52 protein-coding genes (1 of these 52 running past the window's edge) are annotated in these 57,671 nt (G+C 43.1%); 31 read left to right on the top strand and 21 right to left on the bottom strand.

Annotated features, from left to right (window positions below):
• The 3 genes from NAF19_RS25070 to bglX form a co-directional block, all read right to left on the bottom strand.
• Positions 1 to 428: the 5' portion of a RagB/SusD family nutrient uptake outer membrane protein gene (locus tag NAF19_RS25070; RefSeq protein WP_252793107.1), read on the bottom strand. The gene continues 1,435 nt to the left of window position 1, outside the view; the window shows 428 of its 1,863 coding nt (coding positions 1-428); it begins with the start codon at positions 426 to 428; its stop codon lies beyond the left edge, outside the window.
• 25 nt (positions 429 to 453) lie between these two features.
• Positions 454 to 3,741: a SusC/RagA family TonB-linked outer membrane protein gene (locus tag NAF19_RS25065; protein WP_252793106.1), complete on the bottom strand. Its 3,288-nt coding sequence runs from the start codon at positions 3,739 to 3,741 to the stop codon at positions 454 to 456.
• Positions 3,742 to 4,544: 803 nt separating this feature from the next.
• Complete coding sequence (gene bglX / locus NAF19_RS25060; protein ID WP_252793105.1) at positions 4,545 to 6,872, bottom strand: beta-glucosidase BglX; 2,328 nt, start codon at positions 6,870 to 6,872, stop codon at positions 4,545 to 4,547.
• Between the two features lie 189 nt (positions 6,873 to 7,061).
• Between bglX and NAF19_RS25055 the strand changes: the two genes are divergently transcribed.
• Both NAF19_RS25055 and NAF19_RS25050 read left to right on the top strand, forming a co-directional pair.
• Positions 7,062 to 7,823, top strand: a complete 762-nt coding sequence (locus NAF19_RS25055; RefSeq protein WP_252793104.1) for an NUDIX hydrolase — start codon at positions 7,062 to 7,064, stop codon at positions 7,821 to 7,823.
• Positions 7,824 to 8,044: 221 nt separating this feature from the next.
• Positions 8,045 to 9,916 carry a M1 family metallopeptidase gene (locus tag NAF19_RS25050; RefSeq protein ID WP_252793103.1) on the top strand — a complete coding sequence of 624 codons (1,872 nt, stop codon included), beginning with the start codon at positions 8,045 to 8,047 and terminating at the stop codon, positions 9,914 to 9,916.
• Between the two features lie 12 nt (positions 9,917 to 9,928).
• On the opposite strand, the gene NAF19_RS25045 is transcribed toward NAF19_RS25050, so the two are convergent.
• Positions 9,929 to 11,398 (bottom strand): rhomboid family intramembrane serine protease, encoded by a 1,470-nt coding sequence (locus NAF19_RS25045; protein ID WP_252793102.1) that lies wholly within the window; start codon positions 11,396 to 11,398, stop codon positions 9,929 to 9,931.
• A 190-nt stretch (positions 11,399 to 11,588) separates the two neighbouring features.
• Positions 11,589 to 13,478: a T9SS type B sorting domain-containing protein gene (locus NAF19_RS25040; protein ID WP_252793101.1), complete on the bottom strand. Its 1,890-nt coding sequence runs from the start codon at positions 13,476 to 13,478 to the stop codon at positions 11,589 to 11,591.
• 254 nt (positions 13,479 to 13,732) lie between these two features.
• Here NAF19_RS25040 and NAF19_RS25035 point away from each other — a divergent pair, with 254 nt between their 5' ends.
• Positions 13,733 to 14,998, top strand: a complete 1,266-nt coding sequence (locus tag NAF19_RS25035; RefSeq protein WP_252793100.1) for a metallophosphoesterase — start codon at positions 13,733 to 13,735, stop codon at positions 14,996 to 14,998.
• Positions 14,999 to 15,123: 125 nt separating this feature from the next.
• Here NAF19_RS25035 and NAF19_RS25030 read toward each other — a convergent pair whose 3' ends face one another.
• A complete protein-coding gene (locus NAF19_RS25030; protein ID WP_252793099.1) occupies positions 15,124 to 16,677 on the bottom strand; it encodes a carboxylesterase/lipase family protein in 1,554 nt (517 codons plus the stop codon).
• 134 nt (positions 16,678 to 16,811) lie between these two features.
• On the opposite strand from NAF19_RS25030, the gene NAF19_RS25025 reads away from it, so the two are divergent.
• The 3 genes from NAF19_RS25025 (at position 16,812) to NAF19_RS25015 (ending at position 18,929) form a co-directional block, all read left to right on the top strand.
• Complete coding sequence (locus tag NAF19_RS25025; RefSeq protein WP_252793098.1) at positions 16,812 to 17,036, top strand: hypothetical protein; 225 nt, start codon at positions 16,812 to 16,814, stop codon at positions 17,034 to 17,036.
• 422 nt (positions 17,037 to 17,458) lie between these two features.
• On the top strand, positions 17,459 to 17,938 hold the full coding sequence (locus tag NAF19_RS25020; protein ID WP_370362917.1) for an Lrp/AsnC family transcriptional regulator: 480 nt from the start codon (positions 17,459 to 17,461) through the stop codon (positions 17,936 to 17,938).
• A gap of 7 nt (positions 17,939 to 17,945) precedes the next feature.
• On the top strand, positions 17,946 to 18,929 hold the full coding sequence (locus NAF19_RS25015; RefSeq protein ID WP_252793096.1) for an EamA family transporter: 984 nt from the start codon (positions 17,946 to 17,948) through the stop codon (positions 18,927 to 18,929).
• A gap of 195 nt (positions 18,930 to 19,124) precedes the next feature.
• Here the strand turns inward: NAF19_RS25015 and NAF19_RS25010 are convergent, their stop codons facing one another.
• On the bottom strand, positions 19,125 to 20,168 hold the full coding sequence (locus tag NAF19_RS25010; protein ID WP_252793095.1) for an ATP-binding cassette domain-containing protein: 1,044 nt from the start codon (positions 20,166 to 20,168) through the stop codon (positions 19,125 to 19,127).
• 311 nt (positions 20,169 to 20,479) lie between these two features.
• Between NAF19_RS25010 and NAF19_RS25005 the strand changes: the two genes are divergently transcribed.
• The 4 genes from NAF19_RS25005 (at position 20,480) to NAF19_RS24990 (ending at position 24,688) form a co-directional block, all read left to right on the top strand.
• Positions 20,480 to 20,896: a DUF1003 domain-containing protein gene (locus NAF19_RS25005; protein WP_252793094.1), complete on the top strand. Its 417-nt coding sequence runs from the start codon at positions 20,480 to 20,482 to the stop codon at positions 20,894 to 20,896.
• Between the two features lie 15 nt (positions 20,897 to 20,911).
• Complete coding sequence (locus NAF19_RS25000) at positions 20,912 to 21,715, top strand: SDR family oxidoreductase (protein WP_252793093.1); 804 nt, start codon at positions 20,912 to 20,914, stop codon at positions 21,713 to 21,715.
• A 48-nt stretch (positions 21,716 to 21,763) separates the two neighbouring features.
• Positions 21,764 to 22,738 (top strand): lysylphosphatidylglycerol synthase transmembrane domain-containing protein, encoded by a 975-nt coding sequence (locus NAF19_RS24995; protein WP_252793092.1) that lies wholly within the window; start codon positions 21,764 to 21,766, stop codon positions 22,736 to 22,738.
• A gap of 174 nt (positions 22,739 to 22,912) precedes the next feature.
• Complete coding sequence (locus NAF19_RS24990; protein WP_252793091.1) at positions 22,913 to 24,688, top strand: aromatic amino acid hydroxylase; 1,776 nt, start codon at positions 22,913 to 22,915, stop codon at positions 24,686 to 24,688.
• A gap of 6 nt (positions 24,689 to 24,694) precedes the next feature.
• Here NAF19_RS24990 and NAF19_RS24985 read toward each other — a convergent pair whose 3' ends face one another.
• Together NAF19_RS24985 and NAF19_RS24980 are read right to left on the bottom strand one after the other, a co-directional pair.
• A complete protein-coding gene (locus NAF19_RS24985) occupies positions 24,695 to 25,024 on the bottom strand; it encodes a type II toxin-antitoxin system RelE family toxin (RefSeq protein ID WP_252793090.1) in 330 nt (109 codons plus the stop codon).
• Positions 25,014 to 25,214 carry a type II toxin-antitoxin system prevent-host-death family antitoxin gene (locus NAF19_RS24980; protein WP_252793089.1) on the bottom strand — a complete coding sequence of 67 codons (201 nt, stop codon included), beginning with the start codon at positions 25,212 to 25,214 and terminating at the stop codon, positions 25,014 to 25,016. Before NAF19_RS24980 ends, NAF19_RS24985 begins: the two co-directional genes overlap by 11 nt.
• 154 nt (positions 25,215 to 25,368) lie before the next feature.
• On the opposite strand from NAF19_RS24980, the gene NAF19_RS24975 reads away from it, so the two are divergent.
• Together NAF19_RS24975 and NAF19_RS24970 are read left to right on the top strand one after the other, a co-directional pair.
• Positions 25,369 to 26,073 carry an SDR family NAD(P)-dependent oxidoreductase gene (locus tag NAF19_RS24975; RefSeq protein WP_252793088.1) on the top strand — a complete coding sequence of 235 codons (705 nt, stop codon included), beginning with the start codon at positions 25,369 to 25,371 and terminating at the stop codon, positions 26,071 to 26,073.
• Between the two features lie 190 nt (positions 26,074 to 26,263).
• A complete protein-coding gene (locus NAF19_RS24970) occupies positions 26,264 to 27,697 on the top strand; it encodes a PAS domain S-box protein (protein WP_252793087.1) in 1,434 nt (477 codons plus the stop codon).
• Positions 27,698 to 27,715: 18 nt separating this feature from the next.
• On the opposite strand, the gene NAF19_RS24965 is transcribed toward NAF19_RS24970, so the two are convergent.
• The 3 genes from NAF19_RS24965 to NAF19_RS24955 all read right to left on the bottom strand — a co-directional run bounded on the left by NAF19_RS24965 (position 27,716) and on the right by NAF19_RS24955 (position 28,973).
• Entirely contained in the window at positions 27,716 to 27,991 is a 276-nt protein-coding gene (locus NAF19_RS24965; protein WP_252793086.1) for a hypothetical protein, read from the bottom strand.
• A gap of 109 nt (positions 27,992 to 28,100) precedes the next feature.
• Positions 28,101 to 28,622: a hypothetical protein gene (locus tag NAF19_RS24960; RefSeq protein ID WP_252793085.1), complete on the bottom strand. Its 522-nt coding sequence runs from the start codon at positions 28,620 to 28,622 to the stop codon at positions 28,101 to 28,103.
• Positions 28,623 to 28,640: 18 nt separating this feature from the next.
• The gene (locus tag NAF19_RS24955; protein WP_252793084.1) at positions 28,641 to 28,973 is read right to left on the bottom strand and encodes a single-stranded DNA-binding protein; all 333 of its coding nucleotides are present in this window, start codon (positions 28,971 to 28,973) and stop codon (positions 28,641 to 28,643) included.
• A gap of 144 nt (positions 28,974 to 29,117) precedes the next feature.
• Here NAF19_RS24955 and NAF19_RS24950 point away from each other — a divergent pair, with 144 nt between their 5' ends.
• From NAF19_RS24950 to NAF19_RS24935, 4 genes are all read left to right on the top strand, one after another.
• Positions 29,118 to 29,477: a hypothetical protein gene (locus NAF19_RS24950; protein ID WP_252793083.1), complete on the top strand. Its 360-nt coding sequence runs from the start codon at positions 29,118 to 29,120 to the stop codon at positions 29,475 to 29,477.
• A gap of 182 nt (positions 29,478 to 29,659) precedes the next feature.
• Entirely contained in the window at positions 29,660 to 31,009 is a 1,350-nt protein-coding gene (locus NAF19_RS24945) for an MBL fold metallo-hydrolase (protein WP_252793082.1), read from the top strand.
• 68 nt (positions 31,010 to 31,077) lie between these two features.
• A complete protein-coding gene (gene mnmC2, locus NAF19_RS24940; RefSeq protein ID WP_252793081.1) occupies positions 31,078 to 31,764 on the top strand; it encodes a tRNA (5-methylaminomethyl-2-thiouridine)(34)-methyltransferase MnmC2 in 687 nt (228 codons plus the stop codon).
• Between the two features lie 96 nt (positions 31,765 to 31,860).
• Entirely contained in the window at positions 31,861 to 32,340 is a 480-nt protein-coding gene (locus tag NAF19_RS24935; RefSeq protein ID WP_252793080.1) for a hypothetical protein, read from the top strand.
• 2 nt (positions 32,341 to 32,342) lie between these two features.
• Here NAF19_RS24935 and NAF19_RS24930 read toward each other — a convergent pair whose 3' ends face one another.
• Both NAF19_RS24930 and NAF19_RS24925 read right to left on the bottom strand, forming a co-directional pair.
• Positions 32,343 to 33,092, bottom strand: a complete 750-nt coding sequence (locus tag NAF19_RS24930) for an ankyrin repeat domain-containing protein (RefSeq protein WP_252793079.1) — start codon at positions 33,090 to 33,092, stop codon at positions 32,343 to 32,345.
• A 94-nt stretch (positions 33,093 to 33,186) separates the two neighbouring features.
• A complete protein-coding gene (locus NAF19_RS24925; RefSeq protein ID WP_252793078.1) occupies positions 33,187 to 33,690 on the bottom strand; it encodes an endonuclease V in 504 nt (167 codons plus the stop codon).
• Between the two features lie 212 nt (positions 33,691 to 33,902).
• Here NAF19_RS24925 and mazG point away from each other — a divergent pair, with 212 nt between their 5' ends.
• The 5 genes from mazG to NAF19_RS24900 all read left to right on the top strand — a co-directional run bounded on the left by mazG (position 33,903) and on the right by NAF19_RS24900 (position 38,085).
• The gene (gene mazG / locus NAF19_RS24920) at positions 33,903 to 34,706 is read left to right on the top strand and encodes a nucleoside triphosphate pyrophosphohydrolase (RefSeq protein ID WP_252793077.1); all 804 of its coding nucleotides are present in this window, start codon (positions 33,903 to 33,905) and stop codon (positions 34,704 to 34,706) included.
• Positions 34,707 to 34,769: 63 nt separating this feature from the next.
• The gene (locus tag NAF19_RS24915) at positions 34,770 to 35,222 is read left to right on the top strand and encodes a hypothetical protein (RefSeq protein ID WP_252793076.1); all 453 of its coding nucleotides are present in this window, start codon (positions 34,770 to 34,772) and stop codon (positions 35,220 to 35,222) included.
• Positions 35,223 to 35,412: 190 nt separating this feature from the next.
• Positions 35,413 to 35,979 (top strand): RNA polymerase sigma factor, encoded by a 567-nt coding sequence (locus tag NAF19_RS24910; RefSeq protein ID WP_252793075.1) that lies wholly within the window; start codon positions 35,413 to 35,415, stop codon positions 35,977 to 35,979.
• Entirely contained in the window at positions 35,960 to 37,339 is a 1,380-nt protein-coding gene (locus NAF19_RS24905; RefSeq protein ID WP_252793074.1) for a hypothetical protein, read from the top strand. The genes NAF19_RS24910 and NAF19_RS24905 overlap by 20 nt, the downstream gene beginning before the upstream one ends.
• The gene (locus NAF19_RS24900) at positions 37,336 to 38,085 is read left to right on the top strand and encodes a hypothetical protein (RefSeq protein WP_252793073.1); all 750 of its coding nucleotides are present in this window, start codon (positions 37,336 to 37,338) and stop codon (positions 38,083 to 38,085) included. The genes NAF19_RS24905 and NAF19_RS24900 overlap by 4 nt, the downstream gene beginning before the upstream one ends.
• Positions 38,086 to 38,148: 63 nt before the next feature.
• Here NAF19_RS24900 and NAF19_RS24895 read toward each other — a convergent pair whose 3' ends face one another.
• Entirely contained in the window at positions 38,149 to 39,369 is a 1,221-nt protein-coding gene (locus NAF19_RS24895; protein WP_252793072.1) for an ABC transporter permease, read from the bottom strand.
• A 227-nt stretch (positions 39,370 to 39,596) separates the two neighbouring features.
• Here NAF19_RS24895 and NAF19_RS24890 point away from each other — a divergent pair, with 227 nt between their 5' ends.
• The 3 genes from NAF19_RS24890 (at position 39,597) to NAF19_RS24880 (ending at position 43,268) form a co-directional block, all read left to right on the top strand.
• Positions 39,597 to 40,814, top strand: coding sequence for an exo-beta-N-acetylmuramidase NamZ family protein (locus NAF19_RS24890; RefSeq protein WP_252793071.1), 1,218 nt, complete (start codon positions 39,597 to 39,599; stop codon positions 40,812 to 40,814).
• Between the two features lie 155 nt (positions 40,815 to 40,969).
• Positions 40,970 to 41,893: a methionyl-tRNA formyltransferase gene (fmt, locus tag NAF19_RS24885; RefSeq protein WP_252793070.1), complete on the top strand. Its 924-nt coding sequence runs from the start codon at positions 40,970 to 40,972 to the stop codon at positions 41,891 to 41,893.
• A gap of 58 nt (positions 41,894 to 41,951) precedes the next feature.
• Entirely contained in the window at positions 41,952 to 43,268 is a 1,317-nt protein-coding gene (locus NAF19_RS24880) for a BNR repeat-containing protein (protein ID WP_252793069.1), read from the top strand.
• A 51-nt stretch (positions 43,269 to 43,319) separates the two neighbouring features.
• On the opposite strand, the gene NAF19_RS24875 is transcribed toward NAF19_RS24880, so the two are convergent.
• The gene (locus NAF19_RS24875; protein WP_252793068.1) at positions 43,320 to 43,610 is read right to left on the bottom strand and encodes a hypothetical protein; all 291 of its coding nucleotides are present in this window, start codon (positions 43,608 to 43,610) and stop codon (positions 43,320 to 43,322) included.
• Between the two features lie 73 nt (positions 43,611 to 43,683).
• Here NAF19_RS24875 and NAF19_RS24870 point away from each other — a divergent pair, with 73 nt between their 5' ends.
• The 4 genes from NAF19_RS24870 (at position 43,684) to NAF19_RS24855 (ending at position 46,301) form a co-directional block, all read left to right on the top strand.
• Complete coding sequence (locus NAF19_RS24870) at positions 43,684 to 44,271, top strand: hypothetical protein (RefSeq protein WP_252793067.1); 588 nt, start codon at positions 43,684 to 43,686, stop codon at positions 44,269 to 44,271.
• 140 nt (positions 44,272 to 44,411) lie between these two features.
• Positions 44,412 to 44,693 carry a DUF4342 domain-containing protein gene (locus NAF19_RS24865; RefSeq protein WP_252793066.1) on the top strand — a complete coding sequence of 94 codons (282 nt, stop codon included), beginning with the start codon at positions 44,412 to 44,414 and terminating at the stop codon, positions 44,691 to 44,693.
• A 33-nt stretch (positions 44,694 to 44,726) separates the two neighbouring features.
• Entirely contained in the window at positions 44,727 to 45,500 is a 774-nt protein-coding gene (locus NAF19_RS24860; protein ID WP_252793065.1) for an ABC transporter ATP-binding protein, read from the top strand.
• Between the two features lie 45 nt (positions 45,501 to 45,545).
• Complete coding sequence (locus NAF19_RS24855) at positions 45,546 to 46,301, top strand: ABC transporter permease (protein ID WP_252793064.1); 756 nt, start codon at positions 45,546 to 45,548, stop codon at positions 46,299 to 46,301.
• Positions 46,302 to 46,308: 7 nt separating this feature from the next.
• On the opposite strand, the gene NAF19_RS24850 is transcribed toward NAF19_RS24855, so the two are convergent.
• Together NAF19_RS24850 and NAF19_RS24845 are read right to left on the bottom strand one after the other, a co-directional pair.
• A complete protein-coding gene (locus tag NAF19_RS24850) occupies positions 46,309 to 48,852 on the bottom strand; it encodes a hypothetical protein (protein ID WP_252793063.1) in 2,544 nt (847 codons plus the stop codon).
• 101 nt (positions 48,853 to 48,953) lie between these two features.
• Positions 48,954 to 49,286, bottom strand: a complete 333-nt coding sequence (locus tag NAF19_RS24845) for a hypothetical protein (protein WP_252793062.1) — start codon at positions 49,284 to 49,286, stop codon at positions 48,954 to 48,956.
• A gap of 209 nt (positions 49,287 to 49,495) precedes the next feature.
• Here NAF19_RS24845 and NAF19_RS24840 point away from each other — a divergent pair, with 209 nt between their 5' ends.
• Positions 49,496 to 49,714: a hypothetical protein gene (locus NAF19_RS24840; RefSeq protein ID WP_252793061.1), complete on the top strand. Its 219-nt coding sequence runs from the start codon at positions 49,496 to 49,498 to the stop codon at positions 49,712 to 49,714.
• Between the two features lie 134 nt (positions 49,715 to 49,848).
• On the opposite strand, the gene NAF19_RS24835 is transcribed toward NAF19_RS24840, so the two are convergent.
• On the bottom strand, positions 49,849 to 50,640 hold the full coding sequence (locus tag NAF19_RS24835; protein ID WP_252793060.1) for a hypothetical protein: 792 nt from the start codon (positions 50,638 to 50,640) through the stop codon (positions 49,849 to 49,851).
• Positions 50,641 to 50,850: 210 nt separating this feature from the next.
• On the opposite strand from NAF19_RS24835, the gene NAF19_RS24830 reads away from it, so the two are divergent.
• Positions 50,851 to 51,084 carry a hypothetical protein gene (locus NAF19_RS24830; protein ID WP_252793059.1) on the top strand — a complete coding sequence of 78 codons (234 nt, stop codon included), beginning with the start codon at positions 50,851 to 50,853 and terminating at the stop codon, positions 51,082 to 51,084.
• An 83-nt stretch (positions 51,085 to 51,167) separates the two neighbouring features.
• On the opposite strand, the gene NAF19_RS24825 is transcribed toward NAF19_RS24830, so the two are convergent.
• A complete protein-coding gene (locus tag NAF19_RS24825) occupies positions 51,168 to 52,208 on the bottom strand; it encodes an AI-2E family transporter (protein ID WP_252793058.1) in 1,041 nt (346 codons plus the stop codon).
• Positions 52,209 to 52,283: 75 nt separating this feature from the next.
• Positions 52,284 to 52,592 carry a hypothetical protein gene (locus tag NAF19_RS24820; RefSeq protein ID WP_252793057.1) on the bottom strand — a complete coding sequence of 103 codons (309 nt, stop codon included), beginning with the start codon at positions 52,590 to 52,592 and terminating at the stop codon, positions 52,284 to 52,286.
• Between the two features lie 549 nt (positions 52,593 to 53,141).
• Here NAF19_RS24820 and NAF19_RS24815 point away from each other — a divergent pair.
• Complete coding sequence (locus NAF19_RS24815) at positions 53,142 to 57,362, top strand: hybrid sensor histidine kinase/response regulator (RefSeq protein ID WP_252793056.1); 4,221 nt, start codon at positions 53,142 to 53,144, stop codon at positions 57,360 to 57,362.
• The last annotated feature ends 309 nt before the right edge of the window (positions 57,363 to 57,671 follow it).

Below are 57,671 nucleotides of genomic sequence, written 5' to 3'. Positions count from 1 at the left end.
GTAACTGAGCCGTCTTTAACCAACGGCAACTCGCGCAAAACATCATTGGCACGCTGAACGCCGTTGAACATTACACGCCATTTTGGGTCAAGGTAACCGTTACTTGATGTAGCAATGTACGCTTCAATTTGACCTGCCGCCGCCTGGTCATCAGGGGTTGAGCCTTTGTGAGCATCGTCTGCTGCAACACTACCATAAATCCAGTTGTCGGTACCAGTCATCCAGGTATTTCCGGGTTGGCCGCCATAAGTTCCATCCAATAATGAATAGGCGCCAATCAATAGACCGTCAACCCCGGCCTTATTGGCCAGGATGAGGGTGTTCAATGATCCTACTGGTGTCCTGTTAAGGTAGTCCTTGCACGAATACGATAGTGCAAGTACCGCCATGGCACCGGGGATAATAAGTTTACTATTAAATCTTTTCATAACTATATTGTTTTTTTCTTAGCAGTTAAAATGATAAGTTAACACCAAAAATATATTTCTTTTCGTTATTTGGATAAGCACCAATGTCAGTACCCAAACCGTTGTTGCCTACTGTTAACAACTCAGGGTCAAGACCTTTATATTTTGTTGCAGTAAACAAGTTTACACCTTGTGCATATATGTGTAATTTGTCGATACCTAAAGCTTTAAGCTTGCCTGAGTTGAATGTGTAACCCAAAGTAGCAGAACGCATTTTCAGGAACGAACCACCAGAAACATACCATGAGTTAATGGTACCGCTTGTACCAAAACCACCGATTGCAGCTGCTTTTGGAGTTGCGGCGTTAGGGTTGCTTGGTGTCCATGAATTGAATAACAAATCATTACCCTTGTTTCCGGCGAATGTATCACCAAAATCTGTCCAGTATTTGGTGTAGTTATAAATTTTCCCACCATATGAACCAAACAATACTGTTGAGAAGTCAAAACCTTTCCAGCTTGCACCCAAGTTAACGCCATAAGTAAATTTAGGGTTTGGGTTACCGATAAAAGTACGGTCAGCATCGGTAATAACACCATCGCCATTTGTATCATGGTATCTGAAATCGCCAAGTGCCTCACCCTGGTTTGTGCCCAAACCGTTTTGGAATACGCTTCCGGCCTTACCTGTTTTTGCTACTGCGTTAGCGTTAGCAGCATCAATTTCTGCCTGGGTATTCCAGTAACCATCAACCTGGTAACCATAAAACTCCCCGATTGGATGACCAACCTGGTTTTTCACGATCGCATCCTGACGTTGGTAGTTAGAATAGAAGTAGTTGTTTGCGGCAACGTTTGACAGCTTATCGATATTACTTTTATAAGTAGTAATGTTGGCACCACCGTAGAAGCTAACTGCGCTACCAAGTTTGCCGTGGTAGGTTGCGGAAATTTCGATACCTTTATTTGACACCTGGCCTACGTTAATTGTTGGAGGAGCAGCACCACCAACTGTTGCTGGCAGCGTTACAGCGTTCAACAAGTTTTTGCTGGTTTTATTAAACCATTCAAAAGTGAAATCCAAGTGGTTAAATAATGATGCATCAAGACCTACGTTGCTGATAACGTCAGTTTCCCAGGTAGTCTTTTTGTTACCAATTTGAGAAGCGAAAAAGCCGCCTGTAGCAGAATTGATTCCACCGCCAATTGCATAAGATGCGGCACCAATGCTCGACCTGAATGAAGAATACGGGTTACCATCACCGATGTTACCTACATAACCTAATTGTCCGTAGCTACCGCGTAATTTCAAATCATTTATCCATGAAACACCTTTAAGGAAATTTTCCTGCGAAACGCGCCATGCCAATGAAACAGATGGGAAAGTACCCCACTGTTTGCCAGGGAAGAACAATGAAGTTCCGTCACGACGAATAGTAGCGGCTAAGATATACCTATCATTAAAGATATAATCTAAACGGCCAAAAAATGACAGCGTAGATATTTCTTCGCCTGGACCACCGCCTGCCAAAATAGTCTTGGCATCGCCATTACCAATACTAACATAAGCAGGATCAAGTGAAAACAAGTTATTAACCGAAGCGCTCACGCCCTGGCTAAAGCTGTCTTTTGCTTCGAAACCGGCAAATGCCTTTACACTATGCTTACCAAATACCTGGCTATATTGCAAAGTATTGGTCCAGTTATATTGAGTTCCATAACCAGCACCTGTATTATAGCCGTTTGGCGAGTTATGGCTTTCACCACCGTAATAAGGGTTAACGTTGGTATTGTTGTAGTAATAGTTGTAAATAGTTGTTCCTATTTGTGTTTTAACGTTGAAGTGTTTCAGGAAATCAACTTCGCCGTAAGCCGAGCCTACAATGTTCCAGCCGCGGCTTAAATCCAAACCATTTTGCGCCTGTGTTGCAACAGGGTTAATAGCGTTACCTAACTGGGTTAAACCATCATAAGTACCACCCCAGTTACCTTTGATATCGTATACCGGGATTTGAGGCATCATGCGATAGCTAAACGATATCGCGTTACCTTCACTTTGGTTACCGCCTGGTATACCACCACCGCCTTGTGGGCTTTCTTCATAATAAACGCTTAATGTTTCGCCTACACGAATACTGTTGCTTAAAGAGAAGTTTGTGTTGATACGTGTTTGATACCTTTTATAGTAAGTGTCAATTAAAGTACCCTGTTGGTTAAGGTAGCCTAACGAAAAATAGTAGTTGTTTTTTTCATTAGCACCGCTTGCCGATACCGTGTGAGATTGCTGTGGTGCATTTTTAAACAATGCATGGAACCAATCGGTACCCGCGCCTTTTACAAATTTTTGTATCAGGTAGTCGTTATTAGGGTTGTTAATATCCAACACGTATTTAGCCGGATCGATAGCCGGGTTGCCAGCATTAGCTTGTCCCTTCGGAGAGCCCGGTACGTTTGAGCCAGCCTGGTAGCCATAATCGAAGAAATGACCGCCGTTATCCTTAATTAAAAGGTTATCTGGCTGAATCTGGCGAAGCAGGGCTTCAAAGTTGTCGGCACTAAGCACATTAAACGGATTGCCGCCCAATGCAATTTGGTTACCATAAAACGCATCATAAGTAAACCTGGTTTTACCTTGCTTACCTTTTTTGGTTGTAATAACCACAACACCGTTACCACCGGCAACACCGTAGATAGCTGCAGAACCAGCATCCTTCAGTACAGCGATCGACTCGATGTCGTTAGGGTTTAAATCACCCATTCCACCACGCTGCACCCCATCAATTACGTACAAAGGAGACGAATTACCGAAGTTACTGATACCACGTACAAACACGTTGGCACCTGCACCCGGAGCACCCGACTCAACTACTGTAACACCAGCTGCCTGGCCTTGTAGCAATGAAGTTGAGTTTGTAGTTGGAATAACCTTTGCAGCAGAAACGTCAACAGATGCTACCGCACCCGAGATGTCCTTTTTACGCTGGGTTTGGTAACCTGTAACAATTACCTCGTTAAGGGTAGTGTTTGCAGGCTCTAACGAAATTGTAAGATACTGGTCGCCCTGAACAGTAACTTCTTTTGTTTTGTAGGTAAGGTAACTTACAACAAGTACATTACCGGGCGCTAACGAGAGCGTGAACTCGCCGTTAACATCAGTAACAGCGCCTGTGTTGGTGCCTTTAATCCTTACGGATGCACCAACCACCGGGAGTTTGTCATCGCTGCCGATAACTTTACCCGAGTGTTTTGTTTGCGCTGTAACTACCAATGAAGAAATCATGCAGCATAACAGCAGGCATAATGTTCTTCCCTTTAGGAGTAAACTTTTAAACATGAGATTGAGATTTAGTTGATTAATTTATTTGATTTTAAGATTGTTGTTCGGTATATATAGTGTTGTGAGATAAAACACGTTTGGAAACAGTGATAAAAGCAAAATTGACTTGGCCCTTACGGAAAGGGCCGGCTTTATTTATATGGCCGAAAAGAAAAAAATGTAAAAATTTTATCATGTATCGTACTTAATAAATATAAAAACTTATTGTTACTCAATTTTCCCGATGCATGCGAAAAATTGCCTGCATCGTTGCTTAATAAATGTTATAATAATATCAGGTTTCTTATAATTCTTTGATGGTGCAAAAAATCACATTGGCATTACACTAATGTAAATAGTGTGTACTGTTTACACAAGTGACATTATAAGAATTACAAATTAATTATTTTTCCTCCTTAAAACACTGTAAAAACGCCGTTTAAAAGTCTATTTATTGTAAATTCATTAAAAAAATGGTATTATAATTAATAAAATTAAAACGTAACATTTATGTTATACACAACAATTATTTCAATATAATACAATTTAAGCCTCGTCCATCGCTTAAAACAGTATTGAAGCTTTTTTTTTAATAATGAAACCCCGCTTTTTATAACCTTATTTTAACATCGCATTAATGTTAAAATTTCATCATTTTTTGTTAAAACCGTCATTATAACAGTTATTTAGGCGTTTTTTTGATCGTTTTTGCTCCTCACCCCGGCATAACAATTCGTTAACAAAAAGCCTGATAAAAGTAAAAAAAGCGCCCGGCTATAGGTGCCTGGCGCTTCTCAAATCTGATGAAATTTTAACTTTTTCTACCTTTTTGACCAATCTACCGATGCCGATTGCACGTTGCTCGAATTGGTACCAATTTGGACAATAAATTTCCCCGGCTCCCAATCATATGTTAATTTTTCATTATAAAATTTCAGGTCGGCAGTGGTGATATTAAATGATACAACTTTGCTCTCGCCGGGCTGTAAAAACACCTTTTTAAAATTTTTTAATTCCTTAACCGAGCGGCTTATACTGGCCACCGGATCGGCTATATAAAGTTGTACAACTTCTTCGCCGGCGTACTTACCGGTGTTGGTTACGGTAACCGTAGCTTTAACGGTGGTGTTACCAACCGGGTCGGTTTTGTCGAGCTGTACGCTACTGTAGCTAAACGTTGTATAACTTAAGCCATAGCCAAAAGGATAAAGTGGATCGTTCGAAATATCAAGATAGTCCGATTTAAATTTAGCACCTCCTGTACCGTCAAACGGCCTGCCTGTGTTTTTGTGTGCGTAATAAATAGGTATTTGCCCTACGCTACGCGGAAACGTTGCTGTTATTTTGCCGCCAGGATTATAATTACCGAAAAGTACATCGGCAATTGCGTTACCAGCTTCAGTGCCGGGCGCCCACGCGTCAAGTATCGCGGCAGCATGTTTATCTTCCCAGGTTAAGGTTAAAGGCCGGCCATTAAATAATACAATAACCAATGGCTTGCCGGTTTTTGATAATGCCTTTAGCAAATCCTTCTGGCTTTCCGGAATATCAATATCAGCCCGGCTTGATGATTCGCCCGACATATTTGCCGACTCGCCAACCACTGCAACAACTACATCGGCTTTTTTTGCAGCTTCAACGGCCTCATCAATCATTTCCTGGGGGCTGCGCTTGTCTTTTTGCTCAGGGCCGGTTAATGCAAATGCACGGATACTTAAAAGCGAGTCGTCAGTAATATTGGAACCTTTTGCATATAACACCTTTACATTATCGCCAACTACATTCTTTATCCCCTCGGCAACACTTACCGATTTCTTTGGGTCGCCGGCAATTACCCAGGTGCCCAGCATCTCCGAGTGGTTATCGGCCAGCGGGCCAACCAACGCAATTGTGCCCGATTTTTTCAGCGGCAGGGTTTCGCCCTGGTTTTTCAGTAACACAAACGAATGCTCAGCTATTTTCCGGGCAAATTTGCGGGTATCATCATTAAATACATCTTGTTTTTCGCGGTCGGCGTTTATTGATTTATGCGGGTTGCCGAAAAGTCCTAGCTTATATTTAGCTTCCAGCACGCGGCGGCACGCCAAATCAATTTCCTGCTGGGTTATTTTTCCTTCTTTTAATGATTTCTTCAATGTGGTTAAAAAGCCCTCGCCCACCATATCCATATCAAGGCCGGCTTTAACAGCCAGTGCCGATACAGTTTGCAAATCGCCAAGGCCGTGGTTGGTAACCTCGTTAAGCGCAGTATAATCCGACACCACAAAGCCTTTAAAGCCCCATTGCTTGCGCAACAAATCAGTAAGCAACCATTTATTAACCGTGGCAGGCATACCGTTTATAGTATTAAACGAGCTCATGAAACTACCTGCACCTGCATCAACAGCAGCTTTATATGGCGGCAGGTAATCCTGGTACATTTTTATAAGGCTCATGTCAACAGTATTGTATTCGCGGCCGGCTTCGGCACCGCCATATAATGCAAAGTGCTTAACGCAAGCCATCACCGCATCTGCATCGGTCATGCTTTTGCCCTGGTAGCCGCGCACCATTGCCTTGGCAACCTGCGAGCCATACCAAGGATCCTCACCCGAACCTTCCGAAATGCGGCCCCAGCGCGGGTCGCGGGCAATATCAACCATTGGCGAAAATACCCAGTTTAGTCCTTCGGCCGTTGCTTCCTTAGCCGCGGTACGGGCCGATTGCTCGATCAGGCCCATATCCCAGGTCGCCGAGACTCCTAATGGTATCGGGAAAATAGTTTCGTGACCATGTATAACATCCAGCCCAAATATTAAAGGTATGTGCAGGCGCGAATTTTTCACAGCAACATCCTGGTACTTTAAAATATTTTCGGTACCCCAAACTCCAAATATTCCGCCAATCTCGCCGCGCTTCAATTTGTCTTCAATGCCTTTGCTCATAGTTGTACCCGTCGCCACGTTACCCGTAACTACCAAATTAAGCTGACCGATTTTTTCGTCGACCGTCATCTTGCTCATCAGTTTAGTAACAAAGGGCTCCATGCCAATGGTTACAGAACTGGCATTGCCGTCTTTGTTTTGTGCAGCCGCCTTATTAATTGGCACAGCCGAAACAAAAAGTGCAATTGCTGCACACGCAGTTTTAAACGAAGAATATTTATTCATCTTTGCGGATATTAAAGGTTATTATTGATTTACTTAAAACAGGGCAAATATTTTTAGATTAGTCGCGAAGCTTAAGCAGCATTTTAAAACAGTAATAATTGGTTTGTCACTATACGCCGATAGTGTATTTTTGACACAAGAGTAATATTATAATTTAAATAATCAAAGTATTTTTGTAGAATAGCGAAAATGTTGACCAAAGAAGAACTCGAAGAATATTGTAAAACCGCACGGGAGAGCTATCTGCCCCATATTTCAATCGATTGCGTGGTGTTCGGTTTTCACGAAGGGTTGCTGAAGGTTTTGCTGCTAACAGTTAAAAACGAAGGCGGCTGGTATCTGCCTGGCGGCTTTGTGCTTAAGGATGAACCGATAGAATTATCGGCCAACCGTATATTAAAGGAGCGTACCCGCCTTGATGAAATCTTTCTGCAGCAGTTTCATGTTTTTGGCGATCCGCAGCGTTCAAAGCAGCATTTTGATATGTATAAAGACATGCTGCCGCCTAAAGACAATTGGTTTACCAATCGTTTTTTAACCATCGGCTACTATGCACTGGTTGATTTTTGCGATGTTAACCCTTCGCCGGATCAATTTGCAGCCACGTGCAGCTGGTGCGACTTAAACGACCTCCCCGAATTGAAACTCGACCATGCGCTGATATTAAAAACTGCGTTGGATACCCTTCGACTGCAGTTAAATTACCAGCCGATAGGATATAACCTGATGCAAAAGGAATTTACGATGCCCGAATTGCAAAAGCTTTATGAAACCATTTTGGATAAAAAGCTGGACCGGAGGAATTTTCAACGGCGGATGCTTGGGTTTGGGATATTGAAGCGCTCGGAAAAGCCGCGTAAAGGTGGTGCCCACAAGGCGCCCTTTCTTTATTCGTTTGATTTGGAGAATTATGAAGCGGCGCTGAAGGAGGGTTTTAAAGGAGGGTGGTGATTTTGATTTCGGAATTCGGATTATCTACGTTGAGGCCTTCGCCGTTTTCGATTTCGAATTTTTTGAGGGCGGAACTCGGAATCATTTTTAATTGTAGGGGCTTATTCCATACGCACTGACATATATTTGGTATCCGAATCACCTCTTAAGGGTGATAAAATAACAGCGCCTGCTTTTGTACTTTTGACGATAAATTATTGAAAATAAATAAGCTTTAACTGATGGCCTCATTTTACAAGCTGCTGATCCCGGTAATTTTACTGGGAAGCGTTGATTGCTACGCTCAAACTTCACTACCTGTACCGGTAAATTTACAGGCGACTTATGCCAAAGGAACACGGACTACAGGAGGTGCACCCGGCAAAAATTACTGGCAAAATACAGCTGATTACACAATAGCGGTTAACTTCAACCCTGCCAATCGTAATTTGGAGGGAACGGTATCTGTTGATTATACCAACAACAGCCCCGACACCTTAAACGAACTTACGCTAAAGCTGTACCCCAACATTTATAAAAAAGATGCTATTCGCAATATGCCGGTTTCCGCAGCTGATTTGACCGATGGTGTGGAGATCAAAAAACTGGCTATCGATAAGAATGACCAGGATGCATCCAAATGGAGGATACTGGGCACCAACATGAATTTAAAAACCGCTGCAATACTTCCCGGGCGCAAAATACACCTCGACATTGCTTATTCCTATACGCTCAACAAAACATCGCACATCCGTACAGGGCAGGTTGACTCCGGGGCATTTTTTATTGCTTACTTTTTCCCGCGGATTACCGTTTATGATGACATTGACGGCTGGAACCTGAACCCCTATCGCGGCAGCGAAGAGTTTTATAACGATTTTTGCCATTTTAACCTTTCAGTTACCGTACCGGGCAACTATAAAGTCTGGAGCACCGGCAACTTGAAAAATGCAGCCGATGTTTACGTACCAAAAATTGTTCAGCGTATTGATGAGGCCGGTAAAAGCGATAAAGTAACCGATGTAATCACCGAAGCCGAAGTTGGCGAGCAAATCACTGCAAAAAACACAACCAATACCTGGCAGTTTGAGGCCGACAGTGTTACAGATATGGCCTTTGCCATCAGCAATCATTATATCTGGAAGGCCAGCAGCCTCGTTGTCGATCCGAAAACCGGCCGCCGTACGCGGGTGGATGCGGTGTTTAACCCGGCACATAAAGACTATTTTGAGGTGATAAACTACGCCCGTAAAACTGTTGAGGGCATGAGTTACACTTTCCCCAAATGGCCTTACCCCTACCCTCATGAAACGGTGTTTGATGGGCTTGACCAGATGGAATACCCAATGATGGTAAATGATAACCCAACGCAAATAGCCGAAGACGGCATCGAACTAACTACACACGAGATTTTTCATACAATGTTCCCGTTTTATATGGGCATCAACGAAACAAAATACGGTTGGATGGACGAAGGTTGGGCAACCATTGGAGAGTGGACTATAAGCCCTCTAATTGATCCAAAAGTGGCCGATACTTTTGGTGTTGAGGCTTATGCACAAAGTGCAGGCACCGAAAACGATCAGCCCGTTATTTCCCTTACTACGCAGCTAAGCGGCATCAGCGGCTTTACCGACTCGTACCCAAAACCGGGCCTGGGTTATTTGTATGTAAAAGACATGCTTGGCGACGCGTTGTTTACCAAAGCCCTGCATAATTACATACGCCTGTGGCACGGCAAACATCCAATGCCATTTGATTTTTTTAACAGCATGAATGCCGGTGCGGGCCAAAACCTAAACTGGTTTTGGAAAAGCTGGTTTATTGATGGCGGCATACCCGATTTGGCTATTACCAAAGTAAGCGACATCCAAAATCAATACTCAGTAACCATAACCAGGAAAGGCAGTAAACCTGTCCCGATTGACCTTACTATAAATTTCGCCGACGGCACCACGCAACACATTCATCAAAGCGTAAAATGCTGGGCAAACGGCGAAAAAACGTTTTTCGTAAACTTTACAGCAAAACGTAAAGTTAGTAAGCTGATTTTAGGCGGGATATATGACCCGGATTCGCATAAGGAGGATAATGTTTGGGTGGCGACACGATAAGGGTTAACCGCGTCACTTCCCTTTTAATCCATTAATTACGCTTTGAATCTTCTCATTATAGGCTTGGATACTATCCTTGTATTTATCGGTATCTTCGTCAACCGCTTTGTAGATATAATTATAGCTCTTTATCCGGAGTTCACAATAGTATATCAGCGATCTGTTACGGGCATGCAGTTCGTCCGGAAGTTCCTGCCGGTCAAGTTCGTTCAGCATCTTAATCATTTCGTTCCAGTAATAAAGCCCTCTATCTTTAATTTCCATCTTTAATGAATCTCTTGACGTGGTTTTAGGCATATGGTAAACTTCGAGCGCCATATTTTCCATCGACACAAAAGCTCTCATTTTAGCTTCGTATTTCGCCATGGTGTTTGGCACCCTGGTGCATACTATAAAGCTGCCAACAAGTACGGCCAACGCTACCCCCGCCACAGAGCCGAACTTTAGATCTGTTCTGTTAGGGTTTTTAAGGCTTGGATAAAATAAATATCCAATTGCAAAACCGCTTACCAGGCCACCTATATGAGCTGCATTATCTATACCGGCCTTTACCCCATTTGCAAGGTTGTATACAACGAAAACAAGTATGCTCGACATCATTGCCTTTCGCACCGATTTATCGATAATGTTGGTTGTAAGCAATGCCACGAAAACGCCGTACATCCCAAATATCGCCCCTGATGCGCCTGCGCTTACTGTTTGTTCGTGCATCCATAAGCTAACGGTGCTGGCCGCAATGCCGGTAAGTAAATAGGCCGCCGCGAACCGCAGCTTACCCATGTAAGGCTCCAGCAGCAAACCTATATACACCAGCGCATACATATTGAACAGCAGGTGTAAAATACCAATGTGTAAAAAACAGCAGGTAAGCAACCGCCAGTATTCGCCCTGCAAAGTTAACGAACGCAGGTTTGCACCCCACTGCAGCAGGCTCTCCGTATCAGGCAACATAAAATTAACGCCGGATATTACCATCAGCACAAACACTGCGATATTTAAATTGACAATAATGGGTGTTACAAAATACCCCTGGGTTGGCCAAAAAATAGAGAGCACATTGGTTAATTTTCCCTTAGTAGCGGTTGGAGGCGCGCTTGCAGGTTCGGCTTCAGCCAAAGCAAGACTTTTTTTCAACTCTTCATATTTTTGATCCAGGGTTTCGGTCATCAATTGGTTCTTCAGTTCAGCAAATGCAACTTCAAAACTTTCAATATTCCTTTTATTTTTTCCCCAATCCATCATTTGGTTCCCGGTGCATTCACTTTTAAGCGCTGCATGGTCACCTTCAATATTTACCGTCACTTCCTCGGCCCACGAGCTCATGGAGAATTTTGTATAGGCCACAAATCCATATTCGCTGGTGTGCCCGATATTCCAATTAAGCTGTTTCGCAGCCTCTAATAAAAGCACCAGGAAATGATTGCCCGAAAGCTCACCTGCCGGAAGCTCAGTTATGTATTTAGGGGAAAGTCCGAAAGCCATGTAATTAAAGTGTGATTTGTTACGGTAATTTGATAACAAGTATAGGTTTTGAATATATGATTTTTATTACAATTCAAAACTGCTAACGTAAAATATCAACAATGTAGTCGACTGGAAATAGACCGCGCTATCAAAGTCGGTTACTTTCCGATATCAATCATCCTCATTAATAGTCGATAGTATATCGTTATCATCTTATAACAGTTACCGAACCTGATACTTTATCTCTCCCATTTTTAAGGTCGATGATGTAATAATAGGTCCCGGTGGGCACCTGTTTTTGTTTGTATGTGCCGTCCCAAGGTTTTGCATATCCTACCGAATTATAAACGCTGTTACCGTAACGGCTAAATACGCTTACCCGGCAATTTGGATAGGTCCGTAACATGGGGATATCCCAGGTGTCGTTTATGCCGTCGCCATTGGGCGTAAATGTATTAACAACAACTATGGGCACGTAAATGATCATGGTAATTGCGTTCGATGTAACAACCTGTGTTGCTATACATTGGCCCGTAGTTGTTACCAAACAGGTAATAACATCGCCGTTAACCAGGTTATCAGCAGTAAATTCGGGACTGTTTGTACCTGCGTTTATATTGTTAACCTGCCATTGATAAGCAATATTTGTATTGTAAGAAGCCTGGGCTGTAAACACAACCGTTTGGTTTGGGGAACTGGTATTGTTAACTGCCGAAGACCTGATGGTTACCGAGTTGTTTATTAGCGGATGTATCGTTATTGCCGCTTCATTTGAGGTCGCAGTAGCCAGCGAACATAAGGCGCTGCTTGTTACTGTGCACGAAATTTTATCGCCGGTTTTAAATGAAGAACTGTTAAATATGCCGGCATTTATACCCACGTTTTGCCCGTTTATTTTCCACTGATAGGTTGGATTATCGCCTGCGTCAGTTGCAACTGCCTTGAAAGTTAATGAAACACCTGTACATTCCTCGTACAAATCAGGAATAATTGTGACAGACGGAACAAGCGTTGAAGGCGGGATTACACTAATTGTAATGGCGTTTGAAAGGGCCGTTGGACTTGTTAAACAAGGCGAATTATTATTTGTAAGCATACACGTCACTACGTCGCCATTGGCAAAATTGCTGATGGTAAAATCCGGGGTATTTGTGCCCTGGTTTGCGCCGTTTACCTGCCATTGATAGGTTGGATTCGCACCTTCGTTGACTGGCGACGCAGTAAATTTAATCGGTGTGCCATTACAAACCGGACTGGTAACAGAAGATTGTATGCTTAACGAGGGGGTTAAGTTATCAATAGTATTGATGTTCGTAATTGTATTTGATTCGGTGCTCGCTGGGCAAGGGCTATCGCTTGTTACCACGCACTTCACCACATCAGTCGGTAAAATGCTTGCAAGCGTTAGGGTTGCACTGTTAGAGCCTGCGTCAACGTCATTCACCGTCCACTTGTAATTAGGGTTAGTGCCTGCATTACCTGCCGTCGCCGAAAAGGTTACCGGTGCGCCTGCACATTGGGTTGCCTTGTCTGCTGCTATCTTTATCGTTGGAACCAGCGGTAGATTAATTTTTATAGTAATTGCATTTGAAGTAACCGGCGTTGTGCCGCTGTTATCTGTCAGTATACAGGTAACAACGTCGTTATCATTTAACGATGAGGTGCTGAACGTTGCATTGTCAGTACCGGCATTAACGCCGTTCACCTGCCATTGATAAGATGGCGCTGTGCTGTTTAAAGGGGCCGCATTGAAAGTGGCAAGTGCGCCTGCGCAAACCGAAGCCGGGCCGTTGATGGTAATTGAAGGTGCAGCAGCGCTATTATTTGTACTAACGCTAAAGCCCACCGATTCGCTTGAATTAATATTATCGATTGCAGTTATGAAAACTTTAACCGGAAGTCCGGATGCTAAAACCACACCCGAAGCAGGAAGCTTTGTAAAGACTATTTTACTGCGGCAATCATTGGTTGCAGTGGCAGCTGCGGTGTAGTCGGACCGCGCAGCCGGGAAAGTTCCCTTAGTATGAATAATTGCGTCGGTATGGGTTGAGGCGATGGCAAGAGAGGACGTAATAAACGAAAGCTGTCCAGATGCCAAATCCGTCTTCAAAAAAAACAAAATCAACAAAATAGCTATAGTTAGCCGTTTAAAACAACCCATTCTTCATATAAATTTTGCCAGCCGCACAACAACAAGTCACCATAGTTTAAAAGAAAAACTAAAGCCAAAATATGCTTTTTAAAAAATTAAAGCAAAAGTTAATTTACCCCGGCCCAAATTCAACATGGGCGCAAAACTTTTACGCCGCAATTACCTTAACTTTAATATCTTGCGGCTTTTAATAAATCATTGTGCACAGGAGTAACTTTTTAGACATATTTTTAATTATTGCTGCGATAAGCTTATTGCTTGACTGGTATGTTTTTTACGGCCTTCGAACCCTTACCAAAGACTGGAGATCAGCCAGGTTTCGCAGGTTGATTACTCTTGGATACCTGGTAATATCAATTGGTGTATCGTTATTATTTTTAACCGGCCTGGGTAGTTTCGGAACTGCTAAAGGCATGACACCCTTTCACGAATGGGTATTTAGCTTCTTCATTACATTTTTTATAACCAAAGTTTTTTTTGCAGTGGTGCTGTTTTTGGGCGATACCGGACGTTTTTTTTACGGAATTATAAACCATTTTACCGGTCTAAAAAGTAAGCCTAAGGCCGACAAACCTTTTTTTTCCTCGCGCCGCAAGTTTATAAGCGAAGCCGCAGTGCTTGTAGCGGCATTTCCGTTTACAGGCTTATTATATGGCATGTTTAAAGGCAAATATGATTACAGGGTACACCGCCAAACAATTTATTTTACCGATTTGCCCGATGCTTTTGACGGCTTTACCATTACACAGCTATCCGATATCCATTCAGGCAGTTTTGACAACACGGCAGCAGTACAACGCGGAATCGATTTGGCCAAAGCACAAAAAAGCGACCTGTTTGTTTTCACTGGCGATTTGGTAAATAACGCTGCCTGGGAAATTGAACCTTACATTAGCAGGTTTGGCGAAATCAAGGCGCCTTACGGGCAATTTTCAATATTAGGCAATCATGACTATGGCGATTATGTTGAGTGGGGCAGCGAGGCTGAAAAGGCAGCTAATCTTGATAAATTAAAACAGCACCACAAAACTTTAGGTTACAGTTTATTGCTGAACGAAAATGTTGAGATAGAGAAAAATGGTCAGAAAATATCCCTAATAGGCGTCGAAAACTGGGGATTTGGCTTTATCCAAAAAGGCGACCTGGATAAAGCATTGCAGGGCCTGGACAATGACTCGTTTAAGATACTTCTTTCGCACGACCCTACACATTGGGAGAAGAAGGTAAGATACCACCCAACAACCGTGCATCTGACACTGGCAGGCCACACCCACGGGGCGCAGTTTGGGGTTGAAACGGCGGGTTTAAGATGGAGCCCCGTACAGTTCCGTTACCTTGACTGGGCAGGCCTGGCCAACGAAAAAAACCGCTATTTGTATGTAAACCGGGGATTCGGCTTTTTAGCTTTTTCGGGCAGGTTAGGGATATGGCCGGAGATTACGGTTATAACTTTGAAGAAAGCTTAGTCCATTTTGTCATTGCGAGGAACCAAGTAATCGCGAACTGAGCTAGTCCGCCCTGTAAAGTTTGCGGTTGCCGCGCTCGTTCCTCGCTCGCAATGACAAAGTTTTGATAATTTGTTACATAATTCCTACTTCAACAAAAAAACCTGCGACGGAAAATCCCGGTCATCATAAACATAGCTTAAGTCAACCACCTTCGGCAATTTGTCAAATACCATTACGTGGTAGGTGGTCGCATTATAGTTTGGCCAGGCGGGTAATAACGGTGTGTTGGGGTCGCCGGTTTTGATGAAGGCTACCCAGGCAGCGTGTATGTTTGCGGCCAGTTGCTGCCTTTCTTTTGCTGCCTGCCGTAGTTTAGGGTCGTTCCACACATATTGCAATTCTTCGCCATGCATAGCGCCATATTTCTGGCCGTTATCATAGTCAAAACGGTACATCCATACCGGCCGGCCGTTTAGCGCAAGCCAATGGGCAAAACGATAGCTGTGCATCTGGTACATATACTGCGTTAGCACGGTAACGGCTGCATCATAAGGACGGGCAAATTTTGATTCGTGCTGGTAATTTTTGTATACCAGCTTATAGTTATCGCCAAAAAGCGACTTTAAAATTGCGGTATCGGGATTCTTTAATTTTTCGTTACCATTTATAAATGCGGCAGCTTCATATTTGTTTGTGCCGATGATTCCCTTAATACGCGGCATGGCCGTACTGCCGGCATACTTATGGCCATCAGTGGTAATCGTCACCCCATCATAAACCGGCCCGAAGAATGAATTGCCGCCAATACCGGCGCAGACTATACTCTGTGCCTTTATTATAGAATCGGCAGGCAGGGTAAGCAATTTAAGGCCGTCATTTTTGCCCAAACCCAATTGATGTAAGATTTTCAAACGCTCATTTTTTGCAGTATTAATATCCCTTACACATTGAACCGAGCCGCTTTCTGCGATGTATTGCTGAAAAAGCCCTTTCGATTTGGGTGCCACCATCACCGCACTAAGCAGCTTCGCCCCTGCGGATTCGCCCATAAGGGTAACCCGGTTTGGGTCGCCGCCAAAGGCTGTAATATTGTGTTTTATCCAGGTCAGCGCCGCAATACAATCCAGCAACCCGCAATTACCCGATTGTGCGTAGCGCTTATCCAAATCGCCCAAGTATAAAAAACCGAGGGCGCCAAGCCTGTAATTAATGGTTATGGTAACAATATCGTCTTTATCGGCAAAGGCATGGCCGTCTTCGCCTTTACCGGCGCCGGCTGTCATGCTGCCACCGTGTACCCACACCAATACAGCGCGTTTTTTATTATCCGTTTTGGGTGTGTAGATATTTAATGATAAACAATCTTCGCTACCCTGTACATTTTTATTGCCAGGCTGCGTGGCTATTGCGCCAAACTGCTGCGTGGCAAGGGTGTCATTCCAATCGGCATGTGCGGCAGGGGGCATAAGGCGTAGTGCTCCTTCGGGTGGTGCAGCATACGGTACACCTTTGAATACCGCTATGCCATTCTCGTTAAGGCCTTTTACATACCCATGGTTGGTTTTAACAACGGGAGTTACGTTTTGGGCGAATGCTACGCAGACAGGCGTAACCATCAGCAGCAATGACAATACAAACTTTATTTTTTTGGAGTTCACCGATTTCAGGTTGATCTCACCGATTTTGAATGATTGCATAGGATGGGGCGATTTACTGATGCAAATTAGCGATTTAATTAATCTAAATCATCCACCAATGACTAATGACACAATGACCAATGATCATCTTGGCACGGTTTAGGATTACCTATATCAATCTACACAAAAGTACTATGGCAAATCAAAACTCAAAGCGGATAGGCAATCAACCCAAAGAAAAACCGGTTACTACAATGGACACCCTGCACGACACCTGGCGGGTTATAAAGCCATTCGTGCATTTTTCTTTTAAAGCGCTGAAAGTATTGGCAGGAGCACTGGTGTTTATTGTGAAGCATATTCCGAAACCGGAGGAGCATAAGCCTGCAGAGAAGAGGGATAAGGTGATTAAGATATAAGGAAGTCCGAAATAAGCTATTGTTCGTATCGCCGAATATGCCCGCGCCAAATAAGCTAAGTCTCTTCGCTTGAAATGCTGACACTAATTTGTCAGTACTTTTTACGTTTTTTGACATGGCAAATTATAAAAAACCGCGTTTCTGATGTAGGAACAGGCTTTTTAGTGAACCATTGGGCCAATTTACTGTTCCACCCTGTTCCTTATGTTCCACTGTGAACAGAAACACAAAACTATGCTATAATCCTCTCACAGGTTTACAGCCGAAATGAATCCCCCGAATCCCCACGGCCACAATGCCAAGAATGCGACGGACAAGTAGCAAAAAGAAGTTCAAACACACAATAGTCACTTTTGTCGAATTAAATTCATTTTTTAAAATACTATTATGAATTAAATTCAAAATAACTGTAATATTACAGTATAATTAGCGAAACAGAGATCATACTGGATAAAACAGACCTGCATATTTTACGGTTAATGCAGGACAATGCCCGCATCAGCAACGCCGACCTGGCGCGCGAACTGGGCATGGCGCCATCGGGCATACTAGAGCGCGTTAAAAAACTGGAACAGAAAAATGTTATCCGCCAATACACCGCGCGCATAAACCCCGAAGCGCTGCAGCAAAAAATGCTAGCCTTTATTTTTATGAAAGCTGCCGACGGTCCCGGTTGCAACGATACGGCCAAACAACTGGCCAAAATACCCGAAGTACAGGAAGTGCACCACATAGCCGGCGACGATTGTTACCTGGTAAAAGTACGCACTTATGATTCTGCCTCGCTGATGCACCTGATGCGCAACGAGTTCAGCAAAATACCCAATCTTTTAAGTACGCGCACCACCATAGTGCTGGAGACGGTTAAAGAACAACAACAATTGGTAATACCCGAAAAATAAATAAATCATGCCTTCAACCTCACAAAAATCAGCTTCTCCCCTATTGGTAATTATAGCCTTTGCAATAGTTTACGTTGTATGGGGCTCCACCTACTTTTTTATCAGGATTGCTGAGCAGGGTGGCCTGCCACCGTTTATGCTGGGTGCCATCCGCTTTATTATTGCCGGGGCTTTAATGATGGGCTGGTGTGTGGCAAAGGGTGAAAAGATTTTTGTAAAACGTGATATCATCAATGCAGCCATAACCGGTATCCTGCTGTTGTTTATTGGCAACGGTATAGTAATTTGGGCCGAGCAAACCCTGCCAAGCGCCATGGTGGCCATAATGGTATCGTCGGCGCCTATCTGGTTTGTATTGCTTGATAAGCCAAACTGGGGCATCAATCTAAAAAACAATGCAACTATAATTGGATTAATTATAGGTTTTGTTGGGGTAATACTGTTGTTCAGCGAACAGCTTGGCGTTATGTTTTCGGGTGGCGGCGCATCAAAGCTACCGTGGATGCTGTTGTTACTGTTCGGGTCGATATCATGGTCGGGCGGGTCGTTATTCTCTAAACATCGGCCATCATCCGGCTCCGGGTCGGTTAGCGCAGCCTGGCAAATGTTGGCTGCCGGGTTTGTGTATGTACCGGTTAGCACTTTACATGGCGAGTTTAATAATTTAAACCTCGATAGTATACACACCAGCAGCTGGCTGGCGGTTACTTATTTAGTTTTCTTTGGTTCGATAGCTGGATACAGCGCGTACGTTTGGCTGCTGCAGGTAAGGCCCGCAACACAAGTGAGCACTTACGCCTATGTTAACCCGGTAATAGCGGTGATATTGGGCGTGGTATTTATACACGAGCATGTATCATTGATACAATTGGTGGGGCTGTTTGTAATATTAGGCAGTGTTTTGCTGATCAACCTCGCGAAATATAGGAAAGAAAAGAATGAAGTCCGAAAGTCCAAAAGTCCGAAAGAAGCTGCGGTTGCGGATTGCTAAATAGGGATACGAAGCTGGCTTTGTTGGTTATCTGCTGTTATTGATCTTGTGACCATAGACGTTCAGAAGATTAAAAGTCATTTTTTAAAAAATACCAAACAATTGATAAACAACACGTTCCATAGCGTTCCGGGTGTTCCGCTGTGAAAAATGGAACGCTTAAGCACTCACCTAATCAGCTTACTCACACAAAAGCTAAATATCCTTCGGCAACGATCTTGCAGGCGTTTCCCATTTACCAAATTCAAAATAGTCCTCAATGTTAACGCTTATTTTGCTACCAATATCATATTTACCTTTGCTGTAGTTATTTGCCCTCAGTATTACCCCTCCGCGTTCAATTATCAGCTCTTCAAAAAATCCTTTAAAAAGTATTTGTTTAACCGTCCATTTAGCACCGAAACCTTTGACAATTTTAACATGCTCGGCATAAACCACTACCGTGCCGCGTTTACTTTTTATACCGCAGCTTTTGGCCTCGTCGGATGTAAGCTGACTGCTGCTGGCCAGTATCTGGGCAGTGTACAGTAACTTAGGCGTATTATAAAGTTCCTCGGGGCTGCCGTTTTCAACAATTTCACCCTCCTTCAAAACTATCAGTTCATCAGCCATCGAGAGTATTTCGGCAGGGTCATGACTTACGAGTACAACGGTTACCCCCCACTCCTTTACAATGTAGCGGATGTCGTGCTGCAGGCCTTCACGGTAAGTGGCGTCAACCTGGTTAAATGGCTCATCCAGCAAAATAACTTCGGGCTTGCTTATCAGGGCTTTGGCAATGGTTACGCGCTGTTTTTCGCCGCCGCTAAGCTTGCCGAATGGCTGGTCTTTTAGCGGCAAAATATCAAGCATGTTCAGCGAGTCGGTTATTTTCTTTTCCTCGGTATCAAGCCCAATTTCGCCGATCCGCAAGCCCGAGCGCACGCTTTCCCAAACGCTGGCTTCCAGATCCATGTCCTGGTTATTTTGGGTAACAAGGCGCATGGCCTCGTGGGCGGGCTGCAGCTTTTCTTCGCGTTTTAAAATACGTTCTTCCTTAAAAAAAACCTCGCCGCTGTCGGGCTGCAACAAACCATATAATAAATTCAACAAAGTGGTTTTGCCACTGCCGCTTTCTCCTACAATAGCAGTAACTTTTCCTTTGGGGATGAATATGGTTACGTTATTAACTCCTGAAGATTTATCGCCAAAATAGTTTTTGGTAACCGATATGGTTTCCAGGATCATGTCTTCTTGCATACCGGGCCGTAATTATCTTTTTAAAAACAACAAAAGTGGGCTATAAAGGCAACGCTTAGGTTTCTTTGCAGCGGTTAAATATCCCCAAACCTAAACTATAAAAGTTTATCAAAAAAATGAAATACGTTTTTTTCAGAACCAAGAGCCAAGAATTAAGAGCCAAGAGAGAAGAAGAAAGTCAGTAACCTGAAATAGAAGCTGCTCCAATTGGTAATTTTCCGGCAGTTCTATTTTTTCTTGATTCTTGTCTCTTGGTTCTTGGCTCTCCATTCCATATATTTATCAAAAAAGAAATTTAATTTAAACCCCTTATGGAACACAACAAAACCTGGCACCAGATGCACCAGGACTCATTAGAATTTGGCCAGCGCCTGGCCGACTCGGTTGCAAACGGCATGGGCTCGTGGCGATTCATTATTATCCAAACCCTCATTGTACTGGCCTGGATGGTGCTAAACATTGTAGGCTTTGCCTATAAATGGGATGTTTACCCTTTTATTTTGCTTAATCTGGTTTTCTCGACCCAGGCAGCCTATGCAGCCCCGATCATCATGATGGCACAAAACCGCCAAAGCGAACGCGACCGGGCCCAGGCCGACGCAGATTACAGGACCAATTGCGAGGCTAAAATAGAAATAGAGGAACTACTTAAAAAGCTGAATTCGATTGAGGTTGATAAGCTTGACAGGATATTGGAACTGCTGGAGAAAAACGATAAGAAAGCATAACGGACAACAGTATTTTTGAACAATCACTTTAACAATAAAGTTGTATGGATTACAGGCGCTTCGTCAGGAATTGGCGAAGCGCTTGCTTATGCCATGTCGGCCTGTGGCGCAAAATTGATATTGTCGAGCAGGAGAGTAGATGAATTAGAGCGGGTGAAGCAAGCGTGCAGCGCCCCAGAATCAGTTCAAGTGCTTCCGTTAGATCTTTCCGACACAAACTCGTTAGATGCTGCCGTACAAGAGGCAATTAAGCGCTTCGGGGTGATAGACATTATGATACATAACGGCGGCGTTACGCAACGCTCATTGGTTATTGATACCGATATCCAAGTGCATCGTAAGCTGATGGAACTGGATTACTTTAGTTATGTTGTGCTAACCAAGGCCCTTCTACCCCATTTTTTGGAGCGGAAAACCGGGCATTTTGTAGTTACCAGTAGTGTTATGGGTAAGATAGGGACGCCTATGCGGTCGGCCTATGCTGCTGCCAAACACGCCCTGCACGGTTTTTTTGATTGCCTGCGGGCCGAAGTAGCGGCCAATAATATCAAAGTAACCATACTTACGCCGGGCTACATCCGCACCAACATCTCGTTATATGCCGTTACCAACAAACCTTATGGTTTAGGTGCACCGTCTGAAAATATAGAAAATGGCCTGCCACCCGATCGTGCGGCCAGGCAAATTATGAAAGCGATTAAAAGAGGAGCCTTTGAAGCTTTTATCGGCAAGTTAAGCGGCGAACGGGTTGGACTATGGTTAAGCAGGTTTTTGCCCGGTGTACTTACCAGGATCGCGCCTAAACTTGTTCCGAAATAACATGCCCGAAACTCTGGCCTTAATGCGTTTTACTTATCTTTGTGCTGCATGAAAAACATTGAAGACGCGGCAGAAGAAGCTACCGAAGAGTTAAAGCCCAAAACATTCAAGCAAAAAATATGGAACATTGCCAAGCTATTATTAAAAATTGGCATTACCACTGTATTACTTATTTGGGTTTTTACTAAAGTCGATTTTAACGCGGTAAAATACAGGCTGTTACACCCTCAATATTGGTGGATGTACGTCATTGCCATTATTTGCTTCCTTCTTTCCATGATAGTGTCTGCATGGCGGTTATTAAGCTTTTTTAGATCGATAGGGTTAAATCTTAACCCTAAATACAATTTACGGCTGTACTTTTTGGGCATGTTTTATAACATATTACTGCCGGGCGGCATTGGCGGCGACGGCTACAAAATGTACCTCATCAACAAAACTTACAAGGTACCGGTTAAAAGGCTTTTTTGGGCGGTGATGTTCGACAGGCTGAGCGGACTTTGGATAATTGGATTATTGGCCGTTACCCTTTCATTTTTTATACCCCAGCTTGCTGCATACACCTGGATGGCAGCGGGAATATTTGCAGGCGGATCATTAATCTATTATTTTGTTATACATAAATTTTTCAAGGATTACACCCGCTATTTTTTCCAGGCCCATGCAAAGGCGCTGGTGCTGCAATTACTGCAACTAGCGACAGTACTTTGTATAATATTAAGCCAGCCCGACTTTTACCAGGCAAGTTTCAAGGGCACGTTTCCGCCCTACCTGTTGTCGTTTTTACTGTCAGGCTTTGCTATTCTGATCCCTACAGCAGGTGGCGCAGGCGCCCGCGAGGCTTTTTTTACCGCACTTTCTAAGGTTTTCCCGATAAATGCAGATATCGGCGTGCTGATAGCGACATCGTTTTATCTAATCTCGGTTTTTGTTGCTCTTTCTGGTCTTTATTATATGATTAAACCCAGCCGTTTACAAGCGGGTTTACCAGCAAAAAACAACTTAGAAAACGATATTGTATAATCCACACTAAGCAGAATTTAATTTGCACATTCGTCTACTCTATAGAATAAATAGACTTTAAACACAGCCAAGAACATCTCAATAATTCTGTAATTTTATTATTTATCTACACCAAATTAAATTTGCCGGTTAAACTAATTTCCTAATTTTGGGTTTTCTAAAATATACCAAATAATGGCCGGTTTTAATAATTTCAATAACCCGCAGGTGGCTGCTTTACCTGCACATTTAAAGCAATTTATTGTTGACCAGCACTACGAGCACTACACCCCTATCGACCACGCGGTTTGGCGTTACGTAATGCGGCAAAACTACAGCTACCTTAAAGATGTTGCCTATTACCCTTACATCCCGGGCCTTGAAAAAGCCGGATTAACGATAGAAAAAATACCAAGTCTGCAGGAGATGAACGATGCGTTGGGTAAAATTGGCTGGGGTGCTGTTACTGTTGATGGATTTATACCTCCTGCGGCATTTATGGAATACCAGGCCTACCGGGTTTTAGTTATTGCCGCCGATATACGCCAGTTAAACCATATTGAGTATACACCAGCTCCCGATATCATCCATGAATCTGCGGGACACGCGCCTATCATTGCGGATAAAGACTATCATGAATACCTTAGTTACTTTGGGTCGATAGGTGCAAAAGCTATGTTTTCGGCGCAGGACTTTGAATTGTACGAAGCCATAAGGGCTTTATCGATATTAAAAGAAATGCCCGATGCCGATGCGGCCGAAATAAAAAAGGCCGAAGAATTGCTGGCCTATCGCCAGGAAAACATGGGCGAACCTTCTGAAATGGCGTTATTAAGCCGCCTGCATTGGTGGACGGTAGAGTACGGGCTTATAGGTACGCTTGAAAATCCTAAAATTTATGGCGCCGGGTTGCTGTCATCAATCGGCGAGAGTTCAAGCTGCATGGATTGTGGTATCAAAAAGATACCATATACTATTGCTGCGGTGAATTACAGCTATGATATTACCACAACGCAACCGCAGTTGTTTGTTACCCCGACGTTTCAAAACCTGATTGATGTACTGGAAACCTTTGCCAACACCATGTCGTTTCGCAGGGGCGGAACATACGGGCTGCAAAAGGCTGTGGACAGTGAAAACACATGCACCGCAGTTTACAGTTCAGGCCTGCAGGTCTCAGGGACATTTAATGGTTTTACGCAACATAAAGGGTTACCTGTATTTATAAAAACTACCGGGCCATCGGCGTTGGCAGTCGACAATAAACAGTTGAAGGGCCATGGTAAGGATTATCATAAAGATGGTTTCAGCTCGCCGGTGGGTAAACTAAAAGGCCATGCCCTTCCACTGGAAGATTTAAGTGTTGAAGAACTTAATTATTTCGGCATTGAAAAAGGTAAAACCACCGAACTAAACTTTGAAAGCGGCATTACCGTTACCGGCTATGTAATGAAAATACACGCCTCGAACGGAAAAACGCAGCTTATTACGTTTGAGAACTGCACAGTTACGGATAAAGATGGTGAAGAACTATTTAAGCCCGAATGGGGGGTTTATGATATGGCCGTTGGCGATAAAATTGTCTCTGTTTTTTGCGGTGCCGCTGATAAAGCGGCGTTTTTAGAAATTGCGTATAAATCAAATACAGCTACCCACCACATCGCTTACGATCAAAATACAAAAGAACTGCACAAACTTTACCAGCAAGTACGCAATCGCAGGCAAACCGGCGGCGACTTCGGTTTTTTGGGCAACGTATGGATGATGCTGCAAAAACACCATCAGGACGACTGGCTATGCGCATTAGAGATATTAGAAATACTTGACCACGAAGGCGTGGAACTAAAACTTGCCGATGAAATAAGGGCTTTTTTAGAAAACAAAGCGAATATGCAACCTGAATTTAAAAAACTGATAAATGACGGATTTTATCTGATCAAACATCCTGTTGAGCAAAAGTTGGTGGTGTGAGGATATTTACAGACCTAAATTTCTTAAAACTTTAAGCAAACGTTGGGTATCAATAGTTGATTGCTCAGACTTGTCATAAATCGCAGCCAGATATATGGAATTATTTTTAAGCAAAACATAGGAAATCACTCTGGCCCCGCCGCTTTTGCCTTTCGATTTACTCGAAATGGGCATTCGCACTTTGTATAAATTTTTACCTAATGATTCACCCGATTGTGGGTTCACTTCAAGGTTGTCGATTACAGAATCAAGATCTTTGTAAATTGAAGGGTACTTATTAGCCAATCTTTTCAATTGCCTTTCGAAATCAGGCGTATAGCTAACCTCAATGTCCATGAGTTAGGTTTCTCGCTTTTTTTAATTTAACTCCACCGTCTAATTCATTTTTAATTGCCTGCATCGATGAGGCGAATTCATCAAAAAATTGTTCGGTATTTAAACGCTTTTGTATTTCTTCCCAATCGGCAATTGGAACTAGCACAGCGGTCTTCTTTCCCTTTTCGTTTGTTACAACTTGTATGCTCATAAAACAAAAATACAGATTTATTTAAAAATATTTTACTTACCAAACTAATGCTTTACAATATATTTGCGGTATCACATATAAAACTTTAATTACTCCTTTTCGCCACCCGCTAAAGCTAAGGCGGCAAGCGATGGGGGTTTAGAGGCTACATTCTATGAACGTTATTGTAACAGGCGCCAGCAGCGGCGTAGGCTTCGAAGCCGTACTTGAGCTGATATTATCGGGCAAACATAAAGTAATAGCCTTATCCCGCTCGCAGGATAAGCTGGAACGCTTGCTCGAGATTGCCCACGGCCTAAACCCCGATGCCGAGATATTTGCACTGGCTTTTGATATTGTGCACGACGACTATGCCGGGCTGCGGCAATTCATCAGCGCTAATTTTGATAACCGCGTTGATGTATTGATCAACAATGCCGGCGTACTTATTAATAAACCATTTGCGAAACTGCTGGAGACCGATTTTGTTGAGATGTTGCAAAGCAATTTCATAGGTCATGTGCGTATAATACAAGGGCTGCTTGGCCTTATGCCCAAAGGCGCTCATATAGTTAATATTGGCAGCATGGGCGGTTTCCAGGGCAGCGCTAAGTTCCCCGGCATGGCTGCTTACTCTGCAAGTAAGGCAGCGCTGCATTCCCTTACCGAGTGCCTGGCGCTGGAATTGACCGAACAGGAAATTAAGGTTAACTGCCTTGCATTGGGCTCGGCACAAACTGAAATGCTGGAGCAGGCCTTCCCGGGCTACCAATCACCTGTTATGGCGTTCGAAATGGGTAAATACATTGCTGATTTTGCCGTTACGGCGCACCGCTTTTTTAATGGGAAAGTATTGCCGGTGGCGGTGACGACTCCGTAGTTTTTGATTGGTCATTTCACTGCGCCGTCATTGGTCATTGGTAACGATGGATAAACCTGATATTTTATGGCTTATCACCCGGAGGTGGTAAATATTAAATATTACTAACTCACTATTCACTGTATTATTTCGTATTTTCCGTAAAAAATCGTTAATTTTACCATACATGCTTACCTTATCCTTATAGGAAATGGGTTCAAATCTCATATTTCTTTTTGAGCAATCAACCGATTTTTTCTGCCTGCTGAACAGGGACGGCGCTTTTATACGAGCAAATGTGGCTTTCAGACGGATCCTGGGTTATACCGAAGACGAGTTAAAAAACAGCAAAGCGAGTGATTTTTTTCATCCTGCCGACCTAAAGAGACAGGACGATTTACTACGAAACCTATCAGTTGAGAATAATATTACCGGGCACGAAAGCCGTATTAAAGCAAAAAACGGGCGATATTACAATATTAGATGGTCGATTTTTCTTAATGCAGATGATAACCTCATTTACGCTACCGGCGTAAATTTAACCACTAATTTTATAAGTGCAGGCGATGATGACGTTGCAGGCAATACTCAGCATATTATTCAAAGCTTCAACGAAGGTTTTTTTATTATCGATAGCAAATGGCGGGTAATATCGTTCAACCCTGCTTTCCAGGCTATTACAAATTTAAAAGCTGAACAACTGGTTGACTTAAATTTTAAGCAGATAAACAACCTTGGGTTAACCGATACGGTACTTGCCGAATTTGAGACCGCATTTAACGGCAGTATGTCAAGTCAGTTGCAATATTTTAATGAACAATTGAAGAGGTGGTTAAGGGTAAATATTTATCCTTATAAAGGCGAAATAGCCGTCTTTATAAGAGATATTACAGCTATAAAAACGCAACGACTGATTTTGGCCCTCGAAAAAAATGTGCTTGAGTTAAATGCCTCGTCATCGTATACACTCTCGCAAACTGTTACGCAATTACTCAAAGGAATTGAAGAAATATATCCTGACATGATCTGCTCTGTTCTGGAAATTGACGAGGCGCAGGGAAAAGTTTACCATCTTGCCGCTCCAAGTCTGCCTGCTGAATACTGTATGGCCATTGATGGGTCGGCGATTGGGCCGAGAGCCGGTTCGTGCGGTACTGCTGCTTACCACCGCAGCCAGGTAATTGTAAGCGATATTGAGACTGACCCGCTTTGGACCGATTACAAACAGTTTGCGCTACCTCACCAGTTGAGGGCTTGTTGGTCAACCCCCGTTATCAGCTCAAACAGTGCCAAAGTGCTGGCCACATTTGCCGTTTATTACAACCAAAAACGCGAGCCAAAGGGCGAAGAACTTCGCATGATTGAGCGTACCACCAATATTCTTAGGGTTTTAATTGAAAATAAACGAAACCAGGACCATGTAAAGGACCAGACCAGGCGACTGCAGGAAATTGCTTCAATCAGTTCGCATGAAATACGGCGGCCGGTAGCAACCATACTTGGACTGGTAAATTTATTCGACCGGAATACATTGGATAACCCGATGAACAAAGAAATTATCAACCATATCGATGCCACCGCAAAGGAACTGGATGAAGTAATTCATACCATTGTTGAGAAAACTGTTTATTTAAAAGGGGAGTGAAAGTGAAATTAGCGTTAACTATTTCTTAGCGTACAAGGCAATTATTGCTAATGTTGCGGCGACCTGGCCCATCCAAAAAATAAACATCCACTTAATAGTTTCGGCTTTGTTTTCACTGGCCTCTTTACGAACATTGGCAATGTCCTCCTTTGTAGCTAATGTTTTAATTGTTGCTTCCACTGAACGTTCGGTTTTGCTATCAATGTATTTAAACATCGCCTCGGTTGTATCGCTGCCTAATTTATCGCTTAGTAGTTTGTAAAGCCGGGCTGTTTCTTTTGCTTCTAAGTACATAACAAATATAGTGATTAGTTGATTGGGTTGAAATAAGTTGGTTAAGTTGAATGAGGGATTAAGTTTATAAGATTAATTAAAAGGGCTCCCGGAGAAGCCCTTTTCAATTCTATCTTTTCATTATCAATTCCAGCTGTTTTTTTATTATTTCGCTTTTGCCATCTTTTATGTCGTAGTCAAACGGACCTAGTGAGGTGTTAATTCTGATAACCGCAATTTTCCGGTTTTTTAACTCTGCAATGTCAGTGCCTGTTAAATCGAACGCCAAAGAGCTTTCGGCAACAGCTGGGTTGGCATAAGAGATAAGGGATGAATAGGTGTCACCAATTGCTTTTAGTTCCAACAGCTTACCGTCGGCAAATTTCACGATAGCTTTATCACCGCTTAATACCGAATATTGTATGTCCATACCATCCTTAAGATGCAAGCTGAGCACGCAGTAGTCTTTCCCTTTCATAATATTCCCGGCCAGGTAATGACCGGGAATGGTGAACGGGTTTGCCAAAACCTGCTCTTTGGTTAGCAGCGTAGTGTCGCCTGTAATTTTATCAATTCTCAGTTTGTCGAGTTTCTGTGCCCGGGCAGCAAACGTACATGAAGCCATCAGGACAATCAAAATATACTTTTTCATATTGTTATGTTTTTCAGGTTATCCTTTAAGCTTTATAAAATCGTTTATTATTATCTCTGTCATATAGCGTTTGTTGCCGTCTTTGTCAACCCAGCTTCGGTTAGTAAGCTTCCCTTCTATGGCAACTTCGTCACCTTTTTTAAGGTAATCGCCAATAAATTTTGCCTGGCTGCCCCAGGCAACCAGGTTGTGCCACTGGGTTTCTGTAATTCGTTCGCCTTTGTCGTTTTTATAAGTTTCGTTTGTTGCGAGCGGAAATTTTGCAAGTTGCTTGCTGGTGTCAAATGTTTTTACTTCAGGGTCGGTACCCAAGTGACCCACCAGGCGTACGCTGTTTCTTAATGAATTCATGTTTTTAAATTTTAATTTGTTTTTAATTGACACCACAAAGGTTGGGGTTACTAAAATTTTTAGCCGGTTAATAACCGTTTATAGTCGACAATATCCATTTGCAACCGTTTGCAAACGGATAATATTATTTGTATCTTTAAGCCAATGAACGAAGAAAAACTATGCCTCGACTGCGGCACTCCTCTGCAGGGCCGGGCCGACAAAAAGTTCTGTAACGACCTGTGCCGCAATAATTACAATAACCAGCTTAACAGCAGTAGCTATAATTTGGTGCGCAACGTCAATAATATTCTGAAGCGAAACCGGCGGATATTACAGGAACTTAACCCCGGCGGCAAAACAAAAACCACCCGGAAAAAATTATTATCAAAAGGGTTTGATTTTGAATACCATACGCGCAGCTACCATACTCAAAATGGCAAAACCTATCATTTTTGTTATGAGTATGGGTATTTGCCACTAGATGGAGATGAGTTTTTGCTGGTGAAAAGGGAGGAAATTTGAACCGTTGATTTTAGATGACTGCGTTGATTTACTAATCCGAACCCCATTGCACGTATGAAATCCATTAACCATGTTAATTATGATTTAGACAAATTTCAAAATAATTAACCTACCGTCATCATACTACCACAAATCCGAAATGGAAATTCCGAAATCCGAAATAACATTATATTTGCAGCCAAATGATAATCCAGCAGTTTTACGATAAGGGGCTTGCGCATGGCTCCTATGCCTTGATCAGGACCGGCAAAATGATTGTGGTTGACCCTGCGCGCGATCCGCAGCCTTATTATGATTTTGCGTCACAGCACAGCGCCGACATTGTGGGCGTTATTGAAACCCACCCTCATGCCGATTTTGTGAGCTCGCACCTTGAGATTCACGAAACTACCGGCGCTGTAATTTACACCAGCAAACTCACCGGCGCGGAATATCCGCATGAGACATTTGATGACGGCGATGTAATACAGCTAAATGACATTAAACTTCAGGCTATAAATACACCCGGCCACTCCCCCGATTCAATTTGTATTTTGATTGAGGATGAGGACGGAAAGGAAACCGCACTGTTTACTGGAGATACCCTGTTTGTAGGCGATGTTGGTCGCCCTGATTTGCGCGAGAATGTGGGTAATATAACCGCAAAAAAAGAAGAATTGGCCCGGCAGATGTACCACTCCACCCGCGATAAGCTGATGAAGCTGCCGCACAGCGTAATAGTGTACCCTGCGCATGGCCCCGGCTCATTATGCGGGAAAAACATGAGCCCTAATTTGCAAAGCACCATTGGCCGCGAATTACGCGAAAACTATGCGCTGCAACTGATGGACGAACTGCAGTTTGTTAAGATACTTACCACCGATCAGCCTTTTGTACCAAAATACTTTGGTGGGGACGTAATGCTGAACAAAAAGGGCGCTCCCGGGTTTAAAGCAGGCGTCGACGCTGTTCAGAAAGTGGCTAACGATGCGGAATTGGAACAAGATATTTTGGTTGTTGATACCCGCCCCAAAATCGACTTTAGAAACGGACATGTAAAAGGCTCCATAAACCTGCAGGATGGCGAGAAGTTTGAAACCTGGCTTGGCTCGATAATCGGCCCGGATGAGCAGTTTTATCTGATTGGTGCCGATGACGCAGAGCTGGATAAAATGATAGCGAAAGCTGCTAAAATAGGCTACGAGAAAAATATTAAGGCGGCACTATTAGAACCTGTAAACGGTTTTGAAATAGTACCCGATTTGGATTTAAACGACTTTGTGCACCACACTGAAGATTTTACTATAATTGATGTACGTAACAACAACGAAACCAGCGAAGGTTTGATATTTAAAAGCGCCATAACCATTCCGTTGCCCGAGTTACGTGAACGGATAAGTGAAATACCGACAGATAAACCTATAGTGGTACATTGTGCCGCAGGATACCGTTCGGCAGCAGCGGTGAGCATTATTGGCGGCCAGGTGACCAATGTACCCGTATATGATTTAGGCGAAGCGGTGATGGGGATAGAAGCTTCGGCTCATAGTTGATGGTTCATAGTTTATAGCCCCAGCCGTTTCAATTGATCTAAAGCTTTTTTCACCATGAACTATCAGCCATGAACCATGAACTAAAAATAGTGCCTACTGCTGATGGTTCAAACACCATTTATAATCCACAGGTTGGTGAAAACTACCACTCAACACATGGGGCATTGCAGGAAAGCAGGCATGTTTTTTTGAATTCGGGGTTGCAATATTTCCTGGATACAAGCGAAAATCCCTTGTCGCCAGTTTCAATTCTGGAAGTTGGTTTTGGTACTGGATTAAATTTTTTGCTGACCGCTGATTACTGCATCGAAAAAAACATCAGCCTGGATTATACCGGGATTGAAGCTTACCCGCTTAGCGATGAAATGATTGGCCAGACTGGTTATAATCAGTACATATCGCCCGAAGTATGGCAACAATTTATTGAACTATATCCGCAAGCATTAGCCGGCGAAATTTTAATAAACCCTAACTGCAAGCTGCAAATTGCCCACTGTACGCTTAATGATTTTCAATCAACCCAACAATACGATATTATTTATTTTGATGCTTTTGCTGTTGGAAAACAGCCGGAAATGTGGGAAGATGCGGCCATAGCCCATACCGTCAGATTTTTAAAACCGGGCGGTGTATTTGTTACCTACGCTATTACAGGTAATTTGAAACGCGCTTTAAAAGCACTGGGGTTCAAAGTTGAGAAAGCGCCGGGTGCACCCGGCAAACGGGAGATGCTAAGGGCAGTTAATCGTTTTTGAGGGATTACACCAATTGAGGATGATTACACTGATTACCCCTAGTGTTTTTTGGAGAATAGCGATGAGTTGTGTAAATTAGTTTACTTAATCTGCCTTATGAAAAACAGCTGCTTGACATTATTAACAATCATTTGTATAGCAGTCGTAGCCTGCAACCATAAGGGTAAAAAATTAGTTACTCCAATTGTTGATACTTCAGAAATACACGAGGTTTCGCTACTGAACTTAATTGTTGCTCCTGAAAAATACCGGGGACACAAGGTTAGAACATTTGGCTATTTGAATTTAGAATTTGAGGGAAACGGCATTTATTTGCATAAAGAGGACTATGAAAACGGACTTTTCAAAAACGCTTTATGGGTTGAAATGTCGCCCGATAGTATACGCAGACCGGAAATCAGGCAACATATTAAAAGCTATGTGATGCTTGAAGGAACTTTTGAGGAGGATGAAGGGCACATGGACTTGTTTAGCGGTACTATCAAAAACATAAGCCGCATTATAAAATGGGGCAACGATGCGCCTACCCCTAAAAAAGAAATAATAAAATTCCCTCCTCCCAGACCAACCAAATAAAATTACCCACTCACCAAATATGCGTTCGGCACATTCGCCGGATTATAATCAATCCCATACGCATGTTTAATTAAAAGCGACACTACTTTAGCTACTGTTTCTTCTTTCCGGTGCATTTGGGGCAGCGAGCCCATCATGGCGTAGCTGATAGGATTTACGGCCGGGATAAATGTTTCCCATTCATAACCTTTGCCCCATACCAGGCCTTTTACGGTGATGCTTAAATCAGCAGCATGCTCAAGCAGGAAGAGGAGCATATCCGCGGAGTTGTTCAAGTTCTGATTTACAGTATGAAAAATTGGAGTATGGCCGCCAAAGCCATATTCGTCAAGTGCTGCTTTGGCATTTATATCGGCGCCATTTTGCACCAATACTTTTGCACAGGCAACGCTGTTATACTCAGCACAAAAATGCAGCAGGGTACCACCGGTTAATGGTGTAAAGGTATTATTGAATAACGAATATGTTTTGGATAAGATGACCGGGTCGTTGCCAATCAATGTTGCTAATTTGGCGGCATCATCAGTAAAAACGGCGAGCAAGGCCAGATCATCAAATTGCAGCCCGGCATCGATAAATACCCGTACGCAATCTTTAAACCGGGGCGAACGGAAATACATTTCGACCATGGTGGTAAAAAGCGGAACACCATTGTGTACCTCGTTCGGGCTGCCGCCCTGGGCAAAATAATTGCGGATACCGGCTACAGAATGCACCTCGATATCGTAAAGCATTTGGGTATAGTCGGGCATGACTTTTATCATTAAAAAACAAATAAAGATATTTACTTTTTGTAAGCTTTACACGCATCAATTTAAGTAAATAGCACAACAGTCTTCGCCAGCATCATACCTGCTTTGTCAACTGGTCGAGCTTTTTTAATAGCGTTGGCATTCTGAATTTACCACTCATGCTTTTGATATGAGCGGCGGCAATTTCAGCGTCCATCCCGATTGAGGAAATAAACAATGGATTGCTGCTATCACCCCTGTATACAGGCATTTTCAGCTTGTCTACTGTGGCAAAATTTGATTTAGCCACGCCGATGACTGGCCACCTGTGCGTTATCGCTTCGTATAAATGTCCGCCAAGTCCCAATTTTCCGTCGTCATCCAGGAATACGTAGCCATCAACAATTATTGCCGACACGTTTTCGGTATTAATTTTACCGAGCAGGCTTAAAATACATGGCAATTCACGTTTGTAAAATTCTCCCGGTACATATTCAGCAACATGTTCCAGTACCTCGGTATAAACATTAAAATTATCGATATCGGCCCAACCCTCAAATTCAAGACAAACTGTTTTGGCTTTTCCATCAAAATAGTAACTATCGAAGGCAAGGATCATAGATACTAAACGTTTATGTGGGTTATCACAGTGTCCATTTTTTAAGATTTGATAAAAATAATCTTTTGTGGTTAGTTTTCAGGTTTTAACAATTTCTGCCCCCGTCTTTTGCCAAATTCGTGTAATTCTAAATAATTTGTGCAATTAGGGTTGTTTAAAATAATTCGTGTAATTCGAAATAATTCGTGTAATTCGTGTTAATCAAATACAACATGCCACTAACGCCCCCATCTACTGCATCTACACCCGAAACTGCCTTCACCCGGCTGCTGACCATAATGGATGATTTGCGCCTTAACTGCCCGTGGGATAAAAAACAAACGCTTGAAAGTCTGCGCCATTTAACTATTGAAGAAACCTACGAACTATCAGACGCCATATTGAGCGCCGATATGCCCGAGATAAAAAAGGAACTGGGCGATATTATGCTGCACCTGGTTTTTTACGCCCGCATTGCATCCGAAACCAACGAGTTTAATATTACTGATGTGCTAAACGGCATATGCGACAAACTGGTAAACCGCCACCCCCATATTTACAGCGATGTAGAAGTACAGGACGAAAACGATGTAAAACGCAACTGGGAACAGATAAAACTTAAAGAAGGCAACAAGTCGGTATTGGGTGGGGTACCCGCATCATTACCTGCACTGGTGAAGGCATCACGTATACAGGAAAAAGCCCGCGGCGTAGGGTTCGACTGGGAGGAGAAAAAACAGGTATGGGCCAAGGTAGAAGAAGAAATGCAGGAATTTAAAAACGAATTTAACGCCGAAGACGAAAGCACTATTGACCACGAGCGGGCTGAAGGTGAGTTTGGCGATCTGTTGTTTTCACTAATAAATTATGCCCGGTTTATAAATATTAACCCCGAAAATGCATTGGAGAAAACTAATCGTAAATTCATCAAACGCTTTCAATATCTTGAGGCAAAAGCGGCCGAAAACGGCAGGCAGCTGAAGGATATGAGCCTTGCCGAAATGGATATTTTTTGGGATGAGGCAAAAAAAATATAAAATAAGCCGATAATTGTAGCGTTGATAAAAAGTTAACGTAACCGTATTAAAATAAGCCTCGATATGAAATTTAAGTTTACTTACCTGTTGCTGCCATTAGTGGCCATTATTGCAATGAGTTGCGGCGCAAAGAAAAGCTCGAATCCCACTCCCACCATACCCGATGGCAATTATTCCGGGCAGTTCAGGCTTATACATATTCATAACGACAATACTTCCGACACCGTAAAAGCGAACATCACGGTTTATATCTCGCCGGTTTCTACAAGTACCTATGCTGTTACTGGTGACACCACAACCGTACATGCCGGCAGCAAAGGCAACTTTGTGTTTTATTCAAATGGCACTGTCCAGTTTGCCGACAAAACCTATTCGGCCTCGGCGCCTGTTACTAAAACCCATTTAAATGGTTTGTATGCCTATGCCTTCGACGGCAACATATTTAGAATGGTGGCTTATGGCGGCACTGCAAATAACCTGGTGCTGCAATATGATTTGGCAAAAACAGGCAATTGACAAGAACCAAGATTCAAGAGCTAAAAGTTAGAAAATATAATAACAGCCGGCCTGCTCAAATGCCGGCTTTTTTATTTGCCCGAGCCTAACGTCGCCAACAAACTAATTTTTATCAGCTGTAGCGATTTTGTATTTACCATCGTATTGGGTATAAATTAACAATAAATTTGAGCTGAATTAAACATATTTAATGCATCAACCGCGCGGCATTGCTGAAGACGAAATAATTGGCAAGTGCAAAACAGGCAGCTTAAAGTACCAGGAATTGCTATACAAGCAGTTTTATGGCTATGCCATGGGTATTAGCTTGCGCTACAGCATTAATCGCGACGATGCCTTAGAGGTTGTAAATGACGCTTTTATAAAAGTATTTAACAGTATAAAAAATTATAGTAGCGACAGGCCATTTAAAGCATGGCTGCGCACTATTATAGTTAATACCGCTATTGACCGCCGCAGAAAGGAATTGAAATTTCAGATGCATGTTGAAATTGAAAATGCAATGCCTATTGGCAACAGTGTTAGCGCTATTGAAAATTTAAATGTGCAGGACATTTTAAAGCTGATGAAGCAACTGCCGCCCATTCAACTCACCATTTTCAATTTATACGAAGTAGATGGTTATAGTCATGACGAGATATCAAAAATACTGGCTATACCCGAAAGTTCCTCGAGGGTTTACCTGAGCAGGGCTAAAGAAAAATTAAGGAATTTATTACGAGCAGAAACACATAACCATGGACGATCAGTTGGATAACGACTTAAAGAACCGCATACGGGAAGTGTTCGACAACTACGAGGACACTACTGCCGATGAAGGCTGGCTGCTGCTGCGGGAGAAGTTTCCGGCGCAGAAGAAGCGGCGCGGCATCATCTGGCTATGGTGGAGTGCTGCCGCAATTTTACTGGCATTTTTAGGTATTGGGCTTTGGATGAACAGAAAACACATCCAGCCAAAAGATGAAATTGTAAAAAAGGTAACTCAGCGGCCAAAGCATGAAAATTTAGCGATTAAAAAAATAGAGAAAGATACGGCGAACAACTCCGCCCCCTCTGTTCAAAACAAGGCAACGAGCAATTACCATAACATGGCCATTAACAGGCATCACCATACCGCGCCCGACAGTAACTACCTGGCTGCCTTGGTTAAGCCTGCTGTTGCGCCTAATAACACGGGTAATCAAATTGCTATTAATCAGCCGACCAAAAAACCAGCTAATTTCCAGCAAATACCCGGTAATGTAGCGGCACCTATCAATACCCCTGCAGTTGCAGCATTACCGAAAAATCCGGCAGCAAACACTTCGGCAACTCCCGATGTGCCGATAAACAATCCTAATGCGGCAAAAACACCTGCCCCGGTTATCGCGCAGCAAAAACAACCTGCCAAAACTATTATGGACATGTTTGCCACCGACAAAGGAAAGCAACCGAATAAAAAAGATGCTGATGTGCCCGACAAAAAAGTAAAGTTCGGGGTGTACGCGGGTACTTATTTCAATTACTCGAAAGGGAGCGACAACCAGGTTAATTTAGGCGCAGGAGTAACATCAGACATAAAAATAAGCAAGAATTTAAAAGTGGTAACCGGTATATCTATTGCCCAAAACTCAATGAGTTATGGCGGCTTCCCAACGGCTTTGGCATCCGCAAAAAGCAATTTAACTACGCCGTCCTCATATGGCGTGCAGGCGGCAAATATTACTGCAGCCTCAACGCCAACGGTTAAAAACTATAACGCCAGCCTGGTAGGGCTTGATGTGCCTTTAAATTTGAAATACGAGATCAATCCCGACAAATCCGATGCGTACGTTTCACTGGGGTTAAGTTCCGGCACTTTTATTAATGAATCGTACTCGTATAAGTATAACTACCCATCTTTCCTGTCGTCATCATTACAGGCCACCAGGGATCAAACTACCGGAAACAGTTTTAACAGTTTCTATTTTGCAAAAACGCTAAATGTGGCTTTTGGGGTAGGTTATCCGTTTGGCAAAAACAGGCTGATTATTGAGCCGTTTTTGAAATACCCGCTTGCTGGCATGGGCTCGCAGGACCTGCGCTTTGGCGCCGGAGGCGTAAACCTTAAGTTTAATTTCCTATCATCGCATAAATGAAAGCATTTACCTTAACCTTATCATTTTTTTTCATTCTGACTGGTGTTTATGCGCAAAAAATTGAGTTTTCGGTACAGGCAAACTCAGGGTTCTTTCGTTATGCCGGTAAATCGGCAACGGCTGAATCGTATATTCACCAGGGCCAGCCCAAAATATCAAACTATACAAACAACCCGTATGGCAACAAGAGTGGTTTTGGTTATGGCGCCGGTTTACAGGGGCAGTTTGTAAGCAAAGGCGGCTTTATCGCCGGGTTGCAGGCGGGTTACGAGGCATTGAAAAGCAAGGTCGATATTAACGGAATCCTGCTTTACAACACCTCATACGATTACCTGCCCGGGGCTAATTTTGTGCAGGCGCCACCAGTTGATGCAAGAGGCGAAACTTATTTAAAAAACAAGTTCCTAAATGTGAGTCCATACATTGGTTACCGCATCGGCCTAAAAAACATTAAGCTTGATTTAATGCCTGGTATTGATTTGGGATTTACCCTTACCACCTACGAAAACGGCAAGGCAACCACAACCGACGGCAATAACACCACGGTACAAACCGGGTTAAAGCATGATAAAGCACCTACCGATGTGCGAATTAAATTTGGCGCAGCGCTTATTTATAACAGGGTTGGTCTTAATGCATCATACGCGCACGGGCTCACCAATTACCAGGGGAATATAATTGGCGATGCGAATTTTGAAGCGCACAGTGAGTTGATGAGGTTTGGGGTAAGTTACAGGTTGAACTAAGGAGTGTGGAGTACCGATTGCGGAATTTTTATAATTTATTCATCAATTAACCAATCTCTAACATCACTTAAACTGTATCGCTTTTACCGGTTCAATGCGGGTTACCAGCATCGATGGTATTAGCATTACCAACAGACAAACTACCAATGTGCCCGCATTTAGCAGCAGGATTTCGACCCAGTTAAACTGAACGGGTACAAAACTCATGTAGTATGATGCCTGGTCGAGTTTGAAAAAGTGGGTATAGGATTGGAACAGGCCTATTCCGAAACCAAACAAATTGCCGTATAACATGCCCATGCCGATAAGGTAAAGTGCGTTGTACAGAAATACTTTTTGGATGGCCCAGTTATTGGCGCCCATAGCTTTCAAAATGCCAATCATCGGGGTGCGTTCTACAATCATAATCAGCAGGGCCGATATCATATTTATCACCGCAACCAAAATCATCAGTGTTAATACTACCGTCGTATTACCGTCGAGCAAATCGAGCCAGCCGAAAATAACCGCATAGTTCTCCATAACGGTGTATGTTTTCAGGTGCGTGGGCAGCGCATTATCAACAGCGTTTGCCGACTCATTGATATCATCAAAATTATTAACCTGTATTTCATAGCCACCAATTTCACCGGGTTTCCAGTTGTTGAGGCGGTTAATCAGGGCAAGGTCGCCAATCACATAGGTTTTGTCTACCTCCTCAATACCTGTGCTAAAAATACCCCTGATGGTAAAAGGACGCCAGCGCATGGATTCCTGCACAAAAAACATCTTTATTTTATCGCCAACTTTAAGTTGCAGCCTGTCGGCCGTAACCTGCGAAATCAGGAGCTGTTGTTTGGACTTTGTGGTATCGGTAAAATCCATCACCTTGCCGCTGACCAGGTTTTTGCCAAAAAACGCCCAGTTGTAGTTTTTATCAACACCTTTAAGCACCACGCCTTCAATTTCGCTTTGCGTTTTTATAATGCCCGGCTTAATGGCAAAGGGTGCAACGGTACTGATGTTATTAAGTGTTTTCGCCTTTTTTTCAAATTTATCATCGGCCGCGAAGGGTGAGTTTTCGTAGGAGTTATTTAAGTCAAATTTCACTACTTGGATATCACCCGAGAAGCCGCGGATTTTCTCCCTTATCTCATCTTTAAAGCCGCGTACAATAGCCAGCGTAAGTATCATAACGCCTAAACCCAGCATAATGCCGATTATGGCTATGCGCACAATTAATTTTGAAAATGTGCGCTTTGATTTAAACGTTATACGATTGGCTATAAAATAGGCGAAACTCAATGCAAATGGTTTTTTTGTACCTTCGCAAATATGCGGTTTTGTGGTTAAAAAGCAGTAATTATATTTATTGAAACAACTTGCGGGTTAGTTTCACCACGAAGGCCGCAAAGGAGGCACGGAGTAACAGAGATTAAAAAAAGAGGAATAGCTAATACTTGAAACCATACAAATTTTTCTCTATTCTCTCTGTGATTTCTCTGAGCTCTCTGTGGTCAAAAAATCTACTTATGAAAAAAATATCTGTCTTAATACAAATCTTCATCATTGCCTGCTCGTTATCGTGCGCGGCAACGACGCCACGAAATATTGATGGAACACGGGCGAACAAACCGGCAATTATAACCGGCGCTGACCAAACAGCCTTGTACATCAATTACCTGCGCGGCAAAAACGTTGGGATGGTTATTAATCAAACGTCGGTTATCGGAAAAAACAAAACGCTTAGTCTTGATACCCTGCTGAAGCTCGGCATCACGGTAAAAAAAATATACGGGCCCGAACATGGTTTCAGGGGCGATGCCAGTAATGGCGCCGAGGTAAATAACAGCATTGATGCAAAGAGCGGCTTACCGGTGATATCCATTTATGGCAACAAACACTACAAGCCTACTGCAGAAGACTTGGCGGGGATTGATTTGATGATTTACGACATACAGGATGTTGGCGCGCGGTTTTACACCTACCTGAGTACCCTGCAATATGTAATGGAAGCCTGCGCCGAAAATAACATCGAGCTGATGATATTGGACAGGCCCAACCCCAACGGTTTTTATGTTGACGGACCGATATTGGATACCGCTTATCATTCATTTGTCGGCATGAACCCCATCCCCGTTGTGCACGGCCTCACCACTGCCGAGTACGCCCAAATGCTGAATGGCGAAGGATGGCTTAAAAATCATGAACAATGTAAGCTGAAAATTATTAAAGTGGCCAACTATACCCACAAAACGCCCTATACGCTACCGATAAACCCTTCGCCAAACTTAAATACAGCCAAATCAATTTTGCTATATCCATCGGTTTGTTTGTTTGAGGGGACGACCTTTAGTTTGGGTCGGGGTACTATGTCGCCATTTTTGCAACTGGGACACCCGGCACTGGCAGGCAAATACAACTATTCGTTTACACCGATCAGCATTAAAGGTATGAGCGAAGACCCGCCACAAAAAAACAAACTTTGTTACGGCATCGACCTCAAAAATTACGACACCAACATCATTTACACCAGCGGCAAACTGAACCTGGCCTGGTTGCTTGAACTGTACAAGGCCCTGCCGGATAAAGACCATTTTTTTAATGCCTACTTTACCAAACTCACCGGCACCACCGATTTGCGTAAACAAATAGAAGCAGGAAAAACTGAGGCTGAAATACGCGCCAGTTGGGAACCGGGCTTAACCAGGTATAAAACGATGAGGGCTAAGTATTTGATTTATCCGTGATTCTTGCGATTAATTCAACTAGCAGGGTATCATCCTGAAAATTCACCTAATTTACATTAGTGTAAAATTGCTAACAATTGCATTTAATTTTTGCGGGATTATTAGCAGGGGTGCATTTTTATTGCTAACTTTAGAGGTCAGCGTTTTAATTGCTTATGAGAATAATTTTTATGGGTACGCCCGAGTTTGCGGTAGCATCGTTAGATGCCCTGATAAAGGCAGGGTGTGATATTGTTGCGGTGATTACCGCGCCGGATAAACCTGCCGGCCGGGGTAAAAAGCTGAGTGAGTCGGCGGTGAAGCAATATGCGGTTGAAAACGGAATAAAAGTATTACAGCCAGAAAAGCTTAGAGATCCTGAGTTTTTAGAGAAGTTAAGATCGCTTAAGGCTGAATTGCAGGTTGTAGTGGCGTTTCGGATGCTGCCCGAGGTAGTTTGGAACATGCCGTACCGCGGAACCATTAACCTGCATGCATCATTATTACCACAATACCGCGGCGCCGCGCCTATTAACTGGGTGCTGATTAATGGCGAAAAAGAAAGTGGGGTTACCACGTTTTTCTTGTCGCACGAAATTGATACCGGGAATGTATTGTTTACCGAAAAGGTAACACTAACAGGCCATGAAACAGCAGGTGAATTGCACGACCGTCTGATGAATAAAGGGGCAGGCCTGCTGGTAAAAACTGTAAAAGGTATTGAAAGCGGCAGGTATAACGTGCACCTTCAGTCGGCGTTGCTTGACGGTGACGGTGTTGAATTAAAGCATGCACCTAAAATATTTAAAGAAGATTGCCTGATAGACTGGCTGCAACCCGCAGAAAGCATCTACAACAAAATACGCGGACTTAGCCCCTATCCCGCTGCATACACCTTGCTGAACGACAAGATATTAAAAATATACCGGTCTGAATTTGAAATTGCCGAACCCGGCATACAGCCCGGTGGCTTTTTAACCGATAACAAGACATATCTTAAATTTGCCGCGCAGGATGGTTATGTGTACTTAACCGAAGTACAGCTGGAAGGTAAAAAGCAAATGGATATTGGGGCGTTTTTGAGGGGAATTAAATTTTAGTACAACTTACGTACCGGTAAAACTTACGAAGTTTTAAAAACTTCGTAAGTTTGATACTATGCCAAACTGCCTACGCCACTTTTATGTACTGTTAATATTAGCAGTCACATTTTCCGCCTATTCCCAGCAACTAAAAATTACGACCATTGGCAAAGGCTGGGCAAACAATTCTGTAAATGCTGTAATCTTTCGTAAAAATTCGCTGGTAACTTTTAAAGGGATACAGTACGCCGCCTATTATGATAGCGGCCAATTTGTTATACTGGCTAAGAGGCAAAGCGGTGCGACCAGCTGGCAAACCACCCGTACCCAATACAAAGGAGATGCCGCCGATGCCCATAAAGATATTTGCATTATGGTTGATGACGCCGGTTATTTGCACCTGGTTTGGGGACATCATAACCAGCCACTAAACTATGCTATAGGTATTGCACCGGGTAGTTTAACATTGTCAGCCAAAATGCAAATGACTGGCGCCAATGAAAGCCATGTTACTTACCCCGAGTTTTATAAACTATCAAAAGGTGGTTTATTATTTCTTTATCGCGATGGCGCTTCGGGTAATGGCAACCTGGTAATTAACAAGTACAATACAGCTACCAAAAAATGGACGCAAATTCAAAGTAACCTTATTGATGGTGAAGGGAAACGCAATGCCTACTGGCAAATGGCAGTTGACAAACAGGGCGTCATCCACCTCTCGTGGGTGTGGCGCGAAAGTCCTGATGTGGCTAGTAACCATGATATGTGTTATGCCTGCTCAAAAGATTGCGGCATTACCTGGGAAAAATCAACCAGTGAAAAATACAAGCTGCCGATTACTGCTGCTAATGCAGAATATGCAGATATTATTCCCCAAAAAAGCGAGCTGATTAACCAAACATCCATGTGTACTGATGACGCGGGCCATCCATTTATTGCTACTTACTGGCGCGATTCGGGCCAGGCTGTGCCGCAGTATCATATAGTTTATAACGCCAACGGTAAGTGGCGAAGCAAAAGCCTTGGTTTTCGTAAAACGGCATTTAGCCTGAGCGGCGGCGGCACTAAAAGCATCCCCATATCGCGCCCGCAAATTGAGGCCTGGCAACATGGCAAGGCTACTGCTGCTGCTTTAATTTTTCGCGATGCTGAACGTGGAAACAGAGTTTCGGTGGCTGCTAATTATAATCTTACAACTGACAATTGGCGAACAGTGGACTTAAACGAGGTACCGGTTGGTGAATGGGAACCGACTTATGATACCGAACTTTGGAAGGACAAAAAGGTGTTGGACTTATTTGTGCAGAAAGTAACGCAGGTGGATGGAGAGGGCAAAGCAAATACAGCACCGCAAGCGGTGCAGGTTTGGGAATGGAAACCAGAGAAGCAATAAAAAACAGCTGCTAATGTGCCGCACCGTGCTTTTCCAGGTATTCAGGTTTCTCTAAAACATCAAAATGCGAAACCATAGGTTCAAACTCGAGCAAGTAATCCTCCTCGGGGTAATACGGGCCTTTTCATAATCGTCCCCGGCAAACAGCTTTATCGACTCATAGTCGTCCCAAAAGGTTAGCGTGTAAATGTGGGTTACTTCGTTCTCATCGCGCTTTAGCAGGAATACACCGCTGTTGCCTTTAGTTTGGCCATAATCGTGCAGGCCTGTTTGTAATAAAAACTGGTGGTAGGCTTTGGCCCTAGTTCTGGGCACCATGCCGTGCCACATTCTTGCTATCATAAAAATGGTTTTAACATAAATTAATGCCGGCAAGCCGGCCGCTATTACAATTATATTGTAATTTCATACCATTATGAAACAAGCGTTGCTACTATTCTGCTTTTTACTTTTTGCTGGCAAAGCACAGTGCCAGCAACCGGGATACACCCTGCCGCATCCCGAAAATTGGGGCAAGGAAAAAATATCATTTCCTATTGGATTTGCCCCATCGATCCCATTTAAGGGTATGGAAGAAATCCGTTTTACACCCAGATGGGGCGATATTAAAAGTGAGGATTATTGGTCGTATACTTTTGTTTGGTTTATTGAAGGGGCGCCGGTTATCAATGCCGATTCATTAAAACGATACCTTACTCAATATTATACCGGGCTATATTTCACTAATCAAAAAGAAAGCCCCACTGGCAACCGCGCCTTTACGCAGATCCAGGTAACAAAAATTATTGCTGCAAATGGCGACATGGATACGTATGAAACTAAAATCAACACTATTAATTTTTTAAATAAGCAGCCGTTGGTTTTAAACGGGAGCATACATTTGCGCAGATATGCAGCAATAAACCAGACAGCCCTGTTAATCGAAATTTCGCCGCAGGATTATAAACATCCGGTTTGGGTGGGAATGGATGGTATTGTGGGCGGGTTTAAGGTTGGAGACTAACGCCTTGTTCTGACACGCAAAGTATTGCGTCTCTACAAAAGTTTGCTACAATTATTTTAACTTTCCATGTAACATTCTGATAGCTAACTGTCTCCAAAGTATATAAAATTTAAAACCTCACCTTTAAACTATAAATTAAGATGACCACAAAAGAAACATTCTCCATCAACAGCGAATCGCTGATGGCGAAAATAAAGGAACTGATAAAAGAAGGTAACGTAACAAGGATTATCATCAGCGATAAAATGGGGAAAGACCTGCTAAATTTCCCCCTAACGGTAGGCGTTTTTGGCGTTTTGATTGCCCCTATGTTTGCTGCGGTGGGCGCTTTGGCCGCCATAGTTACCGAATGCACCATCACCGTTGAGCGTGAAGTAGCCGACGAGCCGGAAGAAATTAAAACAGATGCCAAACCACTGTAATTTTATTAGCTTGCATGCCTGAATTTATTTTAAATGAAAGAGGACAACATATTGACGGTTGACGGCCTTTGCGTTAGCTATGGTAAATTTAATGCAGTACAAAACGTATCATTCAGCGTGCGCAGGGGCGAAATATTTGGTTTACTAGGGCCAAATGGCGCCGGCAAAACCAGCACCTTAAGCGCGGTTGAAGGATTGTTAAAACCGCAAGGCGGCACTATCATCGTCGACGGGAACGATGCGGTAGCCAAACCATTACATGCTCGTGCATCGTTAGGTGTGCAATTGCAATCCACCAGTTTTCAAACAGAATTGTATGTGATAGAGGTTTTGCGGCTTTATGCCGGTATTTACGGTGTACCTATGAGCAAAAACGACCTGCTTGGTATCCTTCGCGAGATTAACCTGGAAGACCAGGCTACGAAGAAATTCGGGCAGCTTTCGGGTGGGCAACAGCAAAGAGTATCGTTGGTAATTGCAACCATTCATAATCCAAAACTGGTATTGCTCGACGAGCCTACTACAGGGTTAGATCCGCAATCGCGCCGGCAACTGTGGGAGCGCATAGATGCCATCCGCGATAAAGGCCATGCAGTATTGATCACCACGCACTCAATGGAAGAAGCCGAATCGGTTTGCGACCGTATAGCCATCATTGACCACGGGCGTGTTATAGCAATTGACACTCCGCAAGCCATGGTCGACAAGCATCGCAACGACCCTGAAGTTATTGCAGTATCGCGCCGGGGCCGTGTAACCCTGGAAGACGTATTTATTGCATTGACCGGTAAAGCCGTACGCGGGTAATTCAATCAATAAACAAAAAATCTTTGATTCACCAATTAATTCCTCATGGAAACTTCGATACCCAAAACCTCAACCATATTAAAAACATTGTTACGTGCCGATCTCACCACGCAATGGCGCAACCGGCGTGCCGTGATATTGACGTTGATTGTGCCGGTTATAATACTGGTATCATGGAAGGGCCTTATCCCAAAGCTTGGCGGCCCTTTTGTCCTGTCAAACAGTATTACAATTGGCCTGATAGCAACCGGGCTGATGGGATACTCGAACAGTATAGCGCGGGACCGCGATAAAGGAATTTTCCAGCGGCTTAGGGTGGGTCCTTTACCCGCCTGGACTATTATGGGGAGCCGTATAGCCGTACAGTTAGGCATGATATTTTTGATTGCAACTTTCGTGTTTATTGCAGGCTATGAATTCGACGGAGTAAAACTGACGGCCGGTGGATATGCATTATCGTATCTTACTTCACTTGCAGGGGGGCTGGTTTATTTAAGCGTTGGCCAGGCTATTGTTGGTGGTATCCGGAGTCCGGAAACGGTGAATGCAACCAGCAGGTTAATCTACTTTGTATTTATTATGTCGGGCATGTTTGGGGAATTGCTTTTAGCGGATGCAGGGAAAATACTTCACGACATCATCGTATGGTCGCCGTATGGTACAGTAAAAACCATCGTTGCAGCCGGAATGGAGCCCGCCAAATGGAACAATGAAGCATCGATGGCGTTGCTGGTAACACTTGGCTACACCATTGTATTTGCCTTTATGGGCATTAAATGGTTTAAGTGGACATCGAAGTAAACCCGATTCAGAAAACCTGTTCCGCATAAAACAGTCGGCCTTCCGTATCCATTCCCTGCAAAATAATCCGGAACTTATTGGCCCGGCCTGAATTGTAAAAACGGAATTTTAAAACGCCACTGCTATTGGTTCCGATGTCGTGGTTCCAATATAATGCGGCGCGGCTATCTGTGGTTTTACCGAAACCTGACTTGCTATAATCCGGGGCGCTAAATTCACGGGAAACGCTGTAACCGTTAAAAATAAAATGGTCGTAACCGGCCATTCCCTTCATCGCTTTTATTTCGTCGGCTTGTTTTTTTGTATAGATCATCATTGTACCCGCATTGCCGCCATTAAAAGGTGCAAAACTTACAGGCGGAGGCAAAAACCTGATCATGGCCACTTCCTCCAAATTAATATCTTTAACAGCTGTAAAATCTACCGGAACCTCGTTAAGATAAAAATAAGGCAACTGGCTTTTATCAGCGCCTATGCCCATTTCGGCCTGCATGCCGGTGCTTTCGGTTACATCGGCAGGCTTATTTGGCTTCGGCAGGCTGTTACCTCCCCGGTATAAAAAAACCGTTTGGGTATTGTCCCCAATAATTTGTAACCCCGGAAACCTTCCCCTTATATAATTAACAAGGCCAATATTGAGGGTTGGGTTGTTTACGAGGTCCAAAGTAAACTCCCGGTTTGAATGAAAGAGCGGAGATACATGATCGTCAACGAGTTTCTCGGTCGGTGTGGTTTTGGTTGATTTTATCTTTACCGTTTTTAGTATAATAACGTTGTTTTTAAAACGTGTATTTTCATCGGCTTTTGAACCGGCAATGTAATAGCTGCTTATTCCAGGTGGAACTTCCGGTGCAAATCCGTCGGTCTTTGCCCGTTTTAAACTATCACTAATGTTTCCAAATAACTTACCCGTTAGCTTTTCAGGTTGATTTTTTTTATCCGTCGACTGTAAATAAACATCCGACAAACCCGCGTGATTAAAATCTTTTATGATAAAGCTGCCGCTGCTATCAGGGGTTACATAACCAATAAATTTGGACGAATCCTGGTTCATCACCAATATTTTTACCTGGCTTTTATCTTTTAAGCCTCCCGGTGATTTGTAACCCGTTATCTTACCGGCGACGTACTGCGAATTCTCTACAGGATATTTTATAGCCTCGCTGGAGCCACTTAATATTTTCTGCCAAACAAAATGCCGCCAGCCGCGGGTAAGCATTACTAAATCAAGCTGCCGGGCCAACGAGTCGCTTGTGTTCTTAAAATAATAACCGGGCGTATTCACTTCGCCATTCAGCTCGGGACTAAGCAGCAAAGCCGAAAATATATTTTGCCCGGCGGCAGTTTTATCAAAAGCTCCTGCATCAGTAACCGATACCGAAAAGCTGCCGTTTATAGGCTGGCCGTTTTCGTCTTTCAATGCAGTCGAGAATGAATTATAAGCTCCCGGAGCAAATGAAAGTGTATCCGGCTTTATCGCCGTGGGCTGTATATCGTGCTTATTTATAAAAACTATACGCTCGGCACAGGGAATTTTATCACCATCAAAAACAGTTAACCTTAATATCCCTGTTACAAACCCTGCTTTAGGTAAATTAAACAGGTTGGCGCCCCTCTTTAACTTTAAAGGATACGAACTTACCGCTCCGTTGTTTTGAAAGGCGACAAGCACACAATTTGCAAACTTTAAATGTGCCCCCACATAGGCAATTTTAAGCGCTACAGTACTTTCGTTTTGGCTCGCACGAAGACAAATACCATTTTCTTTTATCGGCGGCAATTCGAACTGCTGGGTGCTACCATCGGCAAACTGCACCGATGCCGTGTAGGTACTATTGGCAAATGCATTGATAGCAAACTGCCCCATACCATCGTGAACCGTATTAAACTGCGCCACAGTTGTACCGGTATTATCGGTAACAACCCCCGCGACGTTTACAGCTACGCCATCGCTGTCATAGGCGCGAAACGCAATGTTCGACATGTTATCGTCTATTATTTCCCCACCTTCAGGGTAAAAATCAAGGTGTAAGGTTTTTTTAGCAGCGGTTTTTTTTACCTGGATGCTGGTTGAATCGGCAAGATTTTTTATGAATATTTTTTGTTGATAATACCCGTCCCTGTCAAAATTCATCATCCATGCTGTAAATGCGCTTAGCCGGTACCAACCAGACTTTAGTTGCTGATTGATATCGAGATTACCATGTGCAGTACCATTAGTTATATGCAGCTTATTTTGCATAATAACGTTGCCGGCCGTATCAGTAAGTTGCAGGTAAACAATGTGGCTAAGGGCCGTTGGCTTACCATAAGCCATAGCATAAACTTTATACCAAATAGTTTCACCGCTGGTGTACACATCCTGGTTAGTGTGCACAAATACTTTTTCGGAAGGGTACTTTTTGAAATATGCTGTTAAACAATCTTTGAGGCGGGCGGCAGATGTATCAGCTAGTGTGTGCCCATTTACAGGCTCTGTTACTTGCTGTGCAAAACAGCAAAATACAGGCAGTAACAAAACAAAAAAGAATGTAAAACGCCGTAACAGCAAGGCTAATATGATTAAGTAACAGGTGCGACTTTCAGTTACCTAATTTAGGCCGATTGTGTAAACAATGGAAATATAAAATTGCCGCGGGTGTAAAATATTAGTTACCAAATGCTCATTAGCAGGTAATCCTGTAGTATAGGGATAAACTTATCGATGCTGACACAGCCGTTGCCTCTGCCATAACCGCCTTTGCGAAACGTATAGAGTATACGGCCATCGTTCAGGCACTCCAAATGAAATTCCAGGTCCTCGGCTGTCCATAAGAGGTACAGGCTTTCTGCAGGGGTTTGTTCAAATTTACCGGTGCGCTCCAGGTTAATATCGTCGATATAATTTAAAAGAGTTGCCGCATTTTGCAACATCACGGCATTCGGGGTAAAAAACTCCGGGCGGGTGCCATTTAAAATCTCTTCAATTTCAGGGTGCGTATACATAGCCTAGTAAATTAATTAGCTATGTATACGTATACCGGCTTTATTAGTTTCGTGGAATGATTTGAAAATTTGATGATTTTAAAATGAAAGTTTAAAAAAAGCACAGTCCGCATCTTCAAATTTTCAAATTAACAAATCGACGTAAAATTTATTCAAAATAATCCTAACTTTACCGCCGCTGCCGGGCAGCCTTGTTAGCAAAAAGTATTATGAAAATAGTTAGCGTATTTCTTATTGTAATTGGCATTATTATCACTATCGGTTTAATAGTTTACTACAAAGATGTAGTTAACCCGGTTGATTCTGACTCTATGACCATCGGCGGCAGCGGCATGACAGCTAAGTGGCCATTATTTGTTGGTATCATCTTCACTTTTGTAGGCATCGTATTTTACTACGTTAGCCACACCGAAAAAAAGGCAGAATAAGCTTCTGATATGCAAATGTGCGGATTATGAATGTGCGGATGAGTCACATTTTCGGGACCGCCATTTATTTCTAAAGACTTGCAAGATAGTATCAAAGCAACCTTTTAGTCTGTATAATTCAAAACTATTGACAGCTATTTCGTTTGCTTCCAGCTATTGTATCCGCCTGCAACCATAAAAGCAATCCCGCTAAAGCCAAGGGCCTCAAATACGCTTGTCAGTTCGTTTCCCTGCGCTCCGTAAGGGTCGGCAATTGCGCGTGGGATGTGCAACAAAATAAACCAGAGGAATATCGTTACGCCCAACAGGATGGCAGATAATTTCAATTTAATTTTCAATATAATTGTAATGCCCGAGCTGATAAGCGCTACACCGGCGAAATAAGTCCAGAACACCGGGCCGGGCATCCATGCCGGCATCAATTTCACCACAAAATCTACATAAAGAAAGTGATCGACACCAAATAATATCATGGTTATCGACATAAAAGTTCCGGCCAATGGAATAAACTTGTCCAAAACCTGCAGCAACTTCCCCTCCTTATTGCCTGGCGGGTAGATACCAGCAACTGCAAACGCCCCATCTGCAAACACCAGCTCTTTTAACGGATTGATCCATACACCCAAATGTTTGTAATATGGGTCTTTTATCAACTCGAACGGCACCTGGGCAAATAATATTAATAATAAAAATACTCCGCCTAAAACCAGCGACACCTCACGGGCTTTTTTTTCAAAGATGATGGCGAGTCCGCAAAGTATCAATAGCGCGCTTGAAAGATAAGCCAAAGCCGCCAGGTCGGGCATTGTTGCCAGCCATGGAGGAAATATTACCGGTCTGAAGTCCGCGTATGGGATTTGTTGCGCACCAAGGCAGGCTATCATGGTGCCATAAAAAATGCGACCGGTTTTTGCAAGTGTTTCCATTAATCAGGTTAGTTTTATTTATCAAATTAAGGCGATTGTATGGCGGAAAGCAATTCAGGGCTTGTACATGTTTGAACAAGTTGGAACAAGCCGCCGGGCATGGAAAATTGCCCCTGTTTTCTCATTCTTCCACTTGCAACCCAAATATCATTGTGATAATTTCAAGGATAATAGCAATTAAAATTTATCTTTACTGCCGAGGATTAGAATATGGGATTGCCACTGCGAATAACTTATAACGACCAGGACTACGTTTATCAAATAATAGACAGCAAGATAATTAACCAGTATACCACTGAATTGCAATTGATTGTAAACGGAGAAAAGATTGCTTTGATAAAAAATGACCAACGCGTTTGGGTTCAAAAAGACGAGCAAAAATCGTTGGATCCTGACCTTGTACAGGCCCTTGGCAGGTCAGTTTCACTACGGTTAAGGATGTAATTGGTGGGGAAGTCTTGAGTCGAAAGTCGTTAGTCTCAAGTCAAAAGCAATTTCAAGACTTTCGACTCCGGACTTAGGACTCCTCACTCCGGGTTAATTCGTTTCACATAAATCTCATCGACAAAAATCATCATTACGGCAAGGGCGGGCATTGCCATAATTATCCCCATTGCTCCACCCAGCACCCCCATAACCAGCTGCCCGATAATTGTTAATGCCGGCGGCATATTTATCATCTTTTTCTGGATAATAGGCGCGATAATATTTTGCACAAGCGTTTGCACGCCGATGTAAATTAGCGCTACAATAATGGCAGTATCAGTACCTATGGTAAGGGCCAGCAGCACGCCGGGTATCATTGCCGCCAGCGAACCGAAGTTTGGTACAATTACCAGTAACCCTGCCAAAAGGCCAAGTACCAGCGCCAGTGGTATATTCATAATGCTTAATCCTATGGGCATCAAAATACTCAATAACACCATTGATATCATAGTGCCCTTTAACCATCCTTTAAGCGATAAACTAGTGCGGTTAATGATGTTACGGGCTAAATCCTTTTGATTGGGCGGGATGAGCAATATTAAACCATCTTTGTAAAGCGATGGGCTTGCGGTAAAAAAAATCCCCAAAAACAAGATGATATACATGTTGCCCAGTATACCAAAACTGGTGCTGAAAAACTGGCTGGCCGTAGCGACTAGCTTATCAGGGTTTCCACCTGATGTGGCTTCCAATACCTTACGGCCCAACGGTGTTTCGGCAAGCTTTAGTTTGGCATTACTGATGGTATGCGGTAAGGTATCACTCAGTTCAGACACCTGGGCCTGGATTTTGCTGCCCATAAACCACAACAAAAAACCTAAAATTATAAATGACCCGGCTATGGAAATAAGCATACAAATGCCGCGGCGCCACTTTGTTTTCCGCTGAATAACATCGCCGAGGCCATGAAAATAAACTGAGATAAGACAACCGGCCAGCGCCAACAGCAACACCCCGAAAGCCACCCTTGCTATCAGTATCACTATAGCCACCACCGCAACGATGCCTACCGTATACCAAACTTTTTCGGTGTAGCTTAGCTCTTTTTTTTCTTTAGGGGATAGTTGTTTTTCGTTAGGCATGATAAGTGGGGCCTGTATTTTTATTTAAAAATACGGCTTTTGCCGAACACTTAAGGCCAAATATTAACAAAATGTTTATTCGCCGGTTAGCAGGCCGCCGAGCAGGTACAAATCAATCACGTAAATCGAACTTGCCGCTAAAACTAAATTAATGTACCAATATTGTTTAAACCAGGCCCAGTAAACTATAGTAGTAAGTATGCTGAGTGCAAATAATACTACCATATAAACAGCCAACACAATAAAAAAATGGGTAAATGGCACCTGCCCTTTATTATCCAAATTTAAAATGGGGATACCCGCGCAGAGTATTACCAGGAAACCAATAATACTCCAACCGTAAACACGAGAAGGGCTTATCAGCAATTTTTGAAGTTTATGCATAGCATTTCAATCTATAAAATATTAAAAATAGTCATTTTCCTTTTTTTCTGCAATTAAATATGCGCAATAATAAAGACCACTGTAAGATATAAAATAAAACAAAATATAGTCGGTACGCGTTGAAAGATGTGCGGTCACCTGCTCAAAATCTGCAAACTGCAATTTATTATTTGAGAAAATAATAAGCAAGTATGCGCCTGGATAATAATAAAATAAAAACCCCCTTACACTCGCTGCTCGGGGGTTTTAACCTAAACCTTATCACAATGCACACGGACGTGTGCTATGAAGCTGCGAAATTAGCAAATTAAAATCACCATTCAAATGGTGGATTTAGGCTGAAAGTTGGGGAATATTGGACGAAGTGATTAACATTAGCAACGCCGCCATTCAAATTGCGTAATTACTTCAGTGTCTCTTATTTATACTTTCATCTGATGTAACAAAAACATAACCTTTCCGTTCCCGTTACGTAAAAGGCATTAATCAATATTATACCAATAAATGCTTATTCCCCGGTAAGCATTAACCTTCTTTTAATTCAGTTAAATGGTGAAAGGCTTCGGCATAGTGAAAACGTTTGTGTGTGTATTGTTTTTGCTGTTTTTATTTTTCCCTCAGACAGGTTTTACGCAAAAATCGAGTCTTAAATTCGAACATTTCAGTACCCGGGATGGCTTGTCGCAAGCCAATATCAACTGTATTATACAGGATAGCCGTGGTTTTATGTGGATTGGCAGCCGCAATGGGTTAAACAAATACGATGGTTATAAATTCACCCGGTTTCGTTACGACGCCAAAAACGAGCGGACCCTAAGCAATAACATGATTACTGACGTTGCGGAAGACAGCGACGGCAACATATGGGTAGCTACCCAAAGCGGCCTGAATATGTACAACCGTAACATGGGCACCTTTGTGCGTTACATGCATAGTGCACATAACCCCAATAGCCTGACAAATAATATACTCAACCGGCTGGCGTTCGACCATAACGGCAAACTTTGGATAGCAACGCAAAACGGGGGGCTGGATTGCTTTGATATTCATACAAAGACTTTTCAGCATCATATACACAATAAGGCAGATGCCGGCGGCCTGGCGGATGATAATGTTCGTACAGTGTTTGAAGATTCGGGCCACCGGATTTGGGTTGGTACGCTGTCGGGGGGCCTGAGTCTATACAACCGATCCGACAATTCATTTGCCAATTTTCCATTTAGGGAGCCATCAGGCAAAACTACTCTGGCGGCCAACGTTATCTCCATCATCGAAAATAATAATAATGAACTTTGGGTAGGTACGCAAGACGACGGCCTTTTTTTGTTTAATAAAACCACTAAAGCTTTTAAACAATACAAGCACGACGACAAAGACGCAAATTCCATATCAAGCAACACCATTTACTGTTTAAATAAAGACGCTGATGGCAAATTGTGGATAGGCACTGAAAATGGCGGACTTTGCATCCTCGATACAAAAACAGGCCGCTTTGCCACTTATACGCACGACGAGGTTGACAACAACAGCATTAATGGCAATTCAATTTACGGTATTTGCAGCGACAGACAGGGCAACATGTGGCTGGGGGCGTTTAGCGGAGGCGTAAATTTGTACAAAAAAACCACAGCCAGCTTTACACTTTATCGACATAACTCCTCCCCTGCAAGTTTGTCGAACGATTATGTGCTGGCAATTTTCCAGGACAGGGAAAAACAGATCTGGGTAGGTACCGATGGCGGCGGCTTAAATAAATTCGACCCCAACAATGGCACATTCAGCCACTATAAGCAAGTACCAGGTGTTTCAGGTGGCATAGCAGGTAATTATGTGCTGGTTATTAACCAGGACCGTGACGGCGATATTTGGGTGGGCACCTGGGGCAATGGCATCAGCATTTTAAATAAAAAAACGCAAAAGTTTACTTACCTAACCAAAAATCCGGCTAATCCTAATAGCTTGCTCGGAAATAACGTGTACAACATGATACACACCCGCGATAATAAAACGTGGATAAGCGTTTTTGGTGGTGGGCTGGATTGTTATGATAAGCAAACAAAAAGTTTCACTCATTATAAACTTGATATCAACAACCCCAAAGGGATAAGCAGCAATTATATCTACAGTTTGCATGAGGATAGGCAGGGCAATTTATGGATAGGCACATCAGATGCCGGCCTTGACTTACTCGACCGTAAAACAGGCACATTTACCCATTTTCAGCATGATGAGACGAAAAACAGCCTCAGCAATAATGGCGTAACTGATATTTTTGAGGATAGAGATGGTAACTTATGGTTGTCTACACTATCGGGGTTAGATGTCTTTAACCCCAGAACACGACATTTTACCGTTTTTACAAAAAAAGAAGGTCTGCCGAGCGATATTACCTATGCTATACAACTGGATGATTATGGCAAATTTTGGATAAGCACCAACGGCGGTTTATCGGCTTACGATCCTAAAACAAATTCATTCAGAAATTATACCACTGAAGATGGTATACAGAGCGATGAATTTAAGCCACACTCGGCGTTAAAAGCGCAGGATGGCAGGTTGTATTTTGGCGGCATTAACGGCTTTAACGCGTTTTATCCACAGCAAATATTAAAACCGATTGCATTTTCACCGGTAGTAATAACCTCGTTCCAATTATTTAACAAGCCGCTAACAATTGCAAAAAACGGCAGCGACCCATCACCTTTAAAACGTGATATTGCTGATACAAAATCTATAATTTTATCCTATAAACAGTCAGTTTTCTCGCTGGAGTACGCCGCACTTGATTATGGGGCGACAGACAAAAAGCAATACACCTATAAACTGGAGAATTTTGACGCCGACTGGAACTTTGTTGGCACCAAAACAACCGCATCATACACCAACCTCCCCCCAGGCGATTATGTGTTTAAATTAAGATATCAAAACAGCGCAGGCCTTTGGTCGCCGGTGAAAGATACCTTGCGGATAACCATAGTTCCACCGTTTTGGTACACGTGGTGGTTTATTTTATTGGTTTGCGTGGCGGTGGTTGCCATAATATACGGAATATTTAAACTGAGAGTAAAAGCTATTCAGCAACGCCAGCTGGAGCTGGAAAAGCAGGTTGAAGAGCGTACTGTATTACTGGCCCGGATGACAGAGGATGAACGTAAATCGCGCGAAGAAGCCGAAAAAGCCAGGGAAGCAGCAGAAAAGGCAAGCATTGAAGCGACACAAGCCAACCAGGCCAAAAGCGTGTTTTTGGCAACCATGAGCCACGAGATACGCACCCCCATGAACGGCGTATTGGGTATGGCGGCACTTTTAAATGAAACCAACCTTGATGCTGAACAACGTGAATTCTCGCAGACCATATTACACAGCGGTGAAGCCTTGCTGAACGTTATTAATGACATACTCGATTTTTCGAAAATTGAATCGGGCAAGATGGAGCTCGACCTGCATAATTTCGATTTACGGAACTGCATGGAAGAGGTGCTCGACTTGTTTTCGGGAAAAGCCGCCGAACTTGGGCTCGATTTAATTTATTATGTCGAACCAGGTTTACCGCTTGATCTAATCGGCGATGGCATGCGGCTGCGCCAGGTGTTGCTAAACCTTTTAGGAAATGCCATGAAGTTTACCCATCATGGCGAGATTTACCTTGGTGTAAAACTTGTAAGGCGACTAAAGGCTGACGAAGTAGAACTTGAATTCGAACTTCGCGATACCGGCATTGGCATACCTGCCGATAAGTTACCAAAGCTTTTTGAAGCATTTTCGCAGGTAGATTCATCAACCACGCGTAAATATGGTGGCTCCGGCCTCGGCCTTGCTATTTGCCAAAGGTTGGTAAACCTTATGGGTGGCGATATAATAGTTACTAGCAGCCCAGCTGTTGGCACAACGTTTAAATTTACCATAAAGTGTTTGGTAAACCACGATAAAAACACAAGCATTCAAACAACAAACCGTGAAGCGATAAAAGGTAAAAAAGTGTTAGTTGTGGATGATAATGGCACCAACAGGCGTATTTTACAACTTCAACTGGAACAATGGCAACTGGTGCCAATAATGGCGCCGGATGGCATAGAAGCCATGCGTTTACTGGAAAATGGGCTGAAAGTCGACTTTGTAATAACAGACATGCAAATGCCAGATATGGACGGCATTATGTTAGCCACCGCTATCCGCAGCAATTATAAAGAAATGCCCATTATCTTATTGAGTTCGATGGGCGACGAGGCACAGAAAAATCACCCGGGCTTGTTTACTGCGGTGTTAACCAAACCAGTTAAACCGCTGCACCTCGAGAAAATTATTATTGGGCAATTTCAACTGTCGGCAGCAAGCCAGGAACAGGTGTTTACTACACAGCATACACTAAATAAAGAATTTGCGGTATTAAAACCATTAAACATTTTGGTTGCCGAAGATAATGCCATCAATCAAAAAATGATATTGAAAGTGTTGGAGAAACTGGGCTACCAGGCGGCTTTGGCCGTAAACGGCGTTGAGGTTATTAAAATGCTTGACGAGCATGATTACGACCTTATTTTAATGGACGTGCAAATGCCCGAAATGGACGGACTTGAAGCCACCCGCCAAATAAGAAAACATCATAAAAAACAACCGGTAATTATTGCCATGACAGCCAATGCCATGCTGGAAGATCGTGAAATTTGCATAAAAGCAGGTATGAACGATTACATAGCCAAACCGGTAAAGATCGACACGCTGATAAACATGCTACGGGAGACAGATTTCGGGGTACCGGTGGTGCATTGACTAAGTCAATAGTCTTGAGTCGGAAGTCTTGAGTCTTAACCTGCTCAAGGCATTCCCATTGAATTTAACGTGAGTTCGATAAGAAAGCGTAACCACAAACCTTTCGTTCGCCTCACCTAAATCCTCTCCAAAGGAGAGGACTTAAGCTTCGCTCTTCGAAATTTCCTTTTTAGAACCCTCTCCTTTGGAGAGGTGACCGTTGCGCAACTATTTGTAATATTATACAGTCGTGAGCCTGTTCAGCTGTTCTTTGAACTATTGATTAAAACGATGTCGGCAAGTTTGCCGGGTATTGTTGTTTAGGTGATA

Origin of the sequence: Mucilaginibacter flavidus (genome assembly GCF_024055575.1) — a bacterium.
Classification (GTDB): domain Bacteria; phylum Bacteroidota; class Bacteroidia; order Sphingobacteriales; family Sphingobacteriaceae; genus Mucilaginibacter; species Mucilaginibacter flavidus.
Note: the sequence above shows the minus strand (reverse complement) of the source record. Positions and strands in the feature narration are given on the sequence as shown.

Bases quoted from the DNA above. Each gene is read 5' to 3' on its own strand.
- NAF19_RS24865 (WP_252793066.1), top strand. From the start codon at position 44,412: ATGACCACAAAAGAAACATTCTCCATCAACAGCGAATCGCTGATGGCG.
- NAF19_RS24985 (WP_252793090.1), bottom strand. From the start codon at position 25,024: ATGGACATTGAGGTTAGCTATACGCCTGATTTCGAAAGGCAATTGAAA.
- NAF19_RS24995 (WP_252793092.1), top strand. From the start codon at position 21,764: ATGAAAAACATTGAAGACGCGGCAGAAGAAGCTACCGAAGAGTTAAAG.
- NAF19_RS25025 (WP_252793098.1), top strand. From the start codon at position 16,812: ATGGCAAATCAAAACTCAAAGCGGATAGGCAATCAACCCAAAGAAAAA.
- NAF19_RS24930 (WP_252793079.1), bottom strand. From the start codon at position 33,092: ATGCCCGACTATACCCAAATGCTTTACGATATCGAGGTGCATTCTGTA.
- NAF19_RS24965 (WP_252793086.1), bottom strand. From the start codon at position 27,991: ATGTACTTAGAAGCAAAAGAAACAGCCCGGCTTTACAAACTACTAAGC.
- NAF19_RS24845 (WP_252793062.1), bottom strand. From the start codon at position 49,286: ATGTATACGCACCCTGAAATTGAAGAGATTTTAAATGGCACCCGCCCG.
- NAF19_RS24835 (WP_252793060.1), bottom strand. From the start codon at position 50,640: ATGGAAACACTTGCAAAAACCGGTCGCATTTTTTATGGCACCATGATA.
- NAF19_RS24875 (WP_252793068.1), bottom strand. From the start codon at position 43,610: ATGATAGCAAGAATGTGGCACGGCATGGTGCCCAGAACTAGGGCCAAA.
- NAF19_RS24970 (WP_252793087.1), top strand. From the start codon at position 26,264: ATGGGTTCAAATCTCATATTTCTTTTTGAGCAATCAACCGATTTTTTC.
- NAF19_RS24980 (WP_252793089.1), bottom strand. From the start codon at position 25,214: ATGAGCATACAAGTTGTAACAAACGAAAAGGGAAAGAAGACCGCTGTG.
- NAF19_RS24950 (WP_252793083.1), top strand. From the start codon at position 29,118: ATGAACGAAGAAAAACTATGCCTCGACTGCGGCACTCCTCTGCAGGGC.
- NAF19_RS24960 (WP_252793085.1), bottom strand. From the start codon at position 28,622: ATGAAAAAGTATATTTTGATTGTCCTGATGGCTTCATGTACGTTTGCT.
- NAF19_RS24955 (WP_252793084.1), bottom strand. From the start codon at position 28,973: ATGAATTCATTAAGAAACAGCGTACGCCTGGTGGGTCACTTGGGTACC.
- NAF19_RS24880 (WP_252793069.1), top strand. From the start codon at position 41,952: ATGCCAAACTGCCTACGCCACTTTTATGTACTGTTAATATTAGCAGTC.
- NAF19_RS24840 (WP_252793061.1), top strand. From the start codon at position 49,496: ATGAAAATAGTTAGCGTATTTCTTATTGTAATTGGCATTATTATCACT.
- NAF19_RS25010 (WP_252793095.1), bottom strand. From the start codon at position 20,168: ATGCAAGAAGACATGATCCTGGAAACCATATCGGTTACCAAAAACTAT.
- NAF19_RS24820 (WP_252793057.1), bottom strand. From the start codon at position 52,592: ATGCATAAACTTCAAAAATTGCTGATAAGCCCTTCTCGTGTTTACGGT.
- NAF19_RS24935 (WP_252793080.1), top strand. From the start codon at position 31,861: ATGAAAAACAGCTGCTTGACATTATTAACAATCATTTGTATAGCAGTC.
- NAF19_RS24825 (WP_252793058.1), bottom strand. From the start codon at position 52,208: ATGCCTAACGAAAAACAACTATCCCCTAAAGAAAAAAAAGAGCTAAGC.
- NAF19_RS25050 (WP_252793103.1), top strand. From the start codon at position 8,045: ATGGCCTCATTTTACAAGCTGCTGATCCCGGTAATTTTACTGGGAAGC.
- NAF19_RS25065 (WP_252793106.1), bottom strand. From the start codon at position 3,741: ATGTTTAAAAGTTTACTCCTAAAGGGAAGAACATTATGCCTGCTGTTA.
- NAF19_RS24890 (WP_252793071.1), top strand. From the start codon at position 39,597: ATGAAAAAAATATCTGTCTTAATACAAATCTTCATCATTGCCTGCTCG.
- NAF19_RS24870 (WP_252793067.1), top strand. From the start codon at position 43,684: ATGAAACAAGCGTTGCTACTATTCTGCTTTTTACTTTTTGCTGGCAAA.
- NAF19_RS24945 (WP_252793082.1), top strand. From the start codon at position 29,660: ATGATAATCCAGCAGTTTTACGATAAGGGGCTTGCGCATGGCTCCTAT.
- NAF19_RS24815 (WP_252793056.1), top strand. From the start codon at position 53,142: ATGGTGAAAGGCTTCGGCATAGTGAAAACGTTTGTGTGTGTATTGTTT.
- NAF19_RS25030 (WP_252793099.1), bottom strand. From the start codon at position 16,677: ATGCAATCATTCAAAATCGGTGAGATCAACCTGAAATCGGTGAACTCC.
- NAF19_RS25015 (WP_252793096.1), top strand. From the start codon at position 17,946: ATGCCTTCAACCTCACAAAAATCAGCTTCTCCCCTATTGGTAATTATA.
- bglX (WP_252793105.1), bottom strand. From the start codon at position 6,872: ATGAATAAATATTCTTCGTTTAAAACTGCGTGTGCAGCAATTGCACTT.
- NAF19_RS24905 (WP_252793074.1), top strand. From the start codon at position 35,960: ATGGACGATCAGTTGGATAACGACTTAAAGAACCGCATACGGGAAGTG.
- fmt (WP_252793070.1), top strand. From the start codon at position 40,970: ATGAGAATAATTTTTATGGGTACGCCCGAGTTTGCGGTAGCATCGTTA.
- mazG (WP_252793077.1), top strand. From the start codon at position 33,903: ATGCCACTAACGCCCCCATCTACTGCATCTACACCCGAAACTGCCTTC.
- NAF19_RS25055 (WP_252793104.1), top strand. From the start codon at position 7,062: ATGTTGACCAAAGAAGAACTCGAAGAATATTGTAAAACCGCACGGGAG.
- NAF19_RS24900 (WP_252793073.1), top strand. From the start codon at position 37,336: ATGAAAGCATTTACCTTAACCTTATCATTTTTTTTCATTCTGACTGGT.
- NAF19_RS24915 (WP_252793076.1), top strand. From the start codon at position 34,770: ATGAAATTTAAGTTTACTTACCTGTTGCTGCCATTAGTGGCCATTATT.
- mnmC2 (WP_252793081.1), top strand. From the start codon at position 31,078: ATGAACCATGAACTAAAAATAGTGCCTACTGCTGATGGTTCAAACACC.
- NAF19_RS25005 (WP_252793094.1), top strand. From the start codon at position 20,480: ATGGAACACAACAAAACCTGGCACCAGATGCACCAGGACTCATTAGAA.
- NAF19_RS24925 (WP_252793078.1), bottom strand. From the start codon at position 33,690: ATGATCCTTGCCTTCGATAGTTACTATTTTGATGGAAAAGCCAAAACA.
- NAF19_RS24990 (WP_252793091.1), top strand. From the start codon at position 22,913: ATGGCCGGTTTTAATAATTTCAATAACCCGCAGGTGGCTGCTTTACCT.
- NAF19_RS25045 (WP_252793102.1), bottom strand. From the start codon at position 11,398: ATGGCTTTCGGACTTTCCCCTAAATACATAACTGAGCTTCCGGCAGGT.
- NAF19_RS24830 (WP_252793059.1), top strand. From the start codon at position 50,851: ATGGGATTGCCACTGCGAATAACTTATAACGACCAGGACTACGTTTAT.
- NAF19_RS24860 (WP_252793065.1), top strand. From the start codon at position 44,727: ATGAAAGAGGACAACATATTGACGGTTGACGGCCTTTGCGTTAGCTAT.
- NAF19_RS24910 (WP_252793075.1), top strand. From the start codon at position 35,413: ATGCATCAACCGCGCGGCATTGCTGAAGACGAAATAATTGGCAAGTGC.
- NAF19_RS24855 (WP_252793064.1), top strand. From the start codon at position 45,546: ATGGAAACTTCGATACCCAAAACCTCAACCATATTAAAAACATTGTTA.
- NAF19_RS24975 (WP_252793088.1), top strand. From the start codon at position 25,369: ATGAACGTTATTGTAACAGGCGCCAGCAGCGGCGTAGGCTTCGAAGCC.